General features: G+C 40.8%; 53 protein-coding genes, 1 tRNA gene and 8 pseudogenes (1 of these 62 running past the window's edge). 24 read left to right on the top strand and 38 right to left on the bottom strand.

The genetic code is table 11. The annotated features are described in order from the left end of the window. From TT11_RS05530 to TT11_RS17065, 6 genes and pseudogenes are all read left to right on the top strand, one after another. Positions 1-310 carry the end of a class I SAM-dependent DNA methyltransferase gene (locus tag TT11_RS05530; RefSeq protein ID WP_261869428.1) on the top strand. Its footprint begins 899 nt before the window's first position, so the window shows 310 of its 1,209 coding nt (coding positions 900-1,209); its start codon lies off the left edge, out of view; it ends in the stop codon at positions 308-310. 133 nt (positions 311-443) lie between these two features. Next, positions 444-626: a restriction endonuclease subunit S gene (locus TT11_RS05525; protein WP_261869534.1), complete on the top strand. Its 183-nt coding sequence runs from the start codon at positions 444-446 to the stop codon at positions 624-626. A gap of 10 nt (positions 627-636) precedes the next feature. Next, positions 637-1,410 (top strand): restriction endonuclease subunit S, encoded by a 774-nt coding sequence (locus TT11_RS05520; protein WP_261869427.1) that lies wholly within the window; start codon positions 637-639, stop codon positions 1,408-1,410. 54 nt (positions 1,411-1,464) lie between these two features. After that, a complete protein-coding gene (locus TT11_RS05515) occupies positions 1,465-1,839 on the top strand; it encodes a GNAT family N-acetyltransferase (RefSeq protein ID WP_261869426.1) in 375 nt (124 codons plus the stop codon). Next, complete coding sequence (locus TT11_RS05510; protein ID WP_261869425.1) at positions 1,811-2,023, top strand: GNAT family N-acetyltransferase; 213 nt, start codon at positions 1,811-1,813, stop codon at positions 2,021-2,023. The genes TT11_RS05515 and TT11_RS05510 overlap by 29 nt, the downstream gene beginning before the upstream one ends. A gap of 213 nt (positions 2,024-2,236) precedes the next feature. Continuing rightward, a pseudogene (locus TT11_RS17065) lies at positions 2,237-3,761 on the top strand (bifunctional 2-methylcitrate dehydratase/aconitate hydratase). Between the two features lie 52 nt (positions 3,762-3,813). Here TT11_RS17065 and TT11_RS05500 read toward each other — a convergent pair. Further along, on the bottom strand, positions 3,814-4,563 hold the full coding sequence (locus tag TT11_RS05500) for an SDR family oxidoreductase (RefSeq protein ID WP_261869423.1): 750 nt from the start codon (positions 4,561-4,563) through the stop codon (positions 3,814-3,816). A gap of 158 nt (positions 4,564-4,721) precedes the next feature. On the opposite strand from TT11_RS05500, the pseudogene TT11_RS05495 reads away from it, so the two are divergent. From TT11_RS05495 to TT11_RS05485, 3 genes and pseudogenes are all read left to right on the top strand, one after another. Then, positions 4,722-6,137: pseudogene (locus TT11_RS05495) on the top strand (DUF2868 domain-containing protein). Between the two features lie 214 nt (positions 6,138-6,351). After that, the gene (locus TT11_RS05490) at positions 6,352-7,335 is read left to right on the top strand and encodes a sterol desaturase family protein (RefSeq protein WP_261869421.1); all 984 of its coding nucleotides are present in this window, start codon (positions 6,352-6,354) and stop codon (positions 7,333-7,335) included. Positions 7,336-7,575: 240 nt separating this feature from the next. After that, positions 7,576-9,261, top strand: a pseudogene (locus tag TT11_RS05485) (DUF3482 domain-containing protein). Between the two features lie 25 nt (positions 9,262-9,286). On the opposite strand, the gene TT11_RS05480 reads toward TT11_RS05485, so the two are convergent. From TT11_RS05480 to TT11_RS05470, 3 genes are all read right to left on the bottom strand, one after another. Continuing rightward, positions 9,287-10,297: an ArsA family ATPase gene (locus TT11_RS05480; RefSeq protein ID WP_261869420.1), complete on the bottom strand. Its 1,011-nt coding sequence runs from the start codon at positions 10,295-10,297 to the stop codon at positions 9,287-9,289. 73 nt (positions 10,298-10,370) lie between these two features. After that, positions 10,371-10,682, bottom strand: a complete 312-nt coding sequence (locus TT11_RS05475) for a cory-CC-star protein (protein ID WP_179799197.1) — start codon at positions 10,680-10,682, stop codon at positions 10,371-10,373. 117 nt (positions 10,683-10,799) lie between these two features. Beyond that, positions 10,800-12,482 carry a carbon starvation protein A gene (locus tag TT11_RS05470; protein ID WP_057760164.1) on the bottom strand — a complete coding sequence of 561 codons (1,683 nt, stop codon included), beginning with the start codon at positions 12,480-12,482 and terminating at the stop codon, positions 10,800-10,802. A gap of 302 nt (positions 12,483-12,784) precedes the next feature. Between TT11_RS05470 and TT11_RS05465 the strand changes: the two genes are divergently transcribed. Continuing rightward, positions 12,785-13,453: a hypothetical protein gene (locus TT11_RS05465; RefSeq protein ID WP_160021771.1), complete on the top strand. Its 669-nt coding sequence runs from the start codon at positions 12,785-12,787 to the stop codon at positions 13,451-13,453. A gap of 102 nt (positions 13,454-13,555) precedes the next feature. Beyond that, positions 13,556-14,120: pseudogene (locus TT11_RS05460) on the top strand (hypoxanthine-guanine phosphoribosyltransferase). Between the two features lie 105 nt (positions 14,121-14,225). On the opposite strand, the gene recD reads toward TT11_RS05460, so the two are convergent. The 6 genes and pseudogenes from recD to TT11_RS05420 all read right to left on the bottom strand — a co-directional run bounded on the left by recD (position 14,226) and on the right by TT11_RS05420 (position 25,697). After that, on the bottom strand, positions 14,226-15,428 hold the full coding sequence (gene recD, locus TT11_RS05455) for an exodeoxyribonuclease V subunit alpha (RefSeq protein WP_261869413.1): 1,203 nt from the start codon (positions 15,426-15,428) through the stop codon (positions 14,226-14,228). Further along, positions 15,362-16,324 carry an AAA family ATPase gene (locus TT11_RS05450; protein WP_261869411.1) on the bottom strand — a complete coding sequence of 321 codons (963 nt, stop codon included), beginning with the start codon at positions 16,322-16,324 and terminating at the stop codon, positions 15,362-15,364. The genes recD and TT11_RS05450 overlap by 67 nt, the downstream gene beginning before the upstream one ends. Beyond that, positions 16,302-16,460 carry a hypothetical protein gene (locus TT11_RS05445; protein ID WP_261869409.1) on the bottom strand — a complete coding sequence of 53 codons (159 nt, stop codon included), beginning with the start codon at positions 16,458-16,460 and terminating at the stop codon, positions 16,302-16,304. The genes TT11_RS05450 and TT11_RS05445 overlap by 23 nt, the downstream gene beginning before the upstream one ends. 74 nt (positions 16,461-16,534) lie before the next feature. Next, positions 16,535-21,066 (bottom strand): annotated as a pseudogene (locus TT11_RS17060) (UvrD-helicase domain-containing protein). Between the two features lie 91 nt (positions 21,067-21,157). After that, on the bottom strand, positions 21,158-21,481 hold the full coding sequence (locus tag TT11_RS05425) for a hypothetical protein (protein WP_261869403.1): 324 nt from the start codon (positions 21,479-21,481) through the stop codon (positions 21,158-21,160). A 58-nt stretch (positions 21,482-21,539) separates the two neighbouring features. After that, a complete protein-coding gene (locus TT11_RS05420; protein WP_261869401.1) occupies positions 21,540-25,697 on the bottom strand; it encodes an exodeoxyribonuclease V subunit gamma in 4,158 nt (1,385 codons plus the stop codon). Positions 25,698-26,191: 494 nt separating this feature from the next. Between TT11_RS05420 and TT11_RS05415 the strand changes: the two genes are divergently transcribed. From TT11_RS05415 to TT11_RS05355, 12 genes and pseudogenes are all read left to right on the top strand, one after another. Beyond that, complete coding sequence (locus tag TT11_RS05415; protein ID WP_261869399.1) at positions 26,192-26,485, top strand: hypothetical protein; 294 nt, start codon at positions 26,192-26,194, stop codon at positions 26,483-26,485. Next, the gene (locus tag TT11_RS05410; protein ID WP_261869397.1) at positions 26,455-26,718 is read left to right on the top strand and encodes a hypothetical protein; all 264 of its coding nucleotides are present in this window, start codon (positions 26,455-26,457) and stop codon (positions 26,716-26,718) included. The genes TT11_RS05415 and TT11_RS05410 overlap by 31 nt, the downstream gene beginning before the upstream one ends. Positions 26,719-26,785: 67 nt before the next feature. After that, positions 26,786-27,505 (top strand): hypothetical protein, encoded by a 720-nt coding sequence (locus TT11_RS05405; protein WP_261869396.1) that lies wholly within the window; start codon positions 26,786-26,788, stop codon positions 27,503-27,505. A 164-nt stretch (positions 27,506-27,669) separates the two neighbouring features. Beyond that, positions 27,670-27,745, top strand: a tRNA-Arg gene (locus tag TT11_RS05400). Between the two features lie 212 nt (positions 27,746-27,957). Beyond that, positions 27,958-28,173, top strand: coding sequence for an Arm DNA-binding domain-containing protein (locus tag TT11_RS05395; RefSeq protein ID WP_261869394.1), 216 nt, complete (start codon positions 27,958-27,960; stop codon positions 28,171-28,173). After that, positions 28,109-28,813 (top strand): tyrosine-type recombinase/integrase, encoded by a 705-nt coding sequence (locus TT11_RS05390; protein ID WP_370587797.1) that lies wholly within the window; start codon positions 28,109-28,111, stop codon positions 28,811-28,813. Before TT11_RS05395 ends, TT11_RS05390 begins: the two co-directional genes overlap by 65 nt. Before the next feature lie 191 nt (positions 28,814-29,004). Next, positions 29,005-29,427: pseudogene (locus TT11_RS05385) on the top strand (tyrosine-type recombinase/integrase); the annotation flags it as partial. 29 nt (positions 29,428-29,456) lie between these two features. Then, entirely contained in the window at positions 29,457-30,083 is a 627-nt protein-coding gene (locus TT11_RS05380) for a hypothetical protein (protein WP_261869392.1), read from the top strand. Positions 30,084-30,114: 31 nt separating this feature from the next. Further along, the gene (locus TT11_RS05375) at positions 30,115-30,600 is read left to right on the top strand and encodes a hypothetical protein (protein WP_261869391.1); all 486 of its coding nucleotides are present in this window, start codon (positions 30,115-30,117) and stop codon (positions 30,598-30,600) included. Positions 30,601-30,674: 74 nt separating this feature from the next. After that, positions 30,675-30,956, top strand: a complete 282-nt coding sequence (locus TT11_RS05370) for an AlpA family transcriptional regulator (RefSeq protein ID WP_201579706.1) — start codon at positions 30,675-30,677, stop codon at positions 30,954-30,956. Positions 30,957-31,235: 279 nt separating this feature from the next. Further along, positions 31,236-31,945, top strand: a pseudogene (locus tag TT11_RS05365) (DUF927 domain-containing protein); the annotation flags it as partial. Further along, positions 31,946-32,659, top strand: a complete 714-nt coding sequence (locus TT11_RS05355; protein WP_261869541.1) for a hypothetical protein — start codon at positions 31,946-31,948, stop codon at positions 32,657-32,659. Positions 32,660-33,050: 391 nt separating this feature from the next. Here TT11_RS05355 and TT11_RS05350 read toward each other — a convergent pair whose 3' ends face one another. From TT11_RS05350 to TT11_RS05245, 26 genes and pseudogenes are all read right to left on the bottom strand, one after another. Continuing rightward, a complete protein-coding gene (locus TT11_RS05350) occupies positions 33,051-33,488 on the bottom strand; it encodes a hypothetical protein (RefSeq protein ID WP_261869390.1) in 438 nt (145 codons plus the stop codon). Positions 33,489-33,681: 193 nt separating this feature from the next. Next, a complete protein-coding gene (locus TT11_RS05345) occupies positions 33,682-34,212 on the bottom strand; it encodes a hypothetical protein (protein ID WP_261869389.1) in 531 nt (176 codons plus the stop codon). A 13-nt stretch (positions 34,213-34,225) separates the two neighbouring features. After that, complete coding sequence (locus TT11_RS05340) at positions 34,226-34,615, bottom strand: hypothetical protein (RefSeq protein WP_261869387.1); 390 nt, start codon at positions 34,613-34,615, stop codon at positions 34,226-34,228. A gap of 104 nt (positions 34,616-34,719) precedes the next feature. Continuing rightward, positions 34,720-36,881 (bottom strand): annotated as a pseudogene (gene pglZ / locus TT11_RS05335) (BREX-1 system phosphatase PglZ type A). A gap of 25 nt (positions 36,882-36,906) precedes the next feature. Further along, positions 36,907-37,386 (bottom strand): hypothetical protein, encoded by a 480-nt coding sequence (locus TT11_RS05330; RefSeq protein ID WP_261869386.1) that lies wholly within the window; start codon positions 37,384-37,386, stop codon positions 36,907-36,909. Next, the gene (locus TT11_RS17055) at positions 37,386-37,553 is read right to left on the bottom strand and encodes a hypothetical protein (RefSeq protein ID WP_370587791.1); all 168 of its coding nucleotides are present in this window, start codon (positions 37,551-37,553) and stop codon (positions 37,386-37,388) included. Before TT11_RS17055 ends, TT11_RS05330 begins: the two co-directional genes overlap by 1 nt. Continuing rightward, complete coding sequence (locus TT11_RS17050) at positions 37,519-37,722, bottom strand: hypothetical protein (protein ID WP_370587790.1); 204 nt, start codon at positions 37,720-37,722, stop codon at positions 37,519-37,521. Before TT11_RS17050 ends, TT11_RS17055 begins: the two co-directional genes overlap by 35 nt. A 67-nt stretch (positions 37,723-37,789) precedes the next feature. Continuing rightward, complete coding sequence (locus TT11_RS17045) at positions 37,790-38,179, bottom strand: hypothetical protein (RefSeq protein WP_370587789.1); 390 nt, start codon at positions 38,177-38,179, stop codon at positions 37,790-37,792. Between the two features lie 268 nt (positions 38,180-38,447). Next, positions 38,448-40,346: a BREX-1 system adenine-specific DNA-methyltransferase PglX gene (pglX, locus tag TT11_RS17040; RefSeq protein WP_370587796.1), complete on the bottom strand. Its 1,899-nt coding sequence runs from the start codon at positions 40,344-40,346 to the stop codon at positions 38,448-38,450. Continuing rightward, entirely contained in the window at positions 40,252-40,926 is a 675-nt protein-coding gene (locus tag TT11_RS17035) for a hypothetical protein (protein ID WP_370587788.1), read from the bottom strand. Before TT11_RS17035 ends, pglX begins: the two co-directional genes overlap by 95 nt. Before the next feature lie 169 nt (positions 40,927-41,095). Next, the gene (locus tag TT11_RS05320) at positions 41,096-41,599 is read right to left on the bottom strand and encodes a hypothetical protein (protein WP_261869384.1); all 504 of its coding nucleotides are present in this window, start codon (positions 41,597-41,599) and stop codon (positions 41,096-41,098) included. 7 nt (positions 41,600-41,606) lie between these two features. Beyond that, positions 41,607-42,767 (bottom strand): DUF262 domain-containing protein, encoded by a 1,161-nt coding sequence (locus TT11_RS05315; RefSeq protein WP_261869383.1) that lies wholly within the window; start codon positions 42,765-42,767, stop codon positions 41,607-41,609. Between the two features lie 138 nt (positions 42,768-42,905). Continuing rightward, the gene (locus tag TT11_RS05310; protein ID WP_261869382.1) at positions 42,906-43,442 is read right to left on the bottom strand and encodes a hypothetical protein; all 537 of its coding nucleotides are present in this window, start codon (positions 43,440-43,442) and stop codon (positions 42,906-42,908) included. A 66-nt stretch (positions 43,443-43,508) separates the two neighbouring features. Then, positions 43,509-43,919 (bottom strand): hypothetical protein, encoded by a 411-nt coding sequence (locus tag TT11_RS05305; RefSeq protein ID WP_261869380.1) that lies wholly within the window; start codon positions 43,917-43,919, stop codon positions 43,509-43,511. 4 nt (positions 43,920-43,923) lie between these two features. Next, positions 43,924-45,852 carry a BREX system P-loop protein BrxC gene (brxC, locus tag TT11_RS05300; RefSeq protein ID WP_261869530.1) on the bottom strand — a complete coding sequence of 643 codons (1,929 nt, stop codon included), beginning with the start codon at positions 45,850-45,852 and terminating at the stop codon, positions 43,924-43,926. A gap of 20 nt (positions 45,853-45,872) precedes the next feature. After that, positions 45,873-46,571, bottom strand: coding sequence for a hypothetical protein (locus TT11_RS05295; protein ID WP_261869379.1), 699 nt, complete (start codon positions 46,569-46,571; stop codon positions 45,873-45,875). A gap of 47 nt (positions 46,572-46,618) precedes the next feature. After that, on the bottom strand, positions 46,619-47,197 hold the full coding sequence (locus TT11_RS05290; protein WP_201579698.1) for a DUF1788 domain-containing protein: 579 nt from the start codon (positions 47,195-47,197) through the stop codon (positions 46,619-46,621). Continuing rightward, positions 47,194-47,793 (bottom strand): DUF1819 family protein, encoded by a 600-nt coding sequence (locus tag TT11_RS05285; RefSeq protein WP_201579697.1) that lies wholly within the window; start codon positions 47,791-47,793, stop codon positions 47,194-47,196. The genes TT11_RS05290 and TT11_RS05285 overlap by 4 nt, the downstream gene beginning before the upstream one ends. Before the next feature lie 359 nt (positions 47,794-48,152). After that, positions 48,153-48,677 (bottom strand): hypothetical protein, encoded by a 525-nt coding sequence (locus TT11_RS05280; RefSeq protein WP_201579696.1) that lies wholly within the window; start codon positions 48,675-48,677, stop codon positions 48,153-48,155. Between the two features lie 305 nt (positions 48,678-48,982). Continuing rightward, positions 48,983-49,876 carry a hypothetical protein gene (locus TT11_RS05275; RefSeq protein ID WP_261869377.1) on the bottom strand — a complete coding sequence of 298 codons (894 nt, stop codon included), beginning with the start codon at positions 49,874-49,876 and terminating at the stop codon, positions 48,983-48,985. Between the two features lie 353 nt (positions 49,877-50,229). Next, positions 50,230-52,071, bottom strand: coding sequence for a hypothetical protein (locus TT11_RS05270; protein ID WP_261869375.1), 1,842 nt, complete (start codon positions 52,069-52,071; stop codon positions 50,230-50,232). 222 nt (positions 52,072-52,293) lie between these two features. Next, positions 52,294-52,755: a hypothetical protein gene (locus tag TT11_RS05265; protein ID WP_261869373.1), complete on the bottom strand. Its 462-nt coding sequence runs from the start codon at positions 52,753-52,755 to the stop codon at positions 52,294-52,296. 8 nt (positions 52,756-52,763) lie between these two features. Further along, complete coding sequence (locus TT11_RS05260; protein WP_261869372.1) at positions 52,764-53,732, bottom strand: hypothetical protein; 969 nt, start codon at positions 53,730-53,732, stop codon at positions 52,764-52,766. A 252-nt stretch (positions 53,733-53,984) separates the two neighbouring features. Beyond that, entirely contained in the window at positions 53,985-54,440 is a 456-nt protein-coding gene (locus TT11_RS05255) for a hypothetical protein (protein WP_261869370.1), read from the bottom strand. Then, positions 54,427-54,996, bottom strand: a complete 570-nt coding sequence (locus tag TT11_RS05250) for a hypothetical protein (RefSeq protein WP_261869368.1) — start codon at positions 54,994-54,996, stop codon at positions 54,427-54,429. The genes TT11_RS05255 and TT11_RS05250 overlap by 14 nt, the downstream gene beginning before the upstream one ends. Positions 54,997-55,241: 245 nt before the next feature. Further along, entirely contained in the window at positions 55,242-55,460 is a 219-nt protein-coding gene (locus tag TT11_RS05245; RefSeq protein ID WP_201616621.1) for a helix-turn-helix transcriptional regulator, read from the bottom strand. 250 nt (positions 55,461-55,710) lie between these two features. On the opposite strand from TT11_RS05245, the gene TT11_RS05240 reads away from it, so the two are divergent. Beyond that, positions 55,711-56,034 (top strand): hypothetical protein, encoded by a 324-nt coding sequence (locus tag TT11_RS05240; RefSeq protein ID WP_261869365.1) that lies wholly within the window; start codon positions 55,711-55,713, stop codon positions 56,032-56,034. A 183-nt stretch (positions 56,035-56,217) separates the two neighbouring features. Here the strand turns inward: TT11_RS05240 and TT11_RS05235 are convergent, their stop codons facing one another. Further along, entirely contained in the window at positions 56,218-56,844 is a 627-nt protein-coding gene (locus TT11_RS05235) for a hypothetical protein (protein ID WP_201579692.1), read from the bottom strand. An 18-nt stretch (positions 56,845-56,862) separates the two neighbouring features. Next, positions 56,863-57,671, bottom strand: an 809-nt coding sequence (locus TT11_RS05230) for a hypothetical protein (protein WP_261869363.1), incomplete at its 5' end; no start/stop codon positions are given.

Raw genomic sequence — 57,671 nt, 5'->3', positions numbered from 1 at the left:
CGATGGTTACACGCGCACCAATCGTAAAAAGGCGAGCAATAACCTAAAAGATACCAATCAAGCCAAAGAGCGTTATGAAGAGCTGGTCAGCTTAGTACGCTTTGGTAAAAGTAAACTCAATATTTTCACTGAACAAGAGTACTATGAAGGCACAATTGACCCCAATAATGGTGCAGATTGGAATCAATCCGCTCCTATAGATACTAAGCCTACTTTGCAAGACTTCAAAAAAACGGTCAGCGATTATCTAGCGTGGGAAGTGAGCAATATTATCAAGCAACAAAACGAGGATGATGCACCGGGAAAGTAGATACCTCACTTAACGAGCAATTAGATAATGTTGAGTGGGGTGAGTTTAAAATTGGTGATTTATTTACGGTCAGCACTGTCAAAAGCTTTGATGAAGGTAAATTGGATATTATTAAGGAGAAAAAAAAGGTTTAATTGAATTTGTAGGCAGAACTAGGGTGAATAATGGAATAAAAGGCTATGTAAATGAGTTGAATATTAAACCTAATCCTAAAAACATTATATCTGTAAGTCAGATTGGAACTATTGTTGCACAAATTAGAAAGCAAGAATGGTATGCAAGCCAAAATATTTTTTCGTTAAAAGCAAAAAAATGATGAGAGCAATTTGATTTCTTTATATGGCGTAACAGCTATTAATAAATCTCTTAAAAACAGTTTTTCTGACGGTTATGGAAACTATCCTACACTTGCAAAGCTAATTAAAATAATAATAAAGCTACCAGTTAAAAATAATAAACCAGATTTTGAATTTATGGATAGTTTTATAGCTGATATTGAAGCTGAGCGTATGTCAAAGCTAAACTCTTATCTTGTGGCGACAGGACTTAAAGACTACACTTTAACAGCTAAAGAACAAAAAGCATTAATTGATTTTGAGCAAGCAGAATTTAAAGAATTTAAAGTCACTGATATATTTGATGTAAATAACTCTAAAAGCATTTTATCAAGAGATATTATTGCAGATAGTGGCACTACGCCGTATCTTTGCGCCAGTGCTGATAACAATGCGGTAAGTACCTATATTGCTTACGATAAACAGCATATAGATACAGGTAATTGCGTGTTTATTGGTGGGAAAACCTTTGTAGTGACCTATCAAGAACATGATTTTTATTCTAATGATAGTCACAATCTAATTTTACATCTAAAAGATGCTGAAAAAAGTAAATCAAATCAGTTGTATCTTGCAACCTGCGTCAAAAAAGGCTTGTCACATAAATACTCTTGGGGAGATAGCATCAGTAATAGAAAAATTCAAAAAGATATAATATCCTTGCCAGTAAAAAAACGAACAGCCCGATTACGCAATCATGGAGACGCTCATATCCGCCATGAAAAAACTGGTGATAAAAGACGTAATTTTATACGTGAACAATAAAACGCAGCAGTATTCTCCAAATATTTTGAATAACTCGTCAGAAGCTAGACCATTATGAATTGTGAATTTTCTATCAAAACCTTTGATGAGCTGACCTCAGTTGACCTTTACCATATCCTAAAAGCGCGCTCGCAGGTTTTTGTCGTCGAACAAAACTGTGCCTATCAAGATATGGATGAAGTTGATTTTGATTGCTTGCACCTAATCGCTCATCAAAATGCAGCATTGGTTGGCTATTGCCGTATCATTCCACCTGAGTTTAATAAGCTAAAATCCAACCTATCAGTAGCTGATCCTGCGATTAAGACCAACCACACCGCGATGCCTGCCATCGGTAGAGTGCTTGTACTATCGGAGCATAGAGGTGATGGTCTAGCACGGCAAATGATGAATCAGGCTATTGCACAGTGCCGAAAAAAAGTACGGTAAAAAGCGTCCGATTATCATCTCGGCACAGGTTTACTTACTTAGTTTTTATGAGTCGTTAGGTTTTGTGCCTGAAGGCGAGCACTACCTCGAGGACAATATCGAACATGTAAAAATGGTGCTATACGTTGCTAAGAAAAACAAAATCAAAAAAAGAGAGTACGGATACTGCATCAACCACGACTAAAGTTTTAAGTTTCCTGCTGTTTATCATGGCCGCTTTGTTTGTTTTAGGTCTGTTGTACTTAATGATTTAGATCGCTGCTAACGTCTTAATTCTTAACATAATTCAAATTGGTTGTTCTATATTGAGTATGCTACTTTTAAATGATGATTCCTTTAAAAGGATGGCTGAGATAATCAGTCAAGGAAGTAGTACACTCAGGATGAGGTAACAACCATGTCAACTACCAATTCAAATATCAATGATGCGACGGTAGAGAGTAACGTCCGTCCAGAATATGACGATGAAATTCAAAAAATTGCCGATTACGTTCTCAACTATTCAATAGACGAGCAGTCCCCAAACCCTACTGATGCGTGGAATACCGCGCGCCACTGTCTAATGGACACGCTTGGCTGTGGTCTATTGGCATTGCGCTTCCCTGAGTGTACCAAGCACTTGGGGCCTGATTGCCCTGATCAAATAACGCCGCATGCGCTCGCGTCCCTGGCACCTCCTATATACTAGACCCCATCAAAGCCGCTTTTGATATTGGCTGTATGGTGCGCTGGCTTGACTATAACGATACGTAGCTTGCTGCCGAATGGGGCCATCCTTCTGATAATCTGGGTGGTATCTTAGCGGTTGCCGACTATATTAGTCAAAAAAATATCAGCCAAGGACAAGCACCATTAACCATGAGAGCCGTGCTTGAAGCCATGATCATGCGCATGAGATTCAAGGTGTACTGGCACTAGAAAACTCATTCAATCGTGTGGGGCTCGATCATGTGTTCTTGGTCAAGTTGGCGTCAACCGCCGTCGTTGCAAAATTTTATCAGCTGCCCCGTGAGCGCATCATGGCAGCGATTTCACAAGCAATCGTCGATGGTCAGGCACTGCGCACCTATCGGCATGCACCCAATGCTGGCAGCCGAAAATCATGGGCGGCAGGTGATGCGACCAGTCGTGCGGTACGTCTGGTTGATATAACGGCGCGCGGTGAAATGGGTATCCCTGGCGCATTAACTGCACCGCAGTGGGGATTCTATGATGTGCTATTCAGCCATACCAATAAGGATCTAGCGACAAAGCCTGAAGGCGAACGTCGTTTTAAATTTCAGCGAGATTTTGGTAGTTATGTGATGGAAAACATCTTATTTAAAATAAGCTTTCCTGCTGAGTTTCATGCTCAGACCGCTTGTGAAGCCGCAGTCATTTTGCACCCACACGTAAAAGACAGAATTGACGATATCGACAAAATCGTCCTGACTACCCATGACTCAGCGATTCGCATCATTTCAAAAGAAGGCGCGCTTGCCAATCCAGCAGATAGAGATCACTGCTTGCAGTATATGGTGGCTGTGCCGCTGCTGACAGGCGATCTAATGGCAGAGAACTATGAAAACGACTATCACGAGCAGCATTTGTCAATCGATGAGCTACGTAGCAAGATGGTTGTAGAAGAAAACGCGCAGTATTCAAAAGACTATCATGACCCAAGCAAGCGCTCTATTGCCAACGCCATTCAAGTATTTTTTACAGATGGTAGCAGTACAGAAAAAGTGGCTGTTGAATATCCTATCGGGCATAAACGCCGCCGCGCTGAGGGCATCCCTGTACTGGAAGCTAAATTCCGCGCCAGTCTAGCAACTCGTTTTATCGAAAGTCGCTGTCAGCAGATCATTGAATTGTTTGACGATCAAGAAAAGCTTACGCAAACACCGGTAAATGAGTTTATGGATTTATTTATGGCTTACTAACTAGGCTGATTAACGGCGCATCTTTTATGGTCTTATTTAGCGAATATACCTACTACCAAGGTATGAGCTCTCCCGCCCAATCGACAAAGCTGCCTGATTGAGCAACTGTCATACCTGATAGCACATCTAATAAGCACTCCGCGCTATACGCTGGTGAGAACAGATGTCCTTCAGCGACATTGCCTTGGAACGGTGCGGAGAGTTGGGTGTCAACAGTGCCTGGTTGCATGACAACCACGCAGACGTCTTTTAGTGACCTACCCCATTCGATACTTAGATTTTTCATGCCCATATTAAGCGCCGCCTTACTCATTCTATAGCTATACCAACCGCCAAGCTGATTGTCAGTAATACTGCCAACACGGGCTGATATGGTCGCAAAAACAGCAGGATGATTGGCGCTGCGATTAGCCTTGGCGAGTAATGGTTTGATGTGTTTGGCTATCAGCAAACTTGCTAGGGCATTGATTTGCATATTTTGCAAAAAGAACTCCGTTTCCATCTGTCGCAAGGCCTTTTCTGGCTGCGCTGTCTCTGTATGCAATAATCCTACGCAGTTGATTACCCATCCACGTGACCGACTGTCTGTTTGATGGTATCGGCAGCTTTTTTTAATGCTGTCCTCATCACTGACGTTCATCGGGAGCCAGTGCAGGTTTTCTGCTTCAATGTTTGGCTCATTGCGATGATAAGTGGCAAATATTTGTACACTATGGCTGTGATTGGCTTGCACCAGCTGTTGGACCATAGCTTGACCAATACCGCCTGTACCACCGATAATCAGGTAAATTTTGTCATTCATGTGATACTTTTCCTTGTTTATAAGTCTTTATTTATTTTGGCTGATTTTATGAGGGTTTGCTATAGTCAATATACGCTACAATAATTGCTAGCGATTAAACCGACGTTTTGTTGTATCTTATTTTTATATTGATGTTTTTATACGGATATCAGCGCCTTATGCTATCACCTCAAGACCAATTGACCGAGCTGGTACGTGCTTTAGAGACCGATCAGCACGTTTTTGCCACTGACCCGTTATTAATCACGGAAAAACTACAGGGCGAGGATGGCACGCCTATCCAAAAGCTGCATCGACGTGCATCACGTATAGATAGCAACGGGGCGCTTGCGCGTGTTCTAGGCAAGATTGATGGTCGTATAAAGGGCATCATGATTGTTATGAGCGTGGTGTGGTGTATCTCAGGTTTTTTTGGGATTGTTCACTCTATTGCAGTCTAATGTTGTGAACTTCTTTTATGTGTTGGTCTGTCTACTTGGTTTTCATACCATTATGCTTGGCGGCTGGCTTGTCATGACCCTTATCAATCGAGATCAGCAATCACCCAGTTGGTTTGCCAGTTTTGTCAGTCCAAGTTATCTCATACGTGGTAAGGACGATGTGACCAAAGCGGCCGTCGATCTGTATGAACGCCAGTTGCAGCACAGCGGTATGCGTTGGTATTTGGGTAGATTTAGCCATCAGTTGTGGCTGGCTACCTTGACCGGTATGCTGCTTGCGATTATATTTTTGCTGGTTGTACGTCAGTATAGCTTTAGCTGGGAGTCAACCTTACTCTCTGATCAAGCGCTTGTGAGCTTGACTCAAGTATTAGGCTGGCTACCTAGTATGGTGGGATTTGGTGTGCCAGACAGTACAGCGATCGCACAGAGCAGGCTTGTCACCGAGCGATGCCGCTGTCTGTTGCAAGGCAATGGGCAGGGTTACTAGTTGGTAGCTTGCTAATGTACGGCATTGTACCTCGAGCGATAGCATGGGCGTTCTGTGCATTGATGTTCCGCCGCAAAAAAATGCGTTTGGATATCAAACAGCCCTATTATCAAAAAATCCTAAACTTCTGGCAGCGGCACGTGGTGGATGCTGATGACTTTATAGAAGCGCTAGCCCCTATCGCCCCAAAAGCGACGGTCAGTGCGGGCAAGAAGTTAGTTGCGCTGCTTGAATACCCTGCAGATCAGGACAACTGGTGGCAGTCAGGGTTAGATAGCAGCCATCATGATTTTGACAAACATAGTCTTGAACACTCAAGCGAAGTTGAGAATTTTGGTATCGTTGATGATCGTGATGATATGACACGGCTTAAAAACTATCTAGATGCGCATCCGGTGCAAGTTTTACTTGGCATTCATAGCAATGCACTGCCCGACCGCGGTACGCTACGCAAACTCGATCAAATCGCTGCTCACGCAAAAGATGGGCTTATCGTACAACTGCTGGGAGATAACAGCGTTTCTGCGGAATTGACTGACGCTCGTACCGATGATGAGCCATTAGACAAACAAGCGGTTCGCTATCAACAGTGGCAAACGGCGCTTTCTGCACGAAAAATTGGCTTAGTTGATATAGATACTTAATACATTCTAATTTTTAATCTATTACTTGCAATCTATTTTTCATATATGAACTTATCATTATGACTCGCATGATATACAATAAATAAATATTATAGATCTATAACCTCAGACAGGCTTAAAGACTTATTGATATAACAGTTGTTAAGATATATTTTGATAGCTGTGACGTTATATCAAGATGACAAGGATGTTTTATAGTGGCTAGGAGCCCAAGATGGCAGCAGATATCTCTTTAGACAGCCCCCTTATGACCCTAGGTCAGTATGGTCAACTATTGGATGGTTACCGAGAGGCGTTAAACCAAAGTATCTTAACGGCTGCGCCAGAGTCGTGGCAGCCAATGCTGGCAAGCATTCTGCCCGCGTATTGGCAAGAGTGGCTGCTACCGCTGGCTGGCGGTCCATTTTTCTTGTTATTTTTGGCAGAATGGCTGTATCAGTCCAAACGCGGCAATAGTAAAAGCTTTAGTTGGCGCCGTGCGATGACCAATTTTAGTTTGGGCGGCTCTTATCTAGGGTTTGAATTGATTGTCCAAGCGCTTATCGTCATACCTATCTGCTTATGGTTATATCAATATCGCTTATTTACTATTGAGGTGACATGGCTTACCGCCATCCCTATATTCGTTGCGGTTGAGTTTAGCTATTACTGGTTCCATCGTGCGTCACACCGTATGAATTGGTTTTGGTCAGCGCATGTCGTGCACCATTCAGATGATCATATGAATCTGTCCACCGCCATGCGTCAAAGCCTGCTGTACTCGGTGACGGGATGGTGGTTATTCTTTGTCCCGCTGATGATGTTGGGCGTACATCCTGTCTGGGTATTCTTCTTTTATGCGTTAGATTTGATTTATCAATTCTTTATCCATACCGAAACCGTGGGGAAATTTCCAAAATGGGTGGAGTATGTCTTTGATACCCCATCCAATCACCGTGCCCATCATGGCACCAACGACGAATACATTGATCAAAATTATGGCGGCGTACTCATTATTTTTGATCGTTGGTTTGGCACTTATGTAGAAGAAGATACCGCCAACAACCCCGTCCAATACGGTGCCGTTGGTGAAACCAGTCATGACAATATCGTCAGCCTGATATTTGGGGTCTTTTACCGTATGTGGCAGCGGTTCTTTCGTGCCAAAGGGTTAAAGAAAAAGCTAAAGGTACTGCTGCCTCCACCTAGTGCTGTCTAATATAGTCAACTCTCTATACATTGGATACGGTGTCAGTCTCGCTTAGCCTACTATTTGTAGTGCTTTCACTCGCCTTCCTTGTATCCAAAGTATATTGAACCGACTAGAGCCTGATTATAAATGCATGGACTACGATTTATGATATGGACAATACTCATTCATAACCGATACTCAATCAGATTTGTTTTACAATAAATGGCTACTATGTATTTCGGTCATCAATAAATATAAGACGTTACTATGAATAATGACAATAACAATAATCATGAGAACAATAAGCCTGCAGGTCTCTTTGCGGACAAAGCTTATGAGCCAACCCCTGATGCCTCAAGTACTTCTTCAGACAACATTTTGAAACCTACGGTAGCTCAGTCAATAGCTACTCAGGACAATCAACCTGTATCGACAGGAGAATCATCAGCATCAGCAACGACAGCACCAGTGTCAAGGGTAACAAAGAAAACCATCGCCAGTGGTGAACCGCTCAAATTGGCCGTTGTTGGTCATACCAATACGGGTAAAACCTCTATACTGCGCACGTTATTGCGAGACGTATATTTTGGTGAAGTCAAAAACGAAGCGGCGACCACACGGCATGTCGAGCAGGCTCAATTGACAGATAGCCAAACTGGCGAAGTCTTAGTGGCACTATACGATACACCTGGTCTGGAAGATGCTTCAGGCTTATGGATTGGCTAGAGGACAATACTGCGAGTCGCCGTGATGGTATTGAACGTCTGCAACAGTTTTTGGCGGCGGATGTCGCTCAAGGTTCAGACAGCTATGACTTGCCCTATGATTATAGTCAAGAAGCCAAAGTAATTCGTCAGCTGCTGACAAGTGATATGGCCATTTACGTGGTAGATGCTCGTGAGCCTGTATTGGGTAAATATAAAGATGAGCTAGCGATTTTGTCTTGGGCTGCTATCCCAGTGATGCCTGTTTTTAATTTTACAGACAGCCAGAATGCTAATATCGACGACTGGCAGACGATGCTGGCAAGACGCAATCTGCATATCTCAACGCGTTCGATTCGGTTGCTTTTGAGTTTGAGGATGAGATGCGCCTATGGAAAAACTTAGCCACTATGCTTACTCACTCTGAAATGCTTGAGCAGTTGATGCAACGACGAACGGAAGACTGGGCGCAGCTCTATGATGAGGCCAATATCATCATCGCTGATTTTTTTATTGAATGTCGCCGCTTTCGTGCGCGAGATCAATGAAGATGACGACCCACTTCCTGTACTACAGCAAATGCAAGAAGCGGTCAGGCAAAGTGAGCGTGCGATGCAGCACAACTTACTTAACCTTTATAAGTTTTATGACAATGCCGTCGCAGCAACACCGCTTGAACTACAAGCCTATCAACAAGATCCTTTCGACCCTGAACTTCTCAAGAGCTACGGTATTCGTACCACTTCTGGTGCAGCAGCTGGTGCGCTTCTAGGATTAGGTATCGATGCAGCAGCCCTAGGTACGACCCTTGGATTGGGTGCCGCAATAGGTGGGATCGCAGGCGGGTTGCTATCGAATACCAGCAGTATTGCCGATAGGATTACTGGGGTAAAACGCTTATATATCGATCCTGCTACGTTGACGCTATTAGCAACGCGAGCATTAGACTTACTTACTGCATTACGCCATCGTGGTCATGCTGCTACAGATGCCACTCAGTTATTATATAAAGGCGAAAACAGCAGTCTTGGAACGTCGCTAACTAACGACATTAACCATGAAGATGAAGACAATAATCCAATTACTGTATGGCCAACTCATAAATTACCAAGTGAGCTCAAAAAAAGCGCGTGGTAAACCACAATGGTCGTCGCTTAGTAGCGGTAAGTCCGAACAAGCTCAGTTGTTACGTACAGACATGGCATGGTCTCTGTCAGGTAAGTTACAGTCGTATAAGCGTAAGTCATAAATTACCAGCGAACTATCTATGCACTCTATACACTTAACAACGCACTTAATGCATCAGTACCACGTACATCTGTCTGTTGCAGGTAAATCGGATACAGCGGGTACTTGGTAAAGCTTTGTTCGATATCCTGCAGCAAATGCTGCTGACGCTCAGCGCGGCGGCGCCAAAAATCATCCGACTGCGTTGTTGATATCAGCTGATTAACGACGATTGCTGCTGGCATGAGCTTACTATCTTCCAATTGCTCGATAGCGCGCTTGGTCTCAGCCAATGGTAAGACGTCAGCAGTCATCACCAATACAATCGCTGTTTGTGTACGGTCATGTAGTAGCAACCCTGCTTGACGGAACAGTTGCTTGCGCTTTTCTAATACGGAGACAGCTTGCTCCCAGCGATCTGATTTTTTTGCGGCAAACGGATTTGCCACATCGTTTTTATCATTTTTTTGATTGTGACTGTCTAAATGGTTTGCCACCGAACGTAGTTTGGCCTGTCGTCGCTGCTGTGCAAGCAGCCCATCCGTCCACGCCCCCATCATTTCTGGTAATACCAACAATCGCAAAGTATGACCTGTCGGTGCGGTATCAAAGATGATGTGTTCATACCCAGCACCTGCCGCTTCGACTAAATGGTGACACATGGATTCGAGCATCGCGGCTTCTTGGGCGCCAGGTGCCGACTTAGATAATCGCAGATGCTCACGAATTTTTGGCATCATATCTGGGTTGGCATAAGCTTTAATTGTACGTTCAACTTGAGCAAAATGTTCATCAACGATTACATCAGGGTTGAGTTCGATGGCATCTAAATAAGGTGATATTGCTGTTTTTGCGTTATTGAGCTGGGTATTTAGTACATCGCCCAAACTATGTGCTGGATCGGTTGAGACAATTAAGGTTTTTTGCTGCTGGCTTGCATAGTAGCTGGCTAGAGCTGCTGCTGTGGTGGTCTTCCCTACACCACCTTTGCCGCCGATAAATATAATCGGTTGTGTCTCTAACTGCTCTACCAGTCCATGTAAAGGGTGTAATGCCATATCGTTATCTCGTATTTTGTCTCATTATCTAATAAATGTTTAGCTACTTCTTTATATAGTCCATCCACTACTGTTAGCAGCAGCCAACATGGTCAAATGGACATCTATCCATTCCCATACGTGTATGCCATTCATGAAAGTTTTCTAAAAATAATGGTTGCAATTCTAATGTATAAAAGCTGGCGGGATTATCAATACCCAAGCTCTCGGCAAACATGAGCAACATAAAAAAATCTTCTTCATCACGTGCGGCCCGTGCCATCGTCTGACGATAAGGCGCATGATAAAATTCATTTAATCCACTCTTAAACCGTTGCCACCATGGTTGAGTGTTCTCTAGTGGTTGAACGTTTTCTATATCATTCGATGTGTTTTCATTTTCCATAATGTGCTCGTATTTTACTTAATTCTTATGATCTATCATGCCTATATGATACAAAAAACGCCAGCAATTGCTGCTAGCGTTTTTTTTATTAAACAGACACTCAATATGGTTTAATGTTTAAACCTCACCGCTTTTACCTTTATGTAGTGACCACTCTTTGCGCAGTACAGATAGACTCTCAAACGTCACTAAAATGGTCGCGATTAAGATAATAATATCCATAATAATAAGTAGCCAATTACCATCAGTAAAGAAGGTTTTGAGCTGAATCAATAGGGCAAAGACAGTCATAACCAACAAGAACGACAATGGTGCTAAGGTGTACCAAACTGGCTTACCTTTACGTAATAAGATAATAGTAACGATCATCAAAGTTAAGGCAGCCATTAACTGGTTGGTTGTACCAAATAGCGGCCAAATAATCATACCACCCGCGCCATCAATACCACCAGCACCGAACGCTAATAACAAACAGCTTCCGACAGCAAGTAACGTTGCAACGACACTCTTATTGAGTACGGGCAAATTATAAAATTCACCAAATTCTTGGAAAATATAACGTTGTAAACGTACGCCAGTATCCATCGTCGTACCAGCAAACAATGCAGCCATTACCGTAAGCATGGTCTGTGATAGCACCATATCGATACCAACGCCGGCATTTAAGATGGTCGCACCGCCGTCGATGAACGCACCGATAGAGCCATCACCGAACTTTTGGTAGACCGCTTGCCAGTCACCAAGAGTCGCAAAACCTGCGGTTGCTGCAAGGATTGCCCCAAGCGCTAGCATACCCTCACCCAATGCACCGAAGTAACCAACGAAACGAACGTCTTCTTCTTTATCAATCTGCTTAGAAGTGGTTCCTGTGGCGACCAAACCATGGAAACCTGATATGGCACCACAAGCAATTGTCACAAACAATAATGGTAGAAGTGACGGTGTATCCGCTGGTAATGCAGTGTTAACGGCTGGCGCGACAATATTAGGCGTGCCGATAAAAATAGCGGCATATAATAAAATCAAACCGACAAATAACTGTAAGCCATTAATATAATCACGAGGTTGAAGTAGCATCCATACAGGCAACAACGATGCAATCGCCGCATAGGCGAACAAGATCAAGATCCATACTGCGTTATCAGGCAAACCCATGACGGTTTCAGGTAATACAATCGGGAACATAGGGCCAAGATAGATAAGCCCGTACAAGGCAGTTACCCCGATAATGGACACCCAGACCAAATTCATGTTGTAGCGATAGATACACTGTCCGATGATAAAGGCAACCACTAAGGCACCCCAAACTGGCAATACCGCAGATGGCGTCTTGATCATCATATTGGCAATAGCTACGCCAAATACAGCATTAACCATCAGTAGTAATAAGAAGATAACAACCATCATCAAGCTGCGGACACGTGTGCCCATGACAGTACCAGCGATAGAGCCAATCGACTGACCTCTATTACGCATACTTGCCCAAATAGCAGACATATCATGTACGCCAGCCATAAAGATAGTACCTACCACTACCCAAATAATAGCAGGCACCCAGCCCCAAATAACCGCAATCGCAGGACCGATAATTGGTGCAGCCCCTGCCACTGACGTGAAGTGATGCCCCCACAATACATACTTATTTGTAGGAACATAATCGATCCCATCTTTCATCGTATGTGCGGGTGTAGGACGGCTGTTGTCCAATGCTAAAATTTTGGTGGCGATAAATTTTGAATAAAACACGTAGCCGCAGAGCATAGCGGCAACGGCGAATAGTAGTACAATAGCACTATTCATCTCATCTCTCCCTAGACAAGTAGTCAATAGCCTTATAAGTTCAAGCTTTTTGAATTAAAATATGAAAAATATGCTAAATTAGTGTGCGATGAGTGACTCAGCTCATCTATCGTTTAGGTAAATTCTAGCAATTTGCAAAATTGTTACCAATCAACAAAGTCATTTATCTTATAACTAGGGCATGTCACTAATCAGCATTTGGTATGATGAGCCTGAGACTAAAACTTTGTTTAAATAATAACCGATTTGGTGATAAATGTAACGCAAGTAAGACATAAAAAACAACAAATAAAGGAAGTGCAATGGCACATTATTTTGGATTCGTACCCTCAGATAAACTAAAAGCTTTAATCAGTGAGGCCGAACAAGTCGTTGCTTCAAATGAGAATGTAGAGTACTACCCTTATCGCGATGCCCTTACGCATCAGACAGCGCGTGATCTTACTGATAATTTATTGGTTGGTTTGGTAGATATTATTCCGAACCCTGAGCGCCAAGCCTCTATGCGTAAAATTGTTGGAACGATTGAACGTGCGACAGATACTTTGCTCAATATCTTACTAGGTAAAGAAAACAACAAAGACGTATTACCAAGTTTTCATTTTCTAAGAGATCATGCAACCTTTATTGATAATGAAGGCATTAAACGTGTTGGCTTTAAACTATCAGAAAAAGACGCCAATACCATCACTGAAGGTTTTGCTGCTATCACGCCTGAGCATGTAGATAGAGCCAAATTTAAAACGGCACTCGAAACCATGAACGAAGAAACATTGACCCACTTCATCAGTCGTTATGCCGAGACATTAAAGCTAGGCATGATCAAGCGTAAGTCAGTTCCAGTTGCCAAATCGGCAATTGATAAAGGCATGAGTATGGCACTTAATAAGCTATTACCTGACCTACCAAATGACTCATTGAATAGATTGGCCAATTATTACCGTCCATTTATTATAGAAAAGCCAGAATAACCCCAAAAGTTGGATTAATTTTGTCCCAAAAGTCATATGACGTTGGGCAAATTCACTAAAATTTGCTAAAATAAGCGGCACTTTTTACCAAAGGCGCACCCGATGACCCAAATCAGTAACCAAGAAATTGAAAAAAACCTTACGCAACTCAGAGTGCCTTATCAGCAGTATCGAAGTAGCTGCTGCTTATGAGCGTTTGGCCGCTCAGCTCAATCTACATTATGCTGGTCTAAACCCAATTGTTATGGTCGTGATGAACGGCGGCTTGATTCCAGCTGGTCAACTATTGACACACCTTACGTTCTACCATCGTATGCATTATATCCATGCGACTCGTTATCGTGATAACGAAGGTACTAATGAGCTTGATTGGAAATTCAAGCCTGATGTTAGTATCGAAGGTGAGCACGTATTGTTAATCGACGACATCTTTGACGAAGGTATTACTCTAAAAGCAGTTGTTGAAGAATTAAGTAAAGAAAAGCCTCTATCACTTGAGTCTTGTGTCTTGCTTAACAAGCAACATGATCGCAAAGTTGCAGATTTTGACGTAGATTTTGTGGGTATTGATGTTGCAGATCGTTATGTTTACGGTTGTGGTATGGATTTCCATGGTTACTTGCGTCACCTGCCAGGTATCTACGCAATCAAAGAAGACAAAGTTTAATTCTTAGACTTAATTGATTAAAATAGTTAAATCCTAAAAAAGCATCCAATTTGGATGCTTTTTATTGCACTGACTTATTGTGCCGACAACAACTTGAATGAATCGTTAAAACTGTAATGCCAAACCAGTATGCCGCTCAGTTGGTGTTTGAACTGCTTTTTCTAAGGCGTGCTTGGTACTATATATCGTTACCTGCTTCTTAGCACGAGTCACTGCTGTATAGATAAGTTCTTTGCTCAGCAATCTTGCATGACTATTATCAAAAGTAATGGCAACATGATCAAATTCGGATCCTTGTGACTTATGAATGGTCATTGCATATGCCGTGGCTATCACCTCTTCATTTAGCAAATTAACAGCTATCCCTTGTGTCTTATTTTCAAAGAATACTTCTAATTGGCTTCTTTCATCTGATGTTTGTAAGCAGAAACCAATATCCCCATTAAATAGCCCAAGCTCATAGTTATTTTGTAGCACCATAACAGGACGTCCATGGAACCATGTGTTTTGACCCAATGGTAACTTCAACTCAGCAAGATGCCATTGAGTAAGGTAGTTATTGATATAGTGGTCACCCCATTCACCATTATGGCCAGCAGTGAGGATTCTAAATTGATTAAATACCTCCATTAACGAAGTGGTAGTATTTTTAACTGATTCTGGCACGGATTTTTCAATCGGATTTTCCAGTAAATTTCTAACTTTATTTACGTATGACTGGTAATTATCGGATATTCTTGAAATAATTTTTTCTTTACTTAGGCTATTTTTTATCTCATTATTTGATATGGACTCTGCTTGTAACGTATTAACATATTGAAAACTCAAAGCAGCGTCTTGCCTTAATAATTGCCAAATAGCTTGAAGATTTGTCTCTGCTTTATTGATTTGAGTGGCCAGTTTACCGATACCTGACTCGGCGCTAAATCGGCGGCTCTCTGTTAGCTCTGCGTGTATGGGTTGCAATAGTGGAATACGGCATAGATCAGCCAATACTGCTCCTGCATCGACGGCTGCTAACTGATTAGCATCGCCTAATAATATCAGCCTAGCACCTGGCTTTACCGCGCTCACAAGGTAATTGGCCAACTCGACTCCGAGCATAGATGCCTCATCAACGATGATAATATCTTCACCGAGTGGGTTGTTGGCATCGTAGCGCGGTCTACCCGTTCGACCGATACCTAGTAGACGATGGATGGTTTTTGCCTCTTGCAACTGCAGCTCTACATTTGCGTCATCTAAAGCCGCCTGTAGAGATTCTTGCATACGTTGGGCTGCCTTACCAGTCGGTGCGGCCAATGCCAAACTGGCACTGTCCGTACTGAATCGAATATGCTCAGCCCCATCCCCCCACTCTCTGTCGCTTGCTGCAGCGCAATGACCAATTGAGCCACAGTGTAGGTTTTACCTGTGCCTGGACCACCAGTAATAATACTAAACGCATTATTATTAGCGACATTGATTGCCTTCACTTGGTGCTCATGAAGGTTTTCAGGTATTGCTATCTGTAAAGGACTTACTTGCTGATTTAAGATATTGTTGATATTTTTTGCTAAATTAAACTCTGCTTGCCAAGCACGGTGTAACCAAAATGTGATTTTCGAACTTCGAGTTTGTTCACTTTTAGTTATGTTGTAAATAATCGGTTGATTATTTTTGCTTAGGCTATTTTGATAGTTGTTATAATTAGTATTTGCCTCAACGTTAGCAAATAAAGCATGCTCATGGATTGAATGAACGAAAGTATTTAAGTCGCTATTTTTCAAGCGCTGATATAACGTAGTTATTGCATCAAAACGTTTGATCAACATCTCTTTTTCATGATTACTAAGTGCTAGCTGCGCCCACAGGTAATCTCGCTGACCAAACAAAGTGTCCAGTAATACAAATAGCGATGTCTCTGTTGTAGTAACATCGTCTAGTTGCGTGTCTAGTTGCGTGTCTAGTTGCGTGTCTATTTGCGTTTTTATCTGAGTATCAATCAGCGCAAAAATTGGTGTTGCCAGTATCCCCAATAATTGCTGCTGCCATGCATATAACGTGACTACTTCCCCATTAATCTGACCTTGCATGGGAGCTCCATGATCGGCTGTATCGACAGTTAATACAGTATGGCCCTCTTCCAAATGAGCCGCTAAAATAACGAATAGAGCAGTAAATAAGTCATTGTTTTCCGACTTATTGATTTTTTTTGCTCTCATCATTCGTCTTTGCATTTGTCGCGTCATATGCTACATGTGTTTGCTGACGACGTAACAAGATATAATCGCTGATGTTACTGGCCCAGCTCTCTTGTAAACTAATGGCTGACTTACTTTTATTGTTATTATTACTCATCGTATATTTATCTCTTATTAATCTTATTAACTGCTATAACAATTTTTATCTACCTAGTTGCTATATAAGGTTTATTAATCCGGTAGGCCAAACAATGCATCTAGACCTTTAACAAAGTCGATGGGAATATCCCAAGTGACCAATCCATAGCAGCCATAATTCTCTAAGTTGTTACTGCTATGTTTATTATTATCTTGAGAGGTAGTGTCAGCGATTTTAGCATTCGGATCATACACACCGCGTAAAAACACGTACTCTACAGCGCCTAAGTACTTATCTTCGTTACCCGTATAATCACTGATTCTCATGGCAAGGAACCGATGTAATGCTACTTGATAGATTGCTGCTTGTAGCCAGTAGCCTGCTTTGGACATTGCTTTCTTGAGCGTATCTTCATTGTAATCGCTTAGGCTATTTCCTAGAAAGTTACTTTTATAATCGACCACATAATACTTGCCAGCATGCTCATACACCAAGTCAATCTCACCGCGTAGATAACGATACAGATGCGCTTTATTTTGTGGAACTAGAGTGACATGTTTATCTGTCTCATCAGGTAAATACTGTTGAAAAAGTTGACTAATATCCTGTGCTTTAAAATTCTCTGACAACCCCATGTTGAACTCTAACTCGGCAAATTGTTGACCTGCATCAATAGAGCGCAACGGTTGCTTGGAGGCCAATAATGGCGCATCTAAGACCTCTTCAATCCAGTCCATCAACGCCTCATGTTTGCTAGCGTCTACTGAGTTAAGATTAAATGAATCAGTATTAACGTCATTACCTTGCTCTTGCGTCTTTGCTTGCAATCGACGGCTTTGGGTTTCAGCACTGCTATACACCAGCGGCAGCTGATAACTACTGATGGCTCTATCGATAACTTGAGACCACTGCGCTTTATTGTTGAAATCAATTTTTTCAAATATCTCATGCAAAAATGTACCGGCATTAGCGCCTTTAACAAAGGTAAAGCGGATATCCTCTTCTGACTTGAAGCTCAGTTCACCGTCTTGTTCGAGAGACTCATCGTTATTAAGTAACGAAATATCAGAAACTGAAGACTCTGTCATATCAATGTCTATCGCATCATCAATACGCTCATCCACTATCGCCATTGCTTGTGTAGATTCATCTAGCTGACGCGCCAAAGCGGTAAAGCTAGTCTTGGCCCAACCATAAAAATAATTAGTTTTCATCACCTCTGCAAAGGGCGCGTATTCAATAGCCTCTGTCGTAGGCTTATGAGCATTTGACTTGGTAGTAGCCAGTTGAGCACTGTCATTTACGCCTGTTGAATTAGCAGTTTTGTTTGCGTAATTATTGTCATAGAACTCATTAACCTTATGACCTCTGAGCATGCCTATGGTACCTTTGAGTCTATCAGGTAGCTCAAACTTGGCATCCTCGGAGTCAAACCAATGGCACACTGGTCTTAAGTCACAATCGGTATTTCTATAGGCCTCTTTTAACACTACATAGAGCTGCTCACTGGCCCGAGTAAATGCTACATAGCCAAGGCGGCGGCGCTCATCAAAATTCTCTTTTGTTTCGATATCAGTATAATAACCCTTATCCGTGGAAGAGCCTTGCAATGGTGAGAAGCGGCGCTGATTTCCTGTTGATTGACTGTCTATCGACTGCTGCACTAATGCTGAGGGCGCTTGTTGCGCGTTATATAGATACAGCCCATAGTCTTCCTTATTGCCAGACTTCCTACTGGCATCACCCATTCCCAATACATAGACAACAGGGAATTCAAGCCCTTTAGACTTATGAATGGTCATCAATTGCACACCAGATTCTGTCGGTAGCGGATATTGCTTAGCCCAGTCACTGTTAGGCGCTGCATCTATATGCTGTCTGAACCACGCCAGCAACTCATACTCACCCATGCCTAGACCATACTGCGCCAAGATGTCCATGACATGACGCAAGTCCATGATATGACGGTCACCTTCTGGATGAGCAGCTAGGGCTTGCCAAACGCCTTGCGGCTGTACAGGGCTTTTATCTAATAAATAATGTAGCGCCGATAATATGCCAAAGTGCTGCCAACGCTGTGCACCTTCTTTTAAATAGGTAATAAAGTCTTGATAGCTTTTTTTGGTATCAGTCGTTTCATTGGCTGGGAGGTCTTTCGAATTAGAGTTTTGTGAATGGGCGCTTGACGTACTGCTGCCCTCAGTAACGCCTGACTCATGGTCCGTCATCATGGCTTTGATGTTTTTGATACTCAGTCCATATAGGTGACTGGTCAACACCCGATTAATCATGTCATGACGATACGGGTATAACATGGCACTTAGCAATGCCGCTACATCTTCTGCCATAATAGTCTCAAAGATGCTGACATCACTAGTAGTCAAAGTCGGCACATTAAGCTTTATTAGCTCATCTTCGACCCTTTTCAGATCTTTTTTGGCACGTGCCAGCACCCCAATATCACTGCTGAATCGGCTGACCTTTAAGTGTCTGACCACTATTAAGCAAAGTGGCTATATGGCGAGCTGTTATTTCATGTTCATCATAATCAAACTCTTTTTCCTTATCATAAGGCAGGTGCAACAAGCTCACTGGCTGAGCAGAAAGCACTTCTGTCACCAATACGTTATCCAGCCTATCTGACTCATTAAACCAAGACAGCTCATATTCCGGTTTTGCTGCTTTGATATGTTGGTAGTGAATCCCAGTACCCAGTTGCGACAGCTTATTCTCAGCAGTTGTGGCATCAGCATACCAAACCAACAGTTTAATGCGTTAATCACACCGGCATTAGAACGGCGGTTGATATCAAGCGTCCAAAGGGCACTTTTATTAAACTGGGCTTTCATATAGTTGTAGTTGGCCACATCGCCACCACGAAACCCATAAATAGCCTGTTTAGGATCACCAACCAGTAGCAGAAACTCATGATTGGCTTTCTTAGTGGTTGCCTGTTTATCACTGTCCGACTGTTTACGCTTATTCTTTGGCAAGTAGATGCTTTCAATCATAGTGGCTTGCTCGCCATTGATATCTTGCGACTCGTCAATCAATGCCACAGGATAGTGATGACGAATATAACGCGCCAGCTTATCTCCTTGACGACCAGTTAATGCTTGGTTTAAGCGTACCATCTGCAAACTAAAGGTCGTCTCGCCGCGCTCTTCTAAAATAACTGGCAGTCTATTACGCACAGCCAGCACAATACGGCGGTTAAGATTGGCTAAAACAGTAACTATGTGATCATTAAATTGTTGGATACAACAATTTAGCTTAAGTAACATCTGAACAGACTCAGTACTGATAAACCTTAACCGTCCTTGCTCTTTGTCTTCTAAAAATCCAGAATCTTCTGAGTCATCATAAGTTGCTTGAAGTTGTTTCAAAAAATTTAACTGTGGTTTGGATAGACTTTGAGAAAAAGATAGTTGTTTGCTCTGAATAAGATCTTTAAAATCTTGATAAAAACCTAAGTTTTTAGCAACACTTTTACGATTATCAAACCCTTCTTTTTTTCTAAAATCTTTCTCAAAGTAAGCTTGCATATCATGAAAATCACAATCGCAGAACTGGCTCAAGAATTCTTCGTAAGCCTGAATATCAAATTCAATAGTATCAACATTGTCAATCGGCGCAGAGATAAAATTAAGCGAGCGAGTCACATATTTCTTATGATCGCCAACTGCAGTCAGCTTACCTTGCTGATCCATTAGCGCATAAAGTTTAGGCTGCTCATAGTATAAGCGGCTCTGAAACTGACGCAGCTCATCATGGATAATACTATCAGTCACCTGTTCAATACTGCTGTCTTCAATAATTCCCATGCCCTGCTGATGACCCGTCTCGCTACTATATTCCGTCAGCCATTTTTGCGCCAAGCTATCGAGCGTACCTACGAATAGCTTATCCAACGTCGTTAGCACCAGCGCGGTACGCCTAATAGCTTCTGTCATTGGATAGCTGTAGACATGATCCAATAAATAACCAATTAAATGCAAGTTAATAGGATCTTTCATGATGCCATCTAAGCGCGCATATTTTGCCTGATTGACTAGCCAATCTTCACGATATTTTTTTGCTTGTTTACGTTTATCAGCGGTAGCTTGCTTATCAGTAGCAAGGTCTTGATTTAGCTGGTCAGTTTTCTCTGCCTCAGCGTTTGAGGCAGCACTTGAGTTATCTGCTTGTCTATCCTTATCACTCTCAGGCATGACTTGTAATATGTTCGGGTATAAACTCTCTTTATTATTAGTATCAGCACTTAGGCTATTGACCCATTGTAATAATTGATAAAAATCTACCAAACGGTCATGAATACGCTGACGCATTTCAGCTGCGGCAGCGCGAGTAAAGGTCGTGGCGATGATTTGCTCTGGCGCACGCCGCGCTTCAATCAGCAGACGCAGCACGATACCAGTTAATGTCCACGTTTTGCCAGTACCAGCTGAGGCTTCAATTAAATGCTTGCCTGTTAGAGCAACATCAACTGCTGGTATTACATCCGCTTTTTGATCAGATATAGGATTGGCGTGAGGCAGCTCATCCGAGTACTCATCGAATAAATGTGGTTGCGTAGACTGTGTAGAAAGGTCACTGATACTGGTTGGTCGGTAAAGTCTGTCATAAGGCGGATACTTTTAATTATTATCTATTAGAGCAAGAGAGCAAAAATTAATGATTCTAAATGACTAGAATGAATTGAAGACACGCTCTAATTAGCCGTCTAAGTCAATTAACGCGGTAAACACTGGCTCATACAATGGTCGTGCCAAGGTAGTCAACGCTGCCGATAATGCTTTGAACGCGTCTTGATCACGCAGTACATATTGCCAAATGGCATGCTGAGAGCACGTATCGTATACCGTGTTTGCTTGATAGTTAGGTCTTAGCCAATCTGAGAAGTCGGCACGTTTTGGCCAATAGTTGCCGGCTTCACTTGCTTCAAACTTTAGGTACTTATCAAGGTAATTGAGTGCATATTCTGGCAATAACGTAATGGGCACTTGACCGACTAGCTTGCCAAAAATCGCCCATTTCATCAGCTCTATCACAGCGTTTTCATAAACAATGGGACTTAGTTTAAAGGCGATTATTTTGTCATATTTTTTTGACTTGCGAGCTAGGCTTATTAAAGCGCCAAATACTCACACCATCATTTAGAGCCACTTGCTCAGCAGTGGTACGTCTGGCCACCTGCCAATACAAGTGCGATAACCAAAATTTGAGTAAATGCCTAGGGCTAGCAGAGTTGGGCAGTATATTTAACCATTGCTTGGGTGATTGCTCAGCATAGGTCTTACCTGCCTGCAGATGTGTGTGGCGGGCATGCGCATCTGGCGGCACTGATGATGGTGGTAATGATACTGATGCTAATATTGGCACCGAGCCTTTTATCTTAATAACTTTCGGCAACAGCTTGAGCAGTGTTTCCATACCCTCTATATCTGTCTGGTTGCTTGATTCGCTATTGGTGCTATTGAACAGTTTTGCCAACTCTATCTGAACAGGGTGTTCGGTGATTGGTGTCAGTAGCTGTAATACTGTAGCGCTATCTGCTCCACCTTCGTTAATAATACTACTCTCATCAAAGCCATTAGCCATTAACTGCTCTTTGAACTCTAGACATTGCTGTTGCAGCTTTTGTTGTTGATTGGGTAGCGTGGTTTGGCGAGCCACACCAGCTGGCATGATTTTTTGGTACATTAAGGTTTGATTAGCGCTGTCATCAGTCGTATTGGCAATAGTATTATCGGTCGCCAGCTCTTTAATCAAATGCGCTTTAATTTGATAGGTCGTCAAGCTGTCTAAAAATAGCGGCTCTTGCTGCGACAGTGCTTCTTCACCTTGCACCACATGCACCTTTTGAGTACGCAAAAACGCTTTGGCAGGATGGCGCACTTGATACGCCAATACTACTTCAACGTCTATCTCTCCAATATTAAATATGCTATCAGATACCGCTTGGGTAAGCGCTTCCGTCATGCTACCGACATCGCTAGCATCAACAACTGTATCTAGCGCCAACATTTCAGCCAATGCAGACAAGGTTTGATTGTCTACTCGACCTAACTGACCCAAGCCTTGACCAAGTATCTTAGCGATTGACTCATATTGTGATTTTGTGGGTAACCTCACCAGTTGCGCATGCTCACTAGATACTCGCCCTTTTAAAGTATGAAACACTGACTGCCAAAGCGGCGCAGGCGGAAACTGCTTTTTTTGCGCCAATTTAGTTTTGCGCATGGCCTTATTTAAGAGAACATCTAATTCATCCATCATATCGACAGGGCTGGAATCCTGAGCATTGACGTTGGCATTGTTATTGCCATCAATATCAGGAGACGCTTGCTCAAAAATATCATTGCCTTCAATTTCTGTTTCAAACAGACTCTCATGAAAAGGCAGAGCAGGATGCTCAGTCACTAGCCACTGCTTAATCAATTTAGGTAAGTAACGCTTAAGGCTTTCCGTGGTGGGATCAATATTCTCAGGTAATGTCTCAAGCGAGTTCACCTGCCATTGCACCTCGCCTTGTAGGAATTGCAATAGCTCACTCACTGGGTTGGCTGGCAAATGCTCATGGGTGTCCGTCAAGCTTTGGCCGTTGTAGAACATCCAACATGCACTGCGCGCGCACAGTAGCGCATCTAAAAATGCCCCGTTGTCATCATCTTCACTGACTCTGTCACCGCGGCGGGCATTGGTCGCTTTCATCAAATCATAGCGGTTGTCACGATCACGCCCAGGAAACTCAGAGAGATCCATATTGAGCATAACCACCAGCTCAAACGGCACGTTTCTTAGTGCACCAAATCGACCAAAGGTAATCACCCCCGTCGGCTCCGCACTGACCTGCTGACTCTCTAGCTCCGCTTCGATACTGTCTAGCATAAAGCTCAGCTTGAGCGGCAACTGCTCCACACCTGCCAGCCTCTGCTCTACTTCTTTGTTGTCGACATCACCACTAGCGTACTGCCTATAGTGACGATTGGCTCGCAGACTTGATTTAAAGCCATTCATCGCATTGTAAATGGCGCGCATGGTACGTGTTTGATCCACATCGCCAAAGTAGCGATGGATAACTTGTGTCTCAATCTGATCGAGCCAATCTTCCGCTTTCATTTTTTTGTGTATGATCATCAGTCGTGCAACCAAGCCAGTATAAATACGGCAAAGCGCTTCAACAATCAGCGCATCATTTAGGCTCACTTGTGGTAACGGCAAGGTCATTTCTGGTAACGCAGTGCTTGGCCATTCATCGCCATTTAGATCATATAAGCAGTCGCTCAACTCAGCCTCTGGCATGACCAGACCTAAAGTTAATCTGTCTAATGCCTGTGCAAAGCTAAAGCGATAGTCGTAATCATTGCTGTCTAAAGTTTGCTTAAGATGCAGCTCGTCAAAACCACGAATAAAGCCCGCCTCTACCAATAAATCACAGCCACGGCTCATTTGCTCATGAGTCAGTCCAAAGCTTTCAAACAATGGCGGTAACATGAGCCAGTCTAAGACTTCAGCTGCTTCAAAACGAGCGCTATGACTACCTAATAGTTTGTAAAAACCGATAATGGCTTCCCATAACTGGCGAATATCGGCATCAACAACACCAGTCACTTTAGCAGGCAAAGTCAAACCGTCTTGACCTTTACCATTGACGAAAATAGAACCAATCAGTGCATGATGACGTTCAACATCGGGTAGCAGCACAACAATGTCGGAGATATGGCGTTTCTTTTCACCTAGTTTGATAGGTTCATTTAGCCAACGACCAATCATAATACGTAATACTTCAAGCTGACGCTGCAAACTATGACACGAATGAATGCTTAGGCTATTATCTTGAGAAGAGATTGCCCAAAAACGGTCTTTCTCAAAACGCTTATTCTCTAACGCTTCATCTTCATACCAAGCCGTTGCTGGCTTAGCTTCATCAAAGCTTGACTCTATATGCTTACTTACCGCTTGTGAGACTGTAGCGGCTGTCGCCTGCTGGGTAGATTGCTCATCAAGCATCAATACATCATTTTGCAAACGTTTTAATAAGCTCAGGTTACCTTGCGTATCTTGAGTACTGACAGCGTCTTCAGTAGGGACGACACTTTCAGACATGCCTTGAACGAGCGCATCATCTACACCATTATCAAAGTTATCTTGCCATTCGACTAGCGCATCGTCGTATTGCTCATTACCTGATAAATTGGCAAGCATGGCAAACGCATCGCGCGACTGCTTGCCCAAACGCGATAGCAAACTGTGACCATAATCACGCAAGAACACACTCTCAGGGTTGATAATCTGCTGGCGTTGTAACCATGATTTATCGACGATATCTGCCCAAAACAGCTTTGATGGATTGTAGTGCAATAGCGTGATATTCATGTATTGCGACAGACTCTGTAGAAAGTCTAACTCGGTCTGTGGCAGTTGCTGGATGGTAAATATACGCAGTACTTTGGGCAATTGGTCACGCTCATTCGCCTTGTTACCTTTTAAAGCCGACCAAAACGCACGCTCTAGTGCCACACGATGTAGATGAACATCGGCAAACAAATGCGACCACAAGAAACGTTGGGCAATTTCTAACTCTACATAATGCTCGACCAACCACTCAGGCGTGCCGCGCGCATACTTATCAAAGCGCAGGGATAAGGCGTCTTTATCTGCTATCAACTCACTTACGTTCAACGGCTTGTTTTGTGACCATAATGCCAACCAATCCTCACGGTGAGTCAAATAGCGGTTAAACACCCTAGCCAAATCACTTGCCAGCTGCCAAATACGCGCATCTTGTTGCACCTTATCCTGTTGTAAACTGTCCTGTTGAGCACTTACCTGTGGGTCGTCAATCAAAGACGCTAGCAACGGATGCACTGGATGCTTTTCATCTGCAACGATTGTTTCTTGGTAGTAAGTCAAATAACCAAACAATCGCCACTGCATTACTGTCGGTGATAACACCGCCACTTCCGGCACATTCAGAGTTTCCGCTTCAGGGTTTTGCGCTAATAAGTATGCGTTGTGGCGAGTCAATACATCTTGCATCAGTGTCCATTGATACTGACCCCAAAATTTAGTACGCACTAAGGTACTAATACCAGCACGGCTAGCAATAGTTTTATCCAACCAATCGCCCAATACCATTGACGGTACAATGACAATAAAAGGCTCAAAAACAGGCTGATCCTTGGACTGGTACTGTACAAGCAATTGATCAACGAGGTTTTCGGTACGGTGCGACTGAATAATAGTGAACATAGACAATAATCTGATTGAAATAAGGGTTAGATATTAGGATTAATAAAAAAAGGCTTCACTTATAAATGATGCAGCTGATAAAAATAGTGATAATAGTACTACGCATAATAAAGATAAGATGAGATGTCTGTATCCAATGTCAAAAACGCCATAAAACGTCTAGACAAAACAAAAATCGATACTCATCAATCCATGTTTGATGGTCGTTACTATGATGCATTTCTGCTAGCATGAGGGCCAGAAACAAAAACAATCATAGTAGCAAATTCTACATATCCATTGATAACGTTGACTTGCCAAATTTGCTATCAGTGTGCCATTGATGGTTATCGTTTACTAGTGTAAATGCCGATATTATAATAAGCTTGCGACATTTAGTGTCGTTTTATACTATCATTCATATTTACAATGAAATAATCTCATTGCGGTTTTTAAATTGGCCTTTACAACCTGTATCTAAATAACACTTTCTATTGACGGGATTACTTAATATTATGCCATTGCGTCCCATTGATGCTATTTTTGTCCATCCAAAACAACGCTTATACGTCGTGTATTATCGCGGTGAGTTGTGGCAACTGCCACGTATGAAAATCGATGAGAGATCATGGAAAAACAGACGACCCTATACCGATGATAGTAGCTCACTTTATTTGAGCATCCATCAAGCTATCAGCGACCCTATCCTTGCGCAGAAATTGAGAACGCTAGATCTACCTGTAGCGGTACGTAGTAGCACTTTGCCACGTTTTGAAGCATGGTGGGAGGCACATGGTTTAAATGGTTAAAAGACAGACTATTAACCGGTGAATCGCCGTTAGCAGCGCATCAAACTACTACACCTGCTGCCAAGGTATTAAACAACCAATCTGATCCTCTAACAGATTGCCAAACCAATGGCCATACTGATGAAAGTGGTGAGGTTAATGAAGAACAAGTATCTACCCCTTCTGCAGACACGGATATCTTTGCAGACATGTTGGCTGAATTAACCGATGAAGTACTAGAACAAAAGCTTTAAAAAAATAGATACTACCCTGTATATAAACGTTGCTATGAATCAACTAATAATAAAAGAGCAGTAATATATGAAAGACTACAAACTACTGCTGGCTGGGCTAATCTTGCTACTGCTCACAATCTTTATCGCGGTCTTCATTTGGTTGTGGACCAGTAATCAAAAAAACACAGACCCATTGCCAATCATGGCAAGTGAAAGTGAAGCAGACCCTAGTACGAAAGGGGATGAATCAAGAGAGATTGCTGACAGTGTTTTATACATTCGAGCAGAGGAGAAGTTACAGATACCTTTGGACGATATCATTGTGAGCTTTGAATCTCGTTATCCGCACGTACAAGTGTTAGCGAGCTATGTCCCCTCTCACGACCTTCTTACAGTACCAAGTAGTGGTTCTACCAAAGACAAACTCTCTGACTTTGTCTTTGATACAGATATGATTATTACCAATGACGATAGCCTATCCACAGAACGGGTATCGCTCCTACAGTCAGAGTTACAACAGGCACAAGATAGAAATGATCAAAGACAAAAAAGTACTGAGGCCAGTGATATAAGTAATGCATCTGATAAAAATAGTGATAATAGTACGCATGATAAAGATAAAAAGATACACACTCTAAACCCCTTTAACTATGCGCTAAAAGATGAACAGGAGCTTGAAGGTGTCATCCTGACAGACGATACAACTGCTATTAACTTCCGTAATTTTTTTACTATCGAGCACAGGTCAAGATATACTAAAAAAAATATGATTATGAGAACATTAGTGGTTATAAGAACAGTGTAAATGACTTATTTAAACCAACCTCACAGGCAAAAAAAATGCATCAGGTGATCATGCTGTAGATGTCACTGACGCGCTTAGCAATGGTGAGTAAAGGTAAATTGTCTCTATTTGTCTTTTGTTGATTGCTTTTATGACTGCTTTTTTCTACAATGTCACTCCATAATGCGCCTATAGCTCAACAGGATAGAGCAGTTGCCTCCTAAGCGATCGATCCGAGTTCGAGTCTTGGTGGGCGCACCAATCATTGTATTTAGACATAACCTCGCATTACCTCAAGCCCTTTAAACCCATTATACATATACATACTTGTCTTTATTGATTACTTGTCATTACCTGCTAGCACCTCTACAATGTTGTTAAATAAGTTGTTAAATGATAAACAACATCATTTTTTGTTGTTAATTATGCGATGAGATTGTTGTTAAACCTCTCAACGCCTTGAGGTATAAGCCATGACAAGAAGACAAGACTATCGATTAACTGACGCTGGCGTGAAAGCCATCGCCAAACAATCCACACCGACCAAAGTCACGCGCCATGGTGATGGCAACAATCTATACCTGATACAACATCCAAATGGCTCACTGTTTTGGCAGGTGACTTATCGCTATCAATCCGATAAAGATCTTAAGCCAAAGCAAAAAAACTTATCAGATTGGTATTTATAAATCTGCCAAGCAAATCATTGGCTCTACATTTAAACCAGAGGTGTCACTAAAAGAGGCTCGGCTGGCACGCGATAAAGCTCAGGCGCTCCTCAGTGATGGCATTGACCCAACTAAACACAAAAATCATGAAAAAAATAATTTTGAGCAAAAAGACTTATTTAGAGTGATTGCCAAGAGCTATATTGACGAAAAATCTACCACTACCTCTAAGAATATTCAAAAACTTCACAACTACCTAAATAGGCATATTGCACCTCATATCGGTGACTATCCTATTGCCTCTATTACTGCACAAGACGTTATCAAAACAGGTCTAGAAATTCAAAACTACTTCGAAAAACAAGGCAAATGGACAGCCGATACTACAAGTAAGTGTGTTGAGCTAATTGGCTCAGTTTTTGAATATGCTATTAATACGTTAGGCTACGATATCATTAATGTCGCTCATGGTCGTAATAAAGCTTTAAGACCTCATCAGGCTAAGCGTATGAAAGCAGTCGAGCAGCATCAACTTTCTGAATTATTACGTAATATTGATAAATATGTTGCAGATCATCCGAATGCCCATGAACAAACCGTGGCTGGCATGCAGCTGATGACCTTCTGTTTTGTTAGAACGAAAGAGCTAAGGTTTTTTTGAGTGGTCGGAGATTGATTATCATAAAAATGTGTGGCGTATACCGGCTCATAAGATGAAAATGCGTCAAGACCATATCATTCCGCTATCATCACAAGCGATGGCCATTATCGAGCGTATGCGACCTTTGACAGAAAAAAACGGGTTACGTATTTTATAATTTCAGAAAGAATAAACCTTATAGTGAGGCTTGGTTTAATCAAGCTCTGAAACGCATGGGTTACACAGGTGATCCCTACCCTGAAATGACTGGGCATGGATTTAGACAGCTTGCCAGCACGGGATTGTATGAAATGCAATTCAGTGAAGATGTAATAGAAATACAGTTAGCCCATCTTAAGCAGTCTAGTGTCAAAAAGCGCTATGACTTGTCTGCACATTTAGCAGAACGACAGATGATGATGAATCAATGGGCAAATCATCTAGACGATCTGCGAGCTGGTAAGGCAATGAGCTTCGAATTGCTTACACCAGATGAAGTCAAGAAAGAAATGGATAGTCGTAATGAGCAAGCTACTGATATAGCGCTACATGATAAGGATATTTTAATAAAGAGTTTACAAGCGCAGGGCGTGTCGCCTGAGCTAATACATCAGCTAACTATACAATTAGCATAAAATAAATAATATCTATAAGGCTTTCTACTATGAGACTGTTTAAAAAAATAAGACACAATATCTCTATAAATAATGAAGAAGAATCTAATAGTAATTATATTCTAGCTACTGAATATTTAAAGGAATTAGCAGCACAACATAATCAAGACATTAGTTCAATTGCTAATTATTTATCAACGATTGACCCTTCTAAAGGTTTAAGAAATTTTTATCTATTAAGAGATAGCGAGTTTGTCTTTCTTGAGGATGAATCTGCATATCAATCTGTGCAGGTTAGAAAATTTCTTGACGATGCCACATATCATAAAGATCACAATCATACACTGAATGTGCATGACAACTTCAAACAAACTTATGCAGATTATTATCTAAAGCGAGCCGATACCGAAAATATCACAATAAATCAACTGAGCTTAGCACGCGCTAAAGATATACCTGCTAACGGTAGCCTAGCAAGCTATCTTTCTTTTTTTAACATTCCTCAAATTGCGGCACTATATTTAGGTATAGCTTTAGAAGATGTATATATAACTGACTCTTCATATGCTTATTACTCTAATAGAAATAGATATCCTGAAGAGTACTCTAAAAAATATATGCAAACAGTTAGTTGTATTGAGTCAGATTTTATATATGAAGGAATAGTAAAAAAATAACTTTGTTAATGGGTTAAACGTTAATGATACCTTGGATCTTACTCAGACTACTATAGATCGTAATAGCTTAGAAAGATTATTATCTTATAAAGGCTATTCGTTAAATAACCTACTGAAACATCAGCCTTCTTTATTGAAAAATCTTGAAGAAAATACACTTCTTAGAGAAAACTTAGATAGTGCTAACAAGCAAATTTTTAGCCTAGAAAATGAAATTGATAGATTAAGAACAGATCTAGAAAAAAATAATGAGCTAGCTAATAGCAAAGAAGGACAAGGAGATAGCTTATTGATTCTAGGTGCAGTAATGGAGTGTATTAGAGACGTTGCTAAACCAAATTACACACAAAAAAAATTAATAGAGATAATATTAGACAAATACAAAACTACTGATAGTATATCTCAAAGCTCATTAAACAAGAAATTTCCAGAAGCAAAAAAACTATTTAAAACAAAACCTTACGCCTTAAAAAATTTCTATAGAAATTATGATAATTTCTATAGAAATGACATGTAGGAACTCCACCTATAACATTACTCTACAGCACCAGCCATGACTGGCTACAACTCACAATGCTGTGGAGTAACATTATGAAATTGAAAAATAAATTCCTGCGAATGTCAGATCTCGCAAACCAGCCTGAACGCGAAGCTAAAACTTATATCACTCAGTCAGGTCAGCAACGTACTATTACAGCCAGACCCGCCTCAAGCGGTATCACTGGATTTTCCGCTAAACACCTTTACCATCTCATAAATGAAAGGAAGTTTCCTGCCCCAATAAAAATGGGACGTGCCAGCCTTTGGCGTGTGTCCGATATTAATGACTGGTTAGATAGTCATATTTCTTCATCCAACAATGAGGAAGCATAGTCATGAGTAAATACAATCAGATTTCTGATCCTAAGATAATTGATGAGCAATCAGCTATCTTAATAAAAAAAGCCGGTCATCTTGCAGGATGACCAGCTCTCAGAAAATACCTCAGATGACATTGACGAGCCATCATCTGAAATTATAGCAGAAACTAAATCGAATGGACGATTCGTTTACGAAAATGGATTTTTTTGAATTACGTTCAAACGGTTTATATTATGTACACCTCAATGATAAAAAAAATCTTCCAAACCTCCTAGACAGCATGACGTTTTTATTTGCTCACCCATAGAGGTTATTGCCAGAACGCGAGATGTTCATAGCACTTCATGGGGTGTATTAGTAAGGTGGTTTGATGCTGATAGAGTAATGCATCAACACTCTATAGCAAGTGGCTCATTTCTTGGCGATACACGCGAATACCGTAAATATTTGGCCAGTCAAGGTTTAATTATCACACCTAATATTAAACATCGTCAATATTTAGATATTTATCTACAGCAGCATCCTATTGAAACTAGAGCATTGTGTGTTGATAAATTGGGCTGGCATGGTGATCGATACGTACTACATAATCGCACGCTAGGTAAAAATGCTGATGAAATGACTGTCTATCAATCTGATAGCATAAATAGTAACGCACTCTCTCAGAGAGGTACAGTTGTTCAATGGCGTGATGAGATATGCAAACTAATTGCTGAACAAAGCCGTCTTGTATTCTCAATATGCTGTGCATTCGCAGGACAACTATTAGAGCCGTTAGGCTATGATGGAGGTGGATTTCACATGCTAGGCTCATCAAGTATAGGTAAATCTATTGCAATGTTCCTAGGAGCCAGTGTATGGGGGAAGCCTACAGTAATAGTTAGAACGTGGAGACAGACGGACAATGCACTCGAGGTACAGCTAGAGAGCATAACGATAGCGTTTTACTGTTAGATGAAATAGGACAGCTCGAACCTAGCATCGCTGTCAAAACCGCTTATATGCTAGCTAATGGAGTTAGTAAATCCCGAAGGTCTGCCTCTGGAGACAACCAAAAATCTCATACTTGGCGCCTCATATTTCTATCCAATGGTGAGCAATCAATCAAACAACATGTTGCATATGAGTCTAAAGGTGTTACTGCAGGAATCGAAATACGCGTTGCGCATATTGAAGCTGACGCTGGTACAGGCAATGGAGTTTTTGATAGCCTTGTAATGGCAGACTCTGGTTCAGAACAGGCAGATAAAATTAAAGAACTCGCCTCTAAATACCACGGCACAGCAGGAATTGCTTGGCTTAATTATGTTACTGCTAATAAAGTAGAAACTACAGCTAAAGCTAAAAGTTTAATTAAAGGCTTTATGCTGCAATACGATGATCTATCATCACAGGCGCACAGGGTCGCTAAAAGATTTGCGCTTGTAGCTGCCGCAGGGGAGATGGCAACACAAGCTGGTATTACTGGTTGGCAAACTGGGCAAGCTACAGCAGCAGTCAAGGTATGTTTTAGTAACTGGCTTGACAACTATGGACACGATGGTGAGCATGAAGAGAGACAAATCATCAATAATGTTAAAGCATTTATTGAAAGACATGGTTCAAGCAGGTTTCAGCCTTGTTACAATAAAGGATCTACAATCTTTGAAGACAAGATTAGCAATTGTGCTGGCTACCATAATCGCGACACAAACGATTTCTACTTTTTTTACTAGTGATTTTGAAAAAGATGTATGCTCACCATTTAGTAAGCGTAAGGTTTTGAAAGTAATAGAAGAAGCTGGACTTTTGATTGTGAATGAATTTGGTCGCAACACTTATAAAACTCCGACAACTTGTATTAAACAACGTCCCCGTGTTTATGGTATTAAAGGGTCAATACTGAACTATGAACCTGCTTAGAAATACCAATAAGGGTTTACTAATAAAAGTCCCAGTCATACCTTAACTTGAAACGACCAGGACTGCTTTAGAACCTTTAGCGACGGGTGTTGTCCCACTGTCCCTTTCGTCCCATGTTAAAAGCGGAGTGAACATTAAAAGACTAAAAGCTCTCTTATTCAGTGAATAAGAGAGCTTTTTAAATAGGATATTTAGTTATATATTTTAAGAACAATAATACGAGAAAATACCTCCGACCGCATCTCTGTCTATATGATTGATAAAGTTGTCATCCCAAGGATCATCTGGGTAAGCCATTGACGTTTTAAAACTAATTTTATCCCCATCAGCTGTCATAATGTGAGACTTGACTGGCTCCTTACAGTTTATTTCAACGTACTGGTTGAAGGCGCCTGTATATCCGGTTGAATACACCTGAAGCCACATCACCTCAGGCTTCAAAGCATTGTTTTCGGGTAATTGTATTCTTAATGGTTTAGCATACCAAGTCGTTGACTTCACGCCATCACCCAGAGGTTGATTAAATACCTCTACCTGCTGATTCTTAAAAAAATCATTGCCATTATTAATTTTAGCGTTTACCGAACTTAAAGATACAGCTGTTATTGCCAAGCAAGTTAACAATCCTCTTGAAAACTTCATCATAACTCCTCTATATGATTATATGTAAGATGCATTTTATAAATAAAGTATAAATTTAAACAACTTTATTCATTCAGCAAAAAAACAACTCAATACAAACCTTGGGACAGATGGGACTAGTGGTACAACTTATACAGCATAAGGGCTGATACTTGTCCCGACTATCGAAAACCCTTGGGACAAATGGGACAAATTAAAAGTCATATTCAGACTTGTATTCTGAAAAATACTTATAGCTTGTCTGTTCTATTTTGTCTAAATCACTTTCACTAAATAGAATTTCGACATTATTCTTTGAGGGTGCTAATGAGGAAAACATACTATCATTCAGATTATCAGACGGTATGAAACAATTGTATAGATTTGATGATTCGCGACCATCCTCTTCAGTTAGCTTGGCATATATACACGCTTCACCATTTACACGAGCATATCTTGTATTATGGAAGCCATGATCTCCGAAATTGTCAGGATGGAGATTTGTAGGATAAACTACTCCGTTTTTAACATAGCTAAGCGTAAGCTCCGTAGGCTCATCTCCTTCTGAAGGGACAGTTCTCAAACTTATAACAACTTCTTCATTTTTTGATAAGATAATTCTATTTTTAGACTTTTGTACATCTTTCAAGTATTTAGTACTACAAAAGTAGTTACTCGAATTATTTTCACACTTAACTCTTTCTATCCATTCATCAGAATATCCTGTGTTGAGCTTAGATGGCACAAGGCTTGCGATCTTAAGATTTATTTTTTTCCTCATCCATTGATGTCTGTGACAAAGCTTTAGAGTCCGGCTTAGTAGTTGGTAATTCAGTAGCAAAACTGCTATTCATAAATTCATCAAAAGCAGCTTGACCAGGATCTTTAGAGGCTACCTTTATGAATCCGTTGTCAGCTTGAATTGAGTTGTCATTATTTGTAGAGCTAGTAGCTACCATTCCCATATCTTTCTTCTGATCGCTAGTTACTTTATTAGCATCATCACTATTATGTGAGGCTTCTTTAGATTCAGAAATAGAGACTTTTGGATCATCAATTACGTCAGTTGATTTATCAAAACAGCCTGTAATCGCAATGCTGCCAAAAATGAGCGATGAGAAAATTTTAAAATGATCTAATAATTCCATTTTTTTTAATTACCTTTAGTAGATTAGATAGCCAAACAAAAGTAAATCAATGTATCACAATTGAATTGTCTAAATCTATTAAAACAGTACCATTTTATCTATCCTCAGAAAAAATCATCCAAATGAGCCAAGTCAATTGTCACACTATACTGACTATAGTTAATCTGTGTTTTAGCATCTTCTAATATCAGGGTATATTGCGCATTGCGGTCAAACTGTGATCCGATTAAGCTAAGCCTAGCTTCGCGAGTACGCTCATCCATAATCTTGCTATTACTGTCAAAATTTATCGTCTCTCTACTAGAGATTTCTTTACCATCACTATCTACAATGAACACATTAATCTGACGAGAGACAAATTGCTCACCTACCGCATCCGTTTGAATAAATTTGATCTTATCGATATTACTGACTAGTTTAATTGGCTGGTTTGCCACAACGACACCCACTGGCTGATTCTCAAACTTAGTCGCCTGCTCCTTATCTAGCTCTCGAATATGGATAATAGGCACACATATCTCTTGCAGCATCGCACCACCATGAACGAATTTTGCACCACTAACAAAATGAAATCTTTGGCTGGCTTTTGGTATTAAAAACTCGGTCTGGTTCGACGAATCAATTAAGCCGTTGGCTGTATTGCTGATAGATCCTTTCCAATAAGCGTCGTCTGATGGCAAGTCATCACCAATCACGTAACGCTTTTTGGCCTCCATGACGCCACTAGGTTTTGTGGTTAGCTTGGTCTTGTTATCGGCAACAAGATCTTTTTGTTGGAAGAGAAACCCATGGTCAGCAGTTACTACGACGTGGCTGCCATTCAGACGATTGATGATGCGACCTACTAAGTTTTTTAACTCGTCAATGGTACTGCGGCAAGCTTCAAAGGTCTTTTCTTCAGTTGACGCGCTATCGCCAATAGCATCAATCGTGTCATGATAAATATAAACGACTCTTGCAGCACGGATTTTATCGCGACCCTCTTGATTACTCCAGCTCATAAGCTCTTTGGCACTTACTGCCATACCGTCCACTTTATTCAAGATTTTATTTCGGTTATCTAAACCTGCTGATGAGACGCCATCAACATAGACAGATTTACCTTTTCGGGCTGATAGCTCAGAGAGTCATGAGGCAACAGTGCCGCCATACCTAGCTGAGTATAGCTCGGTAATACACCTAACTGTGTTGAGATACTGGCCTTGAAACGTTTTTCATTATTAATAATTGACCATAATTCAGATGCCACCTCATAACGCAAAGCATCAGAGATGATGACAAAGGCTCGTTGTAGCTGAGTGGTGTTCAATCGTGCTTGCACTTCATTACTATAAAAGTTGTACTGATTTGGGACGTCTGTTATCTGCCATTTATCTAATAGTTGCTCATGATCTAAATGATGATCCCAAGCCAGTCCTAACTCATAGAGATACCAGTTGGTATATATACTCTCGATCTCTTCATCTAGCCGTCTGAGCATATCAGAACCGATGCTTAGCGAGATAAGCACATGCTCATTGAATAAGCGATAGGCTTGATCAAACTGGTAAATATCACTGACGTAGGCATCATACATCGATTTGGCACTATCAAAATGAAAACCATCAACATACGTGTGACGAAGATAAATCAGCATTTCTGCACTACGTAACGCTTGGTAAGAGCTAGTATAAGCAGAATTAGACAAGCTCCAATGGCTTGCCAGCCTAGTTGAGACAATACTGTCAAACTCAACTCTATCGAGTGTTATGCTGCTGTCTAGTAGCGTTTCTACCAAGCCGCGAATGATATTTTGCTCAACCGTCTTAAAGGTTTCGCATCGAACCAGCTCAATAGGACGATACTGGCTGCTTTTAGCACTGATATCAAGTTGCTGGCCCAATTGATGAGATACAACCTCATAATCTGGGCAATACGTACGACTATCACGCCAGCTGACCATAAATGCCAGTGCAGTGGCTCGACCTGCATTGCCTCTTAAGACATTATTAGCGAGCCAGTCACGCTCGATGCCTTCTGTCTGAGTCCAGAAATCCGTGCAAAATAACTTCAATACAAAGTCTGAAAATGACGGCTGTTCTGTGACGTAGCCATAATTTTTATCAAGCTCTATCCAGAGTGCATCGACCAAATCAAACTTGGTCAATTGCTCCCATAAAGGCAATCCATTTGTATCATCCTCTAAGTGGCTTGCATACTCTTTTAACAAGCTAAATAAAATATCAGACAGATGGCTTGAGTCAGACTTAACAACTACAGCGATCATCTTACGATCAAGAGTCAGCGCATCGTCATTGTCTGCTACTCGTTTTTTTCAATCCTGCTAAGCGCTGCTTATTGGCAAAGAATTTTTGGCGGTTTTGAATATATGAGCGCAGCGCCATGTTAGTAATGCCAAGTTCATTGAGTAGCATCGAGCTATGATCTGCAAAAAACTGCTCACTATACAGGCGTATATCAAGCAGCCAATCACGCTCAGGCTCAGATTCTACTTCCGGAAAATAAAGCAAAAATCGTCTTTTAGGCTCATCTATTTCAATACGCTTTTTGGTGGCCAATACGGATTCATCAGCCATATTTAGAACCGTTACCTCTGTTGAGAAGCTCTCATCACTATCAACGTTATCAGCATTAGCGTTAATGGCAGCGGTCAAAGGGTCATTGAGACTATCCAACTCTTCTATAAAACTTTGGTCAGGATCGTGCCAAAATACGATTCTGTTGTCTTTGAACTTGGCAACGATACCTTGAATGAGTTCACTAGCCTGCATCAGATAACCTCCGGCGCTGATCCAGTGATGGACTTCACATCAGAGAGCAGATCACCAAACTTGCCATAGTTTACTTTTACGCCATCATCTAAGTCTAAGGAGATGCGCATGTCTGCATAGTGCTTGAGCTTGTCATCGAACTCGCGCAATTCGACCTGTTGCTTCACTAAAGCGGCAAGCTCTTTTTTTGAAGCGGTTGGCATCACTGGTAGAGTCGGCATTGTCTATTTGCTTATCTAGCTGTTCGGCATAGGCGTCATACTTACCCAGTAGCGGCGTGACATACTCTGTACGCATACGTGACAAGGTGCCTTCATTATAGCGATGCAAGTACACTAGGCACTCAAAAGCCTTGTTTTTACCTGAGCTAAATACCAGTATATCGGGCGCTTTTTATAAGTCTTTAGATGGTCTTTATAGAATTGGGTCGATAGGTAGCGACGTATGGTTTCAAGCGCGGATTCGGACTGCCCTTTTTTTTAGCGAGCGGTTTGATGGCATGCAAGCATAGCGACTCAGCGATAAAGTCTAAGTTCTCTTGCAGATGCTCAGAACCCCATACAACTTGTACAAACTCACGCAAACGGTCGGTGGCATCGTCTTTAAACCACTCTTGATCGGTCAATGGAATGATAGCGTTCTGGTCAGCGGGGAAGCTTTTGTAAGCGCCCTCAGCGACTAACTCATCAAAACCTTCATTGCCTGAATTTGCATAGACTAAACCTTCACGATCTAGTGAGTAACGACCTAGCATGCAACCAATTGAGTAGGATAGTAACTCAACTACAGCCATAGATTTAAACTTAAATTCTAGTTGTAACTCATTAGTGCCCTTACCAAAACGATATTGGGAATTAGATAAAATTGTAGGGAAAGCTGACTTTCTTATTATATTATGCTGTATGTCATAGATTTCACATAATTTCTCATCTATAGAATCTTCTATCGATCTGAGACTATCAGTTAAATATACACACTGCTTTTCAAACTCATACAAAGATAGTTTTATACTTGATTTTTCCATAGAAATTAAATAACTTCTCCTAAAATCCCAGGAAGACTCAAACAAATCCCAATCTTTTTTTGCTGATCTCAATTGCCTTACTAACTAAGCTTATAATGCAACTATAGTCTGCAACTATATAAGGGAACTTCCTAACTTCTCCTGCTTGATAGTTAATAGTTGGACTTATTGCACCCAAAAAATGATCACTAAGACTACTATTTAGAAGAGCAAGTGGAATCTCAATTGAATCTCCTTTTTCACTGAAAACAGTTGGACATGCTGAATTAAAAACAAACCCAACATCGTTATATCTTAGTGAAAACCCTGATGTACCAATTCTTGACCAAGATGCACCTTCCAGAAAATAAAATTTCCTTGAAGGAAGGTTGTTACCACTCTTAGACAGCTTGGAATAAGAATCCTCATCAAATTTAATAACCCAATCAAAGTTCCCATACCATTTCCGAAATTCACCGCCTTTCGTATGAGGAACATATTTACCTCCAGAAGAAAAGACATCTTGTTTAGATGTGGCAAAAAACTTTATTTCTGAAAAATTAACTTCATGCCAAAATCTAATAAATTCATCATTATTACCTGTGTCGAGACCTACTCTAGGTTCGAAGAATTCTGTTAATTGTTTAGATTCATCATATATATTATAGAATTTCTGTTCTTGCCAGTATACGAAAGGACTCCCTGGAATTTTTTTAAACTCCTCTTGAATGAGATGTTCATACTGGAATTTTCGATGTAATAATGCTTGCTTCTTATCTTCTTCATTTCCATCTAGTAATCGGTAAAAAGTCGGCTGATAGCTTTGGATACTTTTATTTCTAATAATCCAAGCAGTCGTTTGAACAATCTCCCCACTAATTTGACTAAACGCTCTTGCACCTAAATGTGCCATAGTAATAATTGTACGCTCTGCCAGTAAACTCTCTCTCAGTTTTTCATAGCTTGATAGAAACATCCAAGACTGCATATTTATTTGTGCATTGAATCCATGTTCGGTAAGTAGTGAAAAACCACGCTCCATAAACATCGCAAATAGATCTGACTTGCTATGTGGATACTTTTTCTTAGCAAACTTTTTTAGCTCGCTATTCATTCCTTTGCCACCCATATACGGTGGATTAGCAATTACAGCATCATAACGAATGGACAATATAAGCGCCTGATGGATAGTTTCACTCAATTGCTTAGCGGCAGGTCGTTGAAATGAATCTCCAGACTCCGCTAGCTCAATCAAAGTCTCATGCATCTCTTTTAAGTCATTATACTCATCCGCTGGCACCTCAATCAGCGAACCAAACGTCTTCGCCTGACTAAAACGCGCAACTGTACGCTGCAATAACTGATAGCGATTGTCCGCCTCAAACGAGCTAAGATCTTGCGTCTCATCCGCGAACATATCTTGGGATGTGCCATTATCCCAACCACCAGACAAATTCAACTCACGCCACACTGCTGGCAAGTTGATATGATTGCCTTCTTGTAGTGCCAGTACATTGAGACTGACATGACGGGTAAAGATACGCTTATCATCAGCACGTGCCAGCATCATCAGTGCAAATCCTGATAACTGAGCCGCTCGATCATCGATATCTAGACCATATAGATTATTCTCTAGTATCTTCTGTGGTATCTCACGAGAGCGAAAGCCGCGCTCTTCATAGATTGCCTTTAACACGTTATAAGCTTCGATCAATATATGGCCCGACCCTACCGCTGGATCGAGTACCTTGATACTCTCAGGATCGATACTATCAGGAGTCATCGCTTGCAGTTGCTCATTGACCTTGGATGATTGCTCGGCAGGCTCGATATAGTGTTCCATCTGAGCTTTAATCGCTGACTCAGGATAGGTCTGTAGCCACTGACGGCCGACTGAGTTTTGTACCAAGTACTTTACAATCCAATTGGGCGTGAATAGCTGAGTGGCGGCTGGGATATCTTCGCTTTTGACTACCTTGCCCATGACCTCGTCTTTTTTTCTCAGAGATATAGAACTGATACAGCCAACCAATCACCTCGACCTGTTCCCAATCCTCTTCAGGAATACCATCGACCAAGCCGCGCAGTATCGAATCGGTACGAGTAAGATTATCTGGTAATAGCAGCTCAGTCGCATCATCTAAGGCTTCAAACAAAAACGGCATGGCTTCATGCAGCTTATGACACTGCTTTAGCAAAAGCCGCCGATATAACGTCTCGTCTTTATTACCTGCCAGCTTTAACTCAATAATATAGTCACGGTCTAACGCTAACTCGTCAGCAGCATCCACAGCATGATCGATAATCTCAAATCCTGTAGGATTGTCTGGATGCGACAATACGCGAAAGCCATGACCAAGATAATCATGAATCTCCATATAACGAATCGCGCATAAGCGGTTAAACCAAGTATAAGCGCCTTGCTCTACCAGTTGCTCAAAGCCCATCTGCTCGCTGAGTGCCACCAAGCGTCGTCTAGGCTCAGCTAAAGCACTGTCGAAGTTATTGCCATTAATTTGTAGCACAGAGCCTTGCACGATGGCTTCTGCGATGTTTAGCTCGCCTGCTGTACTGCCTTTTGCTTCGGTTTGCGAGATACCAAAGCTATTTAGACGTTTGGCGACTGCTCCATAAACTCACGGCGGGCTTTTGGCGCATATTTTTTTATATTACTGGTATTCATAGTGACTCTTGTGCCTCAGCTTCTTATACTTCAATATTGATAGTGCTATCTGTCATGCTCTGAGTCGAGCTTAGTGCTATTTTGATACGTGCTAGTAGCGTTTGATGGCGCTCATTGTAGAACGCCATAAACTCTATGAGCTCTTCAGGCAATGATGAGATTGCTTGAGATTGCAAATGAGCAGTCCTAGCATGAGTATCTGGCCATTGCTGGGTATACCACTCATGTGGCATTTTCTGTCGTTTCTGATTATTCATTGAGCCTTCAAGCAGCTGTAGATTTGGTAGCTTATTGGACGCTCCAATAAGTTCTTCTTGTAGTTCAGCTGGCACGCCTGCCTTACTGAGTTTATTTTTGGTAAATAGTCCCTTAGGATAGATGTGGTCGACATGAAAATGTCGTGAAAAATCAAAGCCCGGGAAAAGTAGAGTTAGCAAGGCAAATGTTCTAGGATTGCCATAATCAAGCTGAGCAATCTCGCTGATCTCTTCAGGGTCAAACCGTAGCGACTTACCCCTCTGCATCATAGTTACTTCAATTTTTTTCTAAAGGGAATCCGTCATTACCAAATTGTTTAATATCAGATCGAATTGCAGTAAGCAATGTGTCTAATCCGCTTCCCCAAATGCCGGAAGCTTTAAGCAGTGATCGGATCAGCCAGTTGCGAATATTCTCTCTATCTTCCGCATATTCAGAACGCGTAAGATAAGACATCGTTAGATTACGATGATACAAGTAATACGCTATCGGCAATATAGCACTAGTTGCTCTTAGATTTTGTCCATTGAAGCCAAAACTTGCCAGTAGCTGCATTGTTAGCAATAGAGCTTCACGTATTGACTTCCAATTCTGCTCTAGGACAGCCATGTTGTCTTTGATAAAGTTCTCAACTTTGAATCCAACACTACCTATATCTGATAGCATCAACCCTGCTTTCAATACTAAATCCTTAGATACATTGAAGCCATCGCCTATACGCTTCATCTCATCTACTAAGAAATGGATTTCATCGCGAGCGTTCAAAGTGCCCCACTGTGCTACAGCAATTGAAAGCAGTAAGTCAGAATAAGACAGTGTAGTACCACCACTGTTCATTCTGATAAAAATATTCAGTACGCGCTCCAGACTTTGATCGCTTTCTTCATAAAAAGAAATTTTATCCTTATCATGAATAGTCCGATATAGGTGGCGCAGTGTTGAGCGAGCTTGTTTCTTTTGCTCAGGAGATAATGAAGTATCATCCGCGACTTCATCAATTAGCGAATCTTCTTCCTCCTCCATGATACGACCCACCCTAAACCAATAATCTCCTTGCTGTTCCTGACTAGCCTTATCCTCAGTGAGGAACTGAAAGTCATACTTGGATTCAGTTTCAAGTTTTGGCTCTGCTAGTAGATTCAGATACAGCTTGCGCACCGGAAAAGCATCATTATTACTCCACCACTTGCCATTGAGTTTCCAAGCATAAGAACCTCGAAGCCCGATATTCAATGCAGTGATTCGCTGTTGCCCATCTAATACAGCGACAAATTCTCTTTCTGGTAAGTTTGTGATACTTTCACAATGCGGGTTATCTCGTTCATGATAGTACTGCATAAACTTATAAAACTGATACTTACCACGATTCTCAGACTTTATCTTCCAAAATAGAAAAGTTCCAAACGGGTACTCTTGCAACAAGCTATCGAAAAGCATACAAATCTGCTCAGGCTGCCATACAACTCACGTTGAATGGCAGGTAATAAATACTCCCCGTCAGCAACTTTATCTAGCAGTTTTCTTATCGTTCCACCAGCTTGATACATATCTATTCTCAATCTATATTATGAGTTATTATTTAATCCGTACTCGATCACCAGATTTTACCGCAGCTATTAGCTGCTCTCTTAACGCGTATAGATAATCATCTACTTCGGCAGTGCTTTCGATAAAGTCGCCCAATATTGAGTGCTTCATGACATTTTTAGGATCAATCGTAACGGTACGCTTGGCGACTGGAGCAGGGATAACGGGCTTAGGTACAGACTGCGGTACAGTCTTACCTGCTTTTTCGGCTTCTGCCTGTTGTCTTTCATACTCAAGAGCACGCTGACGCTGCTCATTTTCGACCTGCTTACGTTGCTGTTCGATAAAGTCATTTAATAACTCATTTGCATTTTCCTCATGATCTCCAGCTTCCGACTGTTCGCTGAAAATCTGCGGAATAGAGTTAGTCTTCTCTATGCGCTCTCGACATAACTGCAGGGGACGCAGCGCTTTATTACTAATATCCGCAGGTGCCGATGCTTCTGCTAGCGCTTGGTTAATACGCTCAATGCGCTCATCCACTCTAATAAGAGCGTGAGCGCGCTTGTTTTCTACCAAAGCCAAGTTAATCTTATTAACCTGCTCAATGAGTGGCTGATACGGCGCATTTGACCGTAAGGCGCTGGCATGTCATAAATGCTTTTGAGCTCTTGTAGAGCCTTTGATGCTTGCGGATCTTTTTTCAAGCGCGTGCAAATTCGCCTTAAAGCTCTCATTCAATGCAGTAGAGAGGGACTGCCATATGTGAAACTGACTATCATAAAAGTCATCGAGGTCTTCAAATTTTTCAACAAACGATTCCAATGCATCGGCATCTTGCAAAAATCGCTCAATAAATTCAAAGCTCGATTTTTTTTCTAGTATGCCCGCTACCAATACCAACCCATCATTAATCTGTGGCTTACCAGGAAAATGTCCTGTTTGCGATTTTGTGCGAAAAGATTTTAACGCTTCATTCCAGTTTTCTAATGCTTGTTTTATGAGTTCATACAGCTCTTTTTCACCAGAGCCAATAAAGGTCTTGGAAAATAGTTCTTTCACCAAATTAGAGGCTTTTTTTAACCTGACTATCATTAACCTGACGAATTTTATTAACTCGTATGTCGCCACGCTTACGTACACTATTAAACGGCTCATACGCTCTATTAAGTGCTAAATCGCTACCTTGCAGACTAAACGCAAGCTTACCTGCCAATCCAAGCCGTGCGACTAACAGTAGTATCTCATTGACAGGCCAGCCATAAGGACGTTTGCCAAAGTGAGTCACGATATCACTTAAATAAACTGGCTCATTGCGCTCTATTCTGAACGAAACATACTGCTCTACTTCGCGAGTGGCGTCTGGGTTGCACTCATCTGCTTGAAGGTCAAGTCCTAGCTGGGCGACATTATCTGCTACTAATACTTTCTGTAGCTCAGGCAGCACTTCACCTGGTGTCACATTTAGCAAGTTTAGTTTGGCAAAAGTATTTTCAACGATGTACTTATAGGACTCTTCAACGATAACGCTTGGTGTCACTGATTTTTTTGGCATCTTAGTACCGATAGCATAGACACTAGCTTCTGCAAATAATGCTTCAAAACCCACCTTTAAGCGTTTTTCACGTGCCATGTTCTCCATTTGCTTTTCACGCAGTAGGTGCTCTTGCTCTGGCCGCTGTCCTGAATTTTGTTTTAAGAAGCGATCCGTCTTTATAAATACCGTCAGATCATCCCATAGACGCTGGTCTTCATCTAACTTGATTAGTACAGAGCCATTATCTTTCAGACTATGCTCAATACATGCCTGCTCATGAGAGAAGCTGTCGTAATGGCTATCTAGTGGCGATACGACTTTGATGACTAAATCTTCAAGGGTTGTACCATCTTTAGGATGACCATTACAAAATCGGCTAACCATAAAGTCTTGTTTATTTATAGGATAACGGTAGGTTCGGTTGTTCTTAAGAATGTCATTAAATACAATAGTCGAAAGTTTATTCGATACCTCAGACATCTCAAAATCTGTTTGACGGATCTCGTTTTCAATCTCTTTTTCTTCATTAGTCAAAAATATAAATACATCATTATTGCGTGCGATTAGCAGCTGTTTTTCTAACCTATTTAAGCTATCTTCAATTTGCTTACGTAACTTAATTTTATCAGCATCGATACGATCAATTGATAGGGTTACGAGGTTATCTAAAGTGCTTTTGACCACATCGACATAACGAATCAGAAATAAAGTTTTTAAGATATTTTGATCAAACTTAGTCAGTGATTCTGAGTCACAGGCTTGATCAATAGTACGCTTGATTGCTGGTTCTAGAAAACTCTCAATAGGTGCGTAGAAACTATGAAAAGGAACGAGCACATCAAGCTCATTATTCTTCATCTGCTTTGCTGCAGATTGAAACGCATCTAGTAAAGAGCGTTCACCCATGGCCAGATTCTTACCACTTGCCCCTTTAACCCTAATAGATTCAAAGACCTTTTGAACCAAATTATAGTGATAAGGGACAAAGGGATAGTTATCTACAAAGGATAAGCTATCGGTATAGCCTTTTAGATCAGCTGTGGTTGTCTTATCGAAAGTTAACTGATTGCGTAGGATATCGCCTTTTTCAGCGAATATATCTGTGAGCTGCTCATGAGCCTTATCTGTTTTAGATAACAGACGCTTTTGGATAACCTCAGAGGTGTTCGAACTAGACAACTGCAGACGAGTATTAAAGCGACCTTGAATCTTAGAGAAGTCTTGACCATCACCTTTGCTCATCCCGCCAATAGCAGCGTCAATATCTGCCTGTGATGTAACAACTACCCAAGCACGACCACCACAGTACGTCCCTAAGTCTTCAGTAATAGTCTGCAGCTTAAGCATCATTTGGGTGTTTTTACCAATAAACTGCCCCACTTCATCGACCATAAATAATAAATTGCGGTCGCCACTACTATCTAGGTAGTCATTTACCCACTTACAAAAATTTTGGATATCGAGTGGGAAGTTATTCTCTATTTGCTGTACCAGTGTTTAGCAGACTCTTTGGACTGATCGCTGGCATGAGCCAAAGCTTCTGATAGCTCATCGCGGTAAAAGTCATAAGCATCACGCTCTTCTTCCCACGTAGATAAGGTTAACTCAGCGAACTTGGCCTTAAATGAATCGTATTGGTCACGCTTATCAAGCTCGCGTTCTAGATGTGCAATATGAGGAAAGTCAGCACAGTAACCCACACGCTCGTTGAATACTTTTAAGAATACTTTAAGAATAGCATTCTCACGATCTTCGGTGTTCGCTCTTGAATCAATATTGAACAAGATAACATCGGTATCTTTGCTAACAGACTTTTTAATATCTGCTAATAAAGCAGTATCTGTAATCTTGTCCTTAAAAAAATCAAAGGCTTGCCGGCCTTCACCATCTTTCTCTACTGACTTATTTTCTAATAAGTATGACAATATTTTTAGAAAATGTGACTTACCAGAGCCAAAGAACCCAGAAATCCAAACCCCGACTTTTCCAGACATAGCAGAACCACTATGATCTACAGAAGGCGCATAAGCGGAAAAAAACGCTCGAAAATGCCTATTAAGCTCTTGCGTTATGACGTACTCATCTAGCTCAACATAGATACTGTCGTTATCTTTTTGCTCAGCTTTGACAACGCCATTGATATCACGAGTCAGCTGTTTTGAAAAAAATCTGTTCAATATTCATCTAGTAGGCTCTCTATTTTATTTCTTATCATTGATAAATTTTATTTGCCACTTTCAGACACTAATTTAAAAGCGCGATAGTAGTTTTTGGATTCAATCATGCCAAAAGGATATAAATCTCTTCCGCTGTATTCACCAGGATAAAACAAAACCAATGGGGTACTACCCATGATATCTTGTAATGCGCTAAGCAGCTCATGACCTCTAACCAAAGGCCATGCGCTTCCTAAGCCTGATAACAATACAAAATCCAGCTCAGAGGGTTGATATTTATTGGCAATAAATTTAGCCACCTTATCTTGGCTAAGTGGCCCTGCTAGCGTTTTACGTAAACTATCAACACCCACTTGCTGTTCACGTAAGCAGGCACGTTCAAATAAGCCGCGATCTTCAAGCATATCAATAAGCACTGTAAATATATTTAGATGAACAAAACGATAATCACGCTTATCTAACTTTTCAGTAATATGCTCAAGGTGGTCTCGTACCACCAATTCATACTTTGCTGGATAATCGAAGATCCAAAAACCAATCTCGTTACCCAAACCATCGTTTTTTAAGAATTTTGAGCTCTCTATACGTTCAAGAATTAAATCCAGCCGTCTCTTAAGCGCATTCATATCGTGCACTCCATAACATCGATCAAGTCTTCCCTATTGATGCTTATAAGACATTCTTTTACTTCTGGTAGCAGGTAAACAGGTTGGATCTGACGTTTACGACTAGTACTTAGATAGCCACTATCTACTAATGACTTAATCGCATTATTGCCCATTTTATTAATAGTGGACTCAAAGAATTTATTTAGCTCTGGATATACACGTATCTGTGTGTCATAAAACTCAGTCCAAGCATCAGACGCCAATGTAGGCTTGTAGGTTCTGCGCGCTTCAGCAAGACTTAATCGCATAAAGTCAGCTACTATCGGAGAGTTAATCAGCAATGCTGCCATTAATAGCTGAATATAGGCACGCTCAGTAGACTCAAGCAACGATGCTATAAAGTCGTCACCAAGCCCTCCAACACGATGGCGAATCGTTTTCGTATAGCGGCTTGCTGTCTGTGCTGATCTCTTTTGAAGGATGTTTTGCTCGATAACAAGTGATTTCCATTCATCATCAGATAAATCCTTTAATAGATAACCTGCAATGATTCGCGACTCAGTAATCAGCAAACTTGCTCCGATTAGATCACCAACGTAATCTTTTACATTCATATTCTAGTTACTCGCGATTGGTAGTACAGTCGAACCTGACAGTTTCAACTTTTAGATAACAAAAAAAACTCACGTAGGTAAGTCCCAAATAAGTGCTTGTGTCTTTCTTTTATCAGAGCACTAATTGTCGAGCATAGCCTACATCAATTGGTCAGCTCATACTACAGATTGAAGCAAATTATGTGAAAGCTTTTCAACTTATATTATTTTCATGCCTTACTCAAGTCACATTATTGACACACGTCATCATAATATAATATGAAAATACTTGAGCCTGTTTTAAATAAAAAAACACCCTAAACATTTCATTTAGGGTGGCTTCAAAAACTATAGGGGGATATTAAGAAAATATGGATGCTTTAGTAATACTCTCTTACCAATTCTTGCTCTGTCTTGTCAAACTTAAAACAGAAAGGTTTGCCTTGCTTATAATTATCAGACATTCTATAGGCATCAATATTTCCAGAGAAACAAAAACGGTCAGACCCAATATTGAAATCAAACTCAACAATAGCGCCCGCTTTGTTCACAGCAACTGGATTCCCATAAGAATCACTTGCAGGTGAAAGTGCATATCCAAAGGGATGCACGGTTTTTGTACTAGTATCAATCACAACTAAACGATAAGGTTTTTGACCAACAAACCCTGTTTCATTAGTCTCAAAAAGGTAAAGTATTTTATCACCATCGAAGTTGGGTTCACCAGTTTGTAGAACATTGGCATAGCTCTTTAGTCGATCATCTGTACAGAATTTTTCATTCTCATAATCAAAATCGCACTCAGATACAGTTACACCGTACTTTGTGACGGCAGCATTAGAGATAGAAGGAAAACCCCATACGAGTATTGATACTGCAAAAAGCAATTTTGTACTTCTTAACATTAAATTCATCCTAGTAATTATTTGGTAAGTTTTATCAATTTTAAAAGAGAGTTTTGATACTAATGCACACCTACAGGGTTTTAACGACTCTTTGATTAGAGACACTTAGATTATGTATGAGGTGATTGATGCTTATAGACATCATATCAACTCGTATAAGATGTGAAAAAAACTTTACGACGAACGGTAGCTGTTTTATAGGTTCAATCAACTGATTTTAGAACTTAAAATAATAATTTAACCCTATAGAAGATACCTTTGTTTGTACCTGAAAGACAATTTTAAATAAAAAAATCACTTTTGCCTTAATATTTAACTAATATCATCAGTAAGTAACCCAAATATTTAAGTACACCCGATGAAGCATAATAATTGCCTGTCATAGCTAAATTCTTATCAGACCGCTTACACTTTTTCTGTATTACCCTAACATCATGACCATGAAAACTCTCACGAGCACCAATACGTATCAATCTATCGAGCCCTAGCTCTTTTTTAATATCTCTTACTGCTTGCTCACTATGCGCTCTAATCTGCCAACAACTGGCATCAATCAGCTGACAACCTACTGTCACGAAATGCTGTAGCATCTCAATCTGGGCCTCTTTAATCCCAAAATGAATTGATGAAGTACTTAAGTTCTGTTTACCTGTAAATATTTTCACAAACGACTTCAGTCTAGCAGGCTCATCAATTGACATCTGATACGCACTATCAAGTGCCTTAACTAAAACCTCTTGGTTTTTATGTCCCGCTGGGGCACTCAAAAGCAACCTACCATCAGTAAAAATCTGACTGGCTCTATCGTAAATCTGTCTAGCTTCGTTTATAGCGATCCCATGCCTTAGTGCAACCTCTGGTAACCGCTCAGCTCTTTTATCAACGCTTATTTTTTGCAGCTCTTCTAACAGCGCAATGACATCGTAAACTTTAGGATGAATAAATATAGACGGCTGAATATCTACTGCGTCATTTTGTGTGTTTTGCTGGCAAGCTGTATTAGCTGGAGTGCTGTTATAAGAAAATAGAAACTCTTTGCCCGCAACCTTATTAATTAAATAGCCACGCATCTTATCGAGATGAACCTGTTTAGTGCTAGGACTATAAGCTCTGCCATCTTGTCTATTTACTGTCTGATAACCAATACCTGTCACCATCTCAAATACAGTTATAGGCATAGCAAGCTTGGCTTGACTCATTTGCCAGCCAGCCAGCAAATGAGCGGTATGGATGTAATATTCAAACGTAGTATCTGGCGTTAGATGACCAGCAAAGCTAGCCAGCCCAAACCACATTCCCTTTTCTTTATTATTAGCAAGCACGGCGCTAACAATAGCGGCGCTATGATCTTTATCATAATCCGTCATCACCTGCGCTAGTGGCGATCTGCTTAATACTAGTGCCAATTGACTAATCGCAGTATGCCGAAAGCTATGAAAGGTGAAATCATGCGTAACCAGCAATCTATCCCATATAATTTTCATCATATTACTGAAAAACATAGATGCTAGTGGTTGATCACCTGATCCTTGTGAGAATAAATAACGGCGCTTCAACCTTTTTTTTGTTGATAATAGAATGCGATGAACAGTTGTAATTCTTCAGTCTTGAAAAGCTTGTCTATCGGTATTGCTCTTTTGGCACTACTGCTCTTGAGCCTACGATACCGATTGGGTTTGAGAATTATTTTTGGCGCTTCAACCACTTGACCATTGATGACACCTATATCCGTAATGTCTCTAACCTTAATACCAATGATTTCATTAATACGCATGCCAGTGCGATAAGCGAGTGTTAGTACAATCAAGCAAAGCCGCTTTTGATCAACCTCCAACTCTGATAACTGCACATACTCTTTCATCACATGATAGACACGCGGTGATATCATATTGGCTTTAACTACTTGACGATTATTACCCCATGGAAAATAAACATAGGGAGCGTCAAAGTGCGTACGCTGATGATCATGAAATGCTTTCAGACGACCATAAGTAAATTTCTGGCTGTCTTTTAGGCGATCAAGATGAGATAGCGATTGAATAGCAGTATTGTTATCATTATCTATACCACTAGACGTATCATCTTCAAACTCTGACGACTTGCTCAGTACAGACAACTTACGACCATCTTTCATCTTACTCTGAATAATCTGCTCATAAACTTCTTCAAAGTCATTGCCCTGCCACTGATCAACATCCTCACCCATTGTCAGCATCAGCCAGTCGCGACCAATGCAGCCCACATATTTACTGATAGTATTTAGTCTAATGCTCTTATCACCGAGCAACGACAGAGTCCAACTAAGCAAGCGCTGCGCATTAGACTGGCTAGCATCTGTCTTTAATGTTGTGATAGTAGAGATAGCAGCAACTCTGGTCAGTTTGAGCGCGTCTTGCAGCTCTTTGATCAGGTTTTTGCTAAAGCTTGGATAAGCTGTGGTATTTCTCTTGTCTTGTGATTTCCCTGCCGTCTGATAACTGACATCAAACAACTCAGACCACTCAAGTGGCTCAAGATTTGGCTTAATGGTTTCTTGGTTATAATAAATAAGTTTCTCAGTCGGCAGCCCCGTGGTTTTTATATCACCTTGTTTTACCACAGTAAGCGCACCATCAATCAGGCTACCTTCTATTTGCCGCCAGTGATAGTTGGCATATTTGATGAGCAGTGAGTGCTGGGGGCGATCGATATCCTTATTAGTGAGTTTAAGCGTTTTTGAGATGTCGTTAATTATGGTATTAAATGGCTTTATCTTGGCCGTGTTTAACTCCTTATCCTTTAGAGCATATAAAAAACACAAACTCATATCATCAGGAATATAATCAACAAAACGGAGTAAGCTTTCACTCTCATCAGCCGCGCAGCCATAATTATCGTCACATACCCTAAGCGGTATCACAACCAATGACTCTGCCCTACTTTTTCCATCAGTTGCTGGCATGTCAATTTTATACATACGGCGCTCACCAAACAGCCAATCATAGAGCGCTCTTAGCACCTCAATATCGTTCATACCACCAGACATAATGCTGCAATACAGCAATCCCTCAACCAAGTCGTTTACTGAGAAACGCCGTTTTCGTTGCCAAACCTCTATCATTGTCGCGCTACTGTCTGCCACAGCACGTCCATTCACAAACCAATCATAGTTAATGGTCAAGCGCTCACGAGTTGCCAGTATCGGTACCACAGGCTCATTCAGATATATCTGATGGGTTTTATTATAATCACGAACAAACTCTAAAAACCCGCGCCGCGCCAATTGGAAGTTTTGAGCGGTGTCGAACGTCACTTCTAGTAACTGATTAATTGCTTCGTAGTGATGCTGCAGCTCACAAGGCGGCTGCATAGAATTTTGATTGATATATTCTTCGATTAATTTTTTTAGCGTCACGCTTAACACTTTTTTTGGATTCTTCTCTATTAAGCTGTCGCAGTTTATGAGCACTTATATTATCCATATAGATGAACCTCAATTTGTTTTAAGTGAAGATCTGTAGCGATCGCATCTAAATGAGGGCTGATCTGGTGCAGCTGATTGATAAAGCCTGATGACATCGGGTGCATAAATTCCTGATCAGCATGTTCGTGACCGTAAAGCGCACAAATCAGATAGTCAGGCACGCGCTGTGAGCATAGACCTCAGCTGATGACGTAGCCAGTTATCCTGATGACTAAAAAAGTCTTGCAACTGATAGCGGACTCGGCTTGGCGTAATACGGGCAAAGCCTTTTGGATTTCTTTGGTAAATTTGAATGAGGGGTTGTTCTGATTGCAAGATGTCATTGATGGGATAACGCGCTGCTGGATATAATGAATTATAGATAGCGGCAAATTGCTTAATATAAATAATGTAATTTTGAATAGCCGTTATTAAAAACTTGCTAAGAGGAATGAGCCTGCCATCAGACTGCGCATGACGCTCTTCTTTGTCAGACACCCATAACATGCACCGATGAAAGTCAAACTGGTGTAGCAAGCCGGGTGCGTGCTTAACTGGCCGGATACCCGTTTGGATCATAACAATATGCCACAACCAAATGCTATAGCTATTAAACTGCGAAATATAGCGATCCATGTTGGATTTTAGCTTGCCATTAAAGCTCTCGGCACTGACAGCCAGTTGATTAAAGAACTGCTGGCACATTGTGTCTTTAGTGCCATATCACTACCAATGTGGCTTCTATGCCCGTTCATCGGTACGCTACACTCATCTATTAAAAGTGCTTTTTGCTCATCATTGCAATATTCAGTTATCAGCTCTACCGCTTTTATATAAGTTTGCTCTAGCTCTACCGTTTTAGTGCTAAGGTAATACAGCGAGGAGCTATGCCGTACATCAACACCTGTGATCAGATCAGCATATAAGGGCTTATTAATCTCGTTTTTGATGAGGATAAATAGGCCTGCTTCAATATACTGCGGACTCAGTGCTGGTAGGTTAAGTAGATCTTTAGCATAAGAGATAGCGTCTTTAACAGTATCGGATGAAACGGTAATTTTATCCTCAAGCATAACTTGTAAAGCTTCAGGAATTGCACGATAAAAGGTACTGCCATAGCTTTGTCTGTGGGCAAGCAGATGACTTCGAGTATTGGTCGTCACATCAATCGTGATGGCAATGCTACTAACTTTACGGACACGGTCATAGACCAAATACTGCCGTTGACTGCGACTGCATTGCCAATCAGCAATGATGCTATCAATACTAAGTCCACTTAATAGTGACAGTAGTAAGACGACATACCCAGTGCCACTTTCTTTATCAACACTCATAAAGCGTTGCCAAAGCGTGGCGAATAACATTTGGTATCCGGTAATGCTTAGCTGACGATGATTGGTTGGGAAATGAAATTGATTACGGCGGGCATGTTGATGGTTATTTTTCAATCGCCATTGCTGCAGCTCAGAGGATTTAGCAATTTGTGTGACGGGCTTAAAGTCATTGTCTAGCAAAGGTACTTCGTCGTCATCAGCAATATTTTCAGCGATTGCCACGTTACTGTGCTTTTTTTGATTGTTTCGTACCAAACACAATACTTTGTATTGGCTCATTGTCAGTATCCACTAATGTCTTGATGACGGTTTGAGCCGACTTTACGCGTTTAGTACTCTCAGTATAAGTTTTGCCAACAAAGGTTTTATTATTAATTACCACCTCATAAGCCAGCCTGATTTGCCCTATTTTACTACCAAGATATTGGTTCGCTGTTTTACCTGTTGCCTCTTTCTGTTTAACGCTTACTTCATATTGTCTGATATAAGATAAGCATGAGGACAAGCTATCGCACTGATCGTGAATACTGATTAACTGGTCGAGAATCTCACACTGCGGATCAGAAGTCTTAGCGCCATTCGAACCCGTACGCCAAGCTTATCTATTTTGGCAAAGTGCTTGTCATGGCGTACTGTGATCATAAATATCACTTTTAAGTAGCCGCTCATAAACCGCCAAGCATTACTCTTAACGTCTATCGCACCATACGCCTGATAAAAGACAATTAGCATATAGCTGACTGCCCACTCTCCAGTTTTACCTTCCCGAATGATTTGTGTCGTTACCTCAGTGCAGTCTATGCCAGTAAAGTCTGCGAAATTAGATTCTGATATTGAGTGCAATAAATCAATATCAGAATCTTGCACCAGACTAATCACATCAATCACGAGCTGAGACATTTGTATGTGATGTGGTGAACCTACTGGGATAAGCTTATCAAACACTCGCCTGTCGATCACATCATTAAATAATTTAGTGTGACCCATAAGAGGCGTCCATCCAATTCAGATTTTTGGGCAGACCCAGCATCGCCTCATCATTGGCTAATTTACACTGCTGATACTCATAAGCACTTTGGCTGATACCAGCAAACCTACAATAACTGTCTACCGTCAGTCGCTCAATATTCATGAGCTCGCAAATAATACTTTTTGATGCGCTGGAGCTTAAAGCCTTTAGGAACTCAGGATGATTAATTCCCCTTGAGAAGGCCAGCTCGACAACCTCACTCCAAGCTAAGCGCTTAATATCTCTCAGGCTTTCAGCGGCAACTAAGCAAGGCTGACGTGAACTGGTCTCTTCTATTAAAATTTCATCAAACCTTCTAAACTCATTAAAAAAATAATAAGTCGAATCTTTACCAATGACCAAACGTAGTGGTGGGCGATAATAATCATCCAAGCTAGCCATATTTATATTAGCTATTCTTGGCCTAAATTGATGCCATATCAACAATGCCTTTTGCGCATCTTGATGAACAACCAAATTATATTTACTGAAAGTTATAAACTTCTGAGTAGGCTTTAGATGAATACCATTCATTTTAATATCATTAATAGTGAATTATAATAATTATGATATGTTATAACTTATCGATTGTAAAGACTTTAATATTGCTGTTATATTTGTATCTTTGGATAACTCAAATACTGATTCATAACCATTTTTTTTAGACAAAAAAATACTCTTCAGCCCGTGATTAATAAAGGCTAAAGAGTATTTTGAAATTTCAATTTTAGTTGGGTGAGGAGGTTAACATCTTATATCAGTAAACCTTCCTATCAAGCTTAGTTCTCTTCATTGTCATCGGGAACATACTTTAAAACATCCCCTGGGCTGACTTTTAATACCTGGCACAACTTACTCAAGGTATCGAATTCTATGCGAGTTGTCTCATCGTTATAAATTCTATGAAGCGTTGATTTGCTGATGTCTGTCATTCTTACTAAATCTGCAACTCGCAATCTTCTTTCCGCTAAAAGCACTGGTAGATTACATGAAATCACAATAAAATCCTTATTGGTAAGTAAAAAATACTTGCCAGTGACTACTTTTCTGTTAAAATAATACTCGTTGGCAATAACTAAGTTTCCGTCAAAAACTATTTTGTGCTGACTAACGCTCTATTATGTCATAGACTCATCTTACTGCTCAATAACTGGCTAACTATGATGGGGGCGACTTGTTCAATAGATATAGTGACTATAAAAATGTGACGCTAATCATAGTCATTCTGCCATTAAAAAGGAGTATATTGTGGGCATCAAAATTGAATGGAGCATGACACAAAATGCTTGGGACAAACGGGTCTGTAAAGATTATTGGGCCTATAATCATAAAATCAGCTATGTAGATTATGTACGTATGCTTTGTCAAAAATATAATATTAGCTCGCAAACATTGTTTGAAACTATAAGCCAATGCTATGCTTGCTTAGATGATGTTTGCTGTGAGTATTGTGGTAGCGCCTGTCCAATTGAAGTACCTGCTGATATCGCTATATACGGGCAAAAGAGAGTTGGTTTTGTGCAGTATGTGAGCATGCTATGTGGAGAAGTGACTTTATTAGCAAATAAATAATCAAATCTACTTTTGGCTAAAAAAACTGAGGTTTTTATCTGACATAATCAACCCCTCTCACTCAAAGCGCTAAGTCTATTCGTATGCATGACGATTTGGTTTTCGTTAACTTTATCATCAGTCAACAAGGCATCTGTATAGCCAAATATATTTCCATTTATGTCGTGATATCACATAGCCTATTCAATCCTCAATATATATCACTTTTAAATGAAACGAGTTAGGCTCATTAGTCATACTGGAACAATAATAAATGGACGCATCGTCAGCAGATGACCATTCTTCAATAGCATCTGATATATAAGCCAAGGATTCCATTGGTAAACTTTGCATGCTCTGCATACCAACAAAAACCCCTTTAGTATCATGAGTTTTTTCAAGTTGGCCAATTAGCTTGTATGTAGCTGTTTTTACCACATCTAACTCAACCTCACCTGTAGCGCTTGTGTGAACAAACTGGAATGAATTGCCACGCTCAAGTAAGTTTATAATATCTACCGCATCTATGCCGATAATAGTGCTTGCAGAAGTTACATCAAGCAGTTCAACGACATCATTTATTTCCTCAGGATGACACTTAATAACTGCTTCTACGATATCTAAGCTTTCATGGTCATGATCATCTGTTTGTAAGCCTACTAAAATATCAGCCTTTACTTTCTGTTTTAGCTCAAATAGTGCCTGCTCATTCCATTCATCGTTCATAATAAAACAACCAATGATAGCTGGTAGAAAATACTCTATTTTTGGTCGATATAAAGCGGCACAGGGGGTGTCATCTATTTGCGAGTTGTCGAGCTGATACTTCATGATTATACTCATTGATAATTAGAACTTTTCATTCAATAAATGGTTATCATTTAAAATCTGAAACACTGTGTCCATTTCTTCCAAAATTTTATCTGCCATCGTGCTTTCATCTATCATTAACCATGCCTCACTCGAACCTTTCCAATCCTGCGGATCAAAGTAATAGTAAGCAGGCCATTGAGCAGAAGAGCTCACTTTTTCATCAGTCAGCATCGTATTCAGTACCGTTTTCATATTTTCTGTATGTGGACACGCTTTCGCGGCTTCTACAGAAGTGAACTTAATTCCTAAAATTGGACGATCAAACCCTGCATTATCAAACTCGAAGCAAACCCAACCCATATCGTAGCCAGGAATTATGAATCTAACCTGTTCGTATCTTCTGCCCTCGCCGATATAACTAATATCTAATTCGTAATCAGTTTTTTTATATTTTGCTAACAAATCTATTTTTAACTTAGCTATCAGCTCTTTCTTCATTCGATCTACAGTGTTAGATACCTTGATACTGGCATCAATAGTGGCTGCACTCTGTTTAATGATATCTAAAATTGCGTTGTCTTCATTCATATCTTCTATTCCCATAAACTGTTTTTGAATAAACTTAGTTAGCTGTGCAATAAATTCACTGACACTATGATTTTGGCATTCTACTTGACACGCTTTGAGCCAACCAACCAGATCGCTAAACCTGAGATGACTATATTGATTACCGATTATCCAATCTTCTAAAGTTGTAGTATCAACGCTATATTCGCTTGGTACGTCATTATTTTCGTTTAGATAAACAAGATGCCAATGCTTGTGTTTTCTATTTTCAAGTTCAG

It is taken from the genome of Psychrobacter sp. JCM 18901 (assembly GCF_000586435.1).
GTDB lineage: Bacteria > Pseudomonadota > Gammaproteobacteria > Pseudomonadales > Moraxellaceae > Psychrobacter.
The sequence above is the reverse complement of the archived record's forward strand: the minus strand, read 5'-3'. Positions and strand labels throughout refer to the sequence as shown.

What these genes read in the sequence shown, in the direction of transcription:
- TT11_RS05515 (WP_261869426.1), top strand. Translation starts at nt 1,465, where the DNA reads ATGAATTGTGAATTTTCTATCAAAACCTTTGATGAGCTGACCTCAGTT.
- TT11_RS05500 (WP_261869423.1), bottom strand. Translation starts at nt 4,563, where the DNA reads ATGAATGACAAAATTTACCTGATTATCGGTGGTACAGGCGGTATTGGT.
- TT11_RS05490 (WP_261869421.1), top strand. Translation starts at nt 6,352, where the DNA reads ATGGCAGCAGATATCTCTTTAGACAGCCCCCTTATGACCCTAGGTCAG.
- TT11_RS05480 (WP_261869420.1), bottom strand. Translation starts at nt 10,297, where the DNA reads ATGGCATTACACCCTTTACATGGACTGGTAGAGCAGTTAGAGACACAA.
- TT11_RS05475 (WP_179799197.1), bottom strand. Translation starts at nt 10,682, where the DNA reads ATGGAAAATGAAAACACATCGAATGATATAGAAAACGTTCAACCACTA.
- TT11_RS05470 (WP_057760164.1), bottom strand. Translation starts at nt 12,482, where the DNA reads ATGAATAGTGCTATTGTACTACTATTCGCCGTTGCCGCTATGCTCTGC.
- TT11_RS05465 (WP_160021771.1), top strand. Translation starts at nt 12,785, where the DNA reads ATGGCACATTATTTTGGATTCGTACCCTCAGATAAACTAAAAGCTTTA.
- TT11_RS05450 (WP_261869411.1), bottom strand. Translation starts at nt 16,324, where the DNA reads ATGAGAGCAAAAAAAATCAATAAGTCGGAAAACAATGACTTATTTACT.
- TT11_RS05445 (WP_261869409.1), bottom strand. Translation starts at nt 16,460, where the DNA reads ATGAGTAATAATAACAATAAAAGTAAGTCAGCCATTAGTTTACAAGAG.
- TT11_RS05425 (WP_261869403.1), bottom strand. Translation starts at nt 21,481, where the DNA reads ATGAAATGGGCGATTTTTGGCAAGCTAGTCGGTCAAGTGCCCATTACG.
- TT11_RS05420 (WP_261869401.1), bottom strand. Translation starts at nt 25,697, where the DNA reads ATGTTCACTATTATTCAGTCGCACCGTACCGAAAACCTCGTTGATCAA.
- TT11_RS05415 (WP_261869399.1), top strand. Translation starts at nt 26,192, where the DNA reads ATGCCATTGCGTCCCATTGATGCTATTTTTGTCCATCCAAAACAACGC.
- TT11_RS05410 (WP_261869397.1), top strand. Translation starts at nt 26,455, where the DNA reads ATGGTGGGAGGCACATGGTTTAAATGGTTAAAAGACAGACTATTAACC.
- TT11_RS05405 (WP_261869396.1), top strand. Translation starts at nt 26,786, where the DNA reads ATGAAAGACTACAAACTACTGCTGGCTGGGCTAATCTTGCTACTGCTC.
- TT11_RS05395 (WP_261869394.1), top strand. Translation starts at nt 27,958, where the DNA reads ATGACAAGAAGACAAGACTATCGATTAACTGACGCTGGCGTGAAAGCC.
- TT11_RS05380 (WP_261869392.1), top strand. Translation starts at nt 29,457, where the DNA reads ATGAGACTGTTTAAAAAAATAAGACACAATATCTCTATAAATAATGAA.
- TT11_RS05370 (WP_201579706.1), top strand. Translation starts at nt 30,675, where the DNA reads ATGAAATTGAAAAATAAATTCCTGCGAATGTCAGATCTCGCAAACCAG.
- TT11_RS05355 (WP_261869541.1), top strand. Translation starts at nt 31,946, where the DNA reads ATGCTAGCTAATGGAGTTAGTAAATCCCGAAGGTCTGCCTCTGGAGAC.
- TT11_RS05350 (WP_261869390.1), bottom strand. Translation starts at nt 33,488, where the DNA reads ATGAAGTTTTCAAGAGGATTGTTAACTTGCTTGGCAATAACAGCTGTA.
- TT11_RS05340 (WP_261869387.1), bottom strand. Translation starts at nt 34,615, where the DNA reads ATGGAATTATTAGATCATTTTAAAATTTTCTCATCGCTCATTTTTGGC.
- TT11_RS05330 (WP_261869386.1), bottom strand. Translation starts at nt 37,386, where the DNA reads ATGCAGGCTAGTGAACTCATTCAAGGTATCGTTGCCAAGTTCAAAGAC.
- TT11_RS17045 (WP_370587789.1), bottom strand. Translation starts at nt 38,179, where the DNA reads ATGGCTGTAGTTGAGTTACTATCCTACTCAATTGGTTGCATGCTAGGT.
- TT11_RS05320 (WP_261869384.1), bottom strand. Translation starts at nt 41,599, where the DNA reads ATGATGCAGAGGGGTAAGTCGCTACGGTTTGACCCTGAAGAGATCAGC.
- TT11_RS05315 (WP_261869383.1), bottom strand. Translation starts at nt 42,767, where the DNA reads ATGCTTTTCGATAGCTTGTTGCAAGAGTACCCGTTTGGAACTTTTCTA.
- TT11_RS05290 (WP_201579698.1), bottom strand. Translation starts at nt 47,197, where the DNA reads ATGAATGCGCTTAAGAGACGGCTGGATTTAATTCTTGAACGTATAGAG.
- TT11_RS05285 (WP_201579697.1), bottom strand. Translation starts at nt 47,793, where the DNA reads ATGAATGTAAAAGATTACGTTGGTGATCTAATCGGAGCAAGTTTGCTG.
- TT11_RS05280 (WP_201579696.1), bottom strand. Translation starts at nt 48,677, where the DNA reads ATGTTAAGAAGTACAAAATTGCTTTTTGCAGTATCAATACTCGTATGG.
- TT11_RS05275 (WP_261869377.1), bottom strand. Translation starts at nt 49,876, where the DNA reads ATGAGTCAAGCCAAGCTTGCTATGCCTATAACTGTATTTGAGATGGTG.
- TT11_RS05265 (WP_261869373.1), bottom strand. Translation starts at nt 52,755, where the DNA reads ATGGATCGCTATATTTCGCAGTTTAATAGCTATAGCATTTGGTTGTGG.
- TT11_RS05260 (WP_261869372.1), bottom strand. Translation starts at nt 53,732, where the DNA reads ATGAGCCAATACAAAGTATTGTGTTTGGTACGAAACAATCAAAAAAAG.
- TT11_RS05255 (WP_261869370.1), bottom strand. Translation starts at nt 54,440, where the DNA reads ATGGGTCACACTAAATTATTTAATGATGTGATCGACAGGCGAGTGTTT.
- TT11_RS05250 (WP_261869368.1), bottom strand. Translation starts at nt 54,996, where the DNA reads ATGAATGGTATTCATCTAAAGCCTACTCAGAAGTTTATAACTTTCAGT.
- TT11_RS05235 (WP_201579692.1), bottom strand. Translation starts at nt 56,844, where the DNA reads ATGAAGTATCAGCTCGACAACTCGCAAATAGATGACACCCCCTGTGCC.